This window comes from Pseudomonas sp. BAY1663 (assembly GCF_000582595.1).
In the GTDB taxonomy this organism is placed as follows: domain Bacteria; phylum Pseudomonadota; class Gammaproteobacteria; order Pseudomonadales; family Pseudomonadaceae; genus Stutzerimonas; species Stutzerimonas stutzeri_AF.
In genome coordinates this window covers 1-56,073 of sequence record NZ_AZSV01000018.1, presented here as the reverse complement: position 1 = coordinate 56,073, position 56,073 = coordinate 1, and the positions used below count along the sequence as shown (strand labels likewise).

Sequence of the window (56,073 nt, the reverse complement as noted above, 5' to 3'; positions counted from 1 at the left end):
ATGGTGCGACAGTGGTTTTGTGGTTGGTAGGTGTGCGAGGGGAGTAAGTACAATATTGATAGAGATCTTCGTCGTCAATAATTCCTGCGAGATAGAGCTCTGCTAGTAGTAATACCGGTGAAGATATTTGACTGGTGCATTCAATTCGACTTGCTCCGGCTTGACTGATGCCAAATTTCATCCAGAATTCGCTTTGGCTTTGCTTTCTTAATAACCTCAGGCTTCGCATGCGCTCAATTATTAAATTGGCCCGCTTTCCCACGTTTTGCATGTACCACCTCCTGCTAAACAAGTTACTCTATCTCTCTGTACTTCAGTAAGTAAGCTATCAGGATTGATAGCTGTCCCTATTTATTCAGATTGAATAATGTGCGCCTTCATTCTACGCGAGGTGCTGGCTATGTATGTAAAGATAGGGAAGCGTACGGAGTTTACCGAAATCCAATTGCGCGAAATGTATAGCCTGAGGGCTGAGGTGTTTAAGCATAAAAAGGGGTGGGAAGTACAGGTCATTGACGGTATGGAGCTAGATGGGTACGACGCGCTTGACCCCTATTATGTAATTGCTAACAGATCAATAGATAATAGAGTCAGCGGTTGTTGGAGGATCATACCGACTGTGCGCCCCTATATGCTTGAACATACATTTCCAGAGCTTCTTTATGGGCAGTGTGCACCAAAAGCAGCGAGCATTTGGGAATTGAGTAGGTTTGCTATTATCGCCGAGCAAAACAGGTCGATGGCATTTTCGGACATAACGCTAGAAGTGATAAGAAAAGTATTTGAGTTTGGTGTTAGTCAAGGAGTCTCTGAGTTTGTGACGGTAACGGTCCCAGGGGTTGAGCGCATGCTCAGGCGTCAGGGCTTGGTTATCCGACGATATGGCCCTCCCATTCAAGTGGGAGTGGAAAGGGCTGTGGCTATCATGATTAAACTCAACAAAGTATCACTTGCCGCGGTTGGGATTGTAGATCAAGAGCAATTGCAGAATCAAGAATTGGCGGCGTAACCATGTGAATAACGACCTGCCAGGTGTGGTGGGTCGTTATTGATAAGTGCTGCAAACAATATTGTCTGCTGACGCTCTGTTTAGTTAGATAAAAATCAGGGGCGTATTGTCAGGTATAGTTGTGGAATTGGGGTTACTTTAAGGGGCTCTGAGGAAGACTTCCCGAATCTGGTGAAATAAGTCGATCCCGTTGCCAAGTATCCCGATGAAGCAAGTGGCTTTTGCCGACGTCAGGCACACAAGCAAGCGCAAGTAGACCCGCAAGAAGTTGTTCCTAATCGAGATATATCAGGTGGTGCCGTGAAAGGGGTTGGCGACCTGATGGAAAATCAGGACGACAAGCGTGACTTGGAGATGCATCAAGCCAAGAAAGGGAACCAGTATTACTTCGGCACGAAAGCCCACATTGGTGCCGACGAAGAGTCGGTCCTAGTGTACAGTGTGGTGGTGACCGCCGCCGATTCCGGTTATACCTGCGCAGAGAAGTGCCCAGGCTACCAGTTCATTCGTTCCGGGTGATCAAGCGGCAGTTCGGCTACACCACGGTGCGCTTCTGCGGATTGGCCAAGAATGACATGCAAATGGTGGCGCTGTTTGCCCTGTCGAATCTGTGGATGGCCCACTGGCATTTGCTGCCCAGCGCAGGAGAGGTGCGTCTGTAACGTGGAAATAACCGTCGTGAGATTCTCGCGGCGGCTAAAAACACATAAATGAGCGGGTGATCTGATCGTCTTTGATCGATTCTCTGTTTTCAAACCGCTGGGGCTTGAAGTCAGCCAGAAATACGTGGCTACTGTAGTCCATCCCCAAATGGCTGAATGCGACGACAAACCTAGGTTTACAGATAAGGAGTGCATTAGGGCTTTTTCGACTTTTTGAGAACTACTTTCTTCCAGCTGATCTCGCTTCTATTAAAGGAATCTTTAGTTGATCGGCCAATGTAGATGGGGTGAAGGTCATATTTTGATGAGAGTGTTAAAAGCTCTTCTAATGTTACGGTATATATCATTCGATTTTTATCTTGATTGCCGATTCTTAACGTGATGGCTAAGTGGCCATCGTCATCTAAAAGCTCTGAAATTCTTTTAATTGAACTGTCGCGTTGCTGGGGATGGATGTGCATCCAGACGGCGCTGAGAAGTATAAAACTAAAGGACGTGTTCCCTAAGGATAGCAACTGAGGGAGTGCATCCCTTTTCCATATAATCCTTTTTTCTACATCGCGCGCTTCAGCCAGGCGCAACATCTCTGTACTTGGGTCAACCGCTGTGACAGTATAACCACGTTTAGCTAAAGCTCTGGCATCTCTTCCTGAGCCGCAGCCAATGTCGAGAACTCGTACTGCTGCTTGTTTTGGCAGGAACTTTATAAAGGGCCTGTGAACGCTGGAAAAATAGATTTTATTGTAAGTCTGGAAGAAATGATCACTGTGCTGGTCGTAAATGCTCCATGGCTTACTTAGATGGTTGCTCATTTTTTATGATTTTCAATTTTTTCAGGGTGTAAGTAATTGTTGGTAGTGCCTGAGCTTTGGGGTTTGGTAGTCGTTGTTGGTGAATATACAGCTGCTAGCAGGCTGAGGATGGATGCGGCAAGGAGGAGAAATGTCCAACACCAGACAACTATGTTTTTTCCGTGTTTTCGTTTGATTTTGTTGAAGTTGTTCTGAAGGGTTATTTGTATATCGATAATTGTACGAAGGCGACAAATAATCATAATCGTCACTAAGTTGACTGTCGCAGCAAACAAGAGGGCTAACGATCTGGCTCTTTCGTCAGGGATGGATAGAGCCCCATACCAAATCCCTCCCGTAATAGCTATTACCATGCCCGGTACTTGCCAAAGCTGCTGATTGAGGCTCGTAGATGTTGGCCTGCCTCCAGAAAAGTCAGTTCCTGCTTTCTAAACTGCCATTTCTGCTTTTCCAGCGTGATGGCATTCTGGTGCTTGATAGCTTCTAGCTCGGCTTCGTTGGTCATCGTCTTCGGCCACCGTTTTCCCTCGCATGGAGTCTAACTGGAACCGATGGGTGGAGGGTACAGATGACTGGTCGGGCGCGGTAGCTGGCCCTATGCAGTGGCTTTCAGCCACAATGCGCCGCCCATCGCACAGACCTTGCTTGTACGTGTGAAACCAGACATCTGTATGTCTTGAAATACACAAACATGCTAAGGTTTCGGCCTATGGTCAGCGCCTTCTCCTATACCTTTCCGGCAATCCGCGGCGTGCAGGCGGGACGAGAATTCTACGTCTCGATGTGCCCCCTACGGCTGCTGGCGAAGCTGTTCGTGTTCGACAACGAAGAGCTCATGCCCGAGCTGCGTGCCCAGCGCTCGATCAACAAGTCTCGTGTGCCAGAGATCGCCCGTTACATTATGGCGAACCCGGACAGCTACACCTTCTCCGCCATCACGGCATCCATCGACGGCAAGGTAGCTTTCGAGCCGGTTGGAACGAGCGATACCAACAGCTTTCGTATGGGCACCCTCAAGGTCGACCTGGATGCCAGGTTCATCGTCAACGACGGTCAGCACAGACGGGCTGCCATCGAACAGGCGCTGGAGGCCAAGCCTGAGCTGGGTGACGAAACCATCGCGGTGGTGTTCTTCCATGATCGCGGCTTGCAGCGTTGCCAGCAGATGTTCGCCGACCTCAACCGGCATGCGGTCAAACCGTCTCCCTCGCTGGGGGTTCTGTATGACCACCGTAGCGCGGCTGCGAATGTCGCCAAGCACCTGGGGCTGACATCCAGAGTGTTCCGCAACCTGATCGAGGCCGAGCGTTCCTCTCTTTCAGCCCGGTCACGCAAGCTGTTCACATTGAGCGCTTTGCATTTCGCCATCCTGGAGATGCTGAGCGAGAAAGAGCTGGAAGATTTCACCAGCGCTTCCCAAAAGTGCCTGGACTACTGGGAAGCCGTTGGCGAGCTGATCCCCGAGTGGGTACATGTGCGCAACGGCAAGATGACGGCGGGGGAGGTTCGACAAGATTTCATCCACTCCCATGCAATCGTCCTCCAGGCGCTTGGGCGTGTTGGCAAGTACGTCTACCTGAACGGTCAGTCCGACCTGAAGCAGGCGCTGAACAAGCTCAGCGATATCGATTGGTCGCGCAAGAACATCGGTACCTGGGAAGGCAGGGCGATGACCGGCGGGCGCATGACTAAGAACAGCCAGAACGTCACCCTCACCTGCAACCAAATCAAGTGCTCCCTGGGTCTGCCCCTGACCCAGGAAGAACAGGAAATTGAAAATGCCTTTCTCGCTGCCCAGCGGGAAAGATCTTGAGTTTTAAGCGGAAGCCCACATGAGCACTCCAGCCGAGGCCATCATCGAAGAAATCCAGTCGCTGTACTGTTCCGACTCCCTACCGTGGATCGTCGGTTACAGCGGTGGCAAGGACTCGACAGCCTCTTTGCAACTGATCTGGAAAGCGGTAGCGGCCTTGCCGGCCGAGCAGCGCACCAAGGATATCCATGTCATCAGCACCGACACGCTGGTGGAAAACCCGGTGATTGCCGCCTGGGTGGTCAGCTCGCTGCGCACCATGGAATACGAGGCCCAACGCCAAGGCCTGCCGATCCGTCCGCATCGCTTGACGCCCGATCTGGAAAGCCGTTTCTGGGTGAATCTGATCGGCAAGGGCTACCCGACTCCGCGTAACCGTTTTCGCTGGTGCACGGATCGCCTGAAGATCAGTGCTTCCGAGAAATTCATCCAGGAGCTTTCCGAAGCCAACAACGAAGCGATTCTGGTGCTTGGCCAGCGCCGTGGAGAGAGCGCGGCGCGTGACAAGGTGATGGACGCCTACAGCGGCAGCTCCCGTGATCGCTTGAGCCGCAATGCCAACCCTAAGTTATCGCGGGTCTGGGTTTATCTGCCGATTGAAACCTGGACCAGTGATGACGTGTGGATGTACGTCCTCACCGAGCCGAACCCGTGGGGTGTCGATAACCAGGACCTCTTCGATATCTACAAGGGCGCGACGCCCGATGCCGAGTGCCCGGTGGTGGTCGACAAATCCACGCCTAGCTGTGGCGATAGTCGCTTTGGCTGCTATGTCTGCACCATGGTGTCGCAGGACAAGTCCATGGCCGCGATGATTCAGAACGACGAGCAAAAGTCGTGGATGCAGCCGATTCTGGATTTCCGCAACACCTACCTGACTATCAAGGACTGGGACAAGCGCGACTTCCAGCGCATGAATGGCCGGATCAAGGTCATGAACGAGCGTGATGAGCTGATTCACGGCCCTTACCTTCAGGAATATCGCGCCACCTTGCTGGAAGAGCTGCTGCGTACCCAGAAAACCGTGCGTGACGCAAAAGTGCCAGGGCATGATCAGATCGAGCTGATCCCGCTCGATGAGATGGACGCCATTCGCCGTATTTGGGTCGAGGAAAAGGGGGAAATCGAAGACTTGGTGCCACAGATTTATGAGCGCGTTTTCGGTGAGCCGTATCCAGGTAAACAGCTGGAACAACACCCGCTTGAAAATGAAGACCTCGACCTGTTGAGAGAAATAGCCGCCGGACTCGATCCAGAAGCGGCTGACCGCCTGTACCGGCTCACCCGCAATTTGCTGGCCGTGCAGTTCCAGTCCATGCAGTCGCAGAAGCGTTCGCTGCACCTGGATCGACTTGATGCCGTACTCAAGGCCAATGCCTTTCGCACCGAAGAGGAAGCCTTGGCGTTCGCGCTCAGCCACCGCGATCAGATAGCGCGTGATGAGGCGAGCCAAGAGGAAGAGATTGGCGAAGACAAAGAGCTGGAGCTGATCCCGCTGGTCGAAGAAGAAGTTGAAGAATAAGCATGGCCAAACTCACGATTAATCACATCTCCATTGAGAACCTAGGGCCATTCCGCGAACCGCAAAGCTTCGATTTCAGCGTTGCGGAAAAGCGCCCGGTCATTCTTATCAAGGCCCTTAACGGCAGCGGCAAAACAACTTTGTTGACTGCGTTGCAAATTGGCCTGTATGGCTACAAAGCCGTGAACATTGCACGGCGTTCCGAGTACGAACAACTCATTGCCGGTTTGCAGCGTCAGGATGCAACGGGCAATTCGCGTATCGAAATTATCCTTACCATCGAGCGCGGCGATGAACGCCAGGTGCTGACGATCCGCCGCGAGTGGATCGTCAAGGGCGCGTCGTTCCGTGAGGTGTTCCGCGTATACCAGCAGAGCCGTGAAGATATCGCGCTGGCAGAAGAGTGGGATGACTTCATCAACGGCATTCTGCCGGTCGAGCTGGTTCATCTGTTCCTGTTCGACGGCGAGAAGATCGAGGCGCTGGCCAATCCAGAGCGTTTGCCGCAATTGCTGCGTCGCGCTACGGAAGTCTTTCTGGGGCTTGGCGGCATCGATGCGCTGGCTACTGATCTCAAGGCAGTCGAGAGGCGCGCTGGTGGCAAGAAGTCGATATCGGGCGACATTAACGAAGTGCAAGCGCAGCTTGAACAGCACCAGACGCAACTGGATGCCATCAACGAGCGTATTGCTCTGCTGACGCAACAGCAGGGCGCAGCCCGAACCGATCTGGACAATGCCCAACGTGCCTTGCAGACCTTCTCGGTCGAAGCGCAACGTAGCGGTCTGCACGCCTATCAGCAGGCCGCAGAGCTCAAGGCACGACTGAAACTGTGCCAGGAGCGCTACGCCACAGCGAAGAGCGAGCGAGTGGCCGCACTCGAAGACCCCATATTGCCGCTGGCCTGGTTGGGGCCGCTATGGGACAACTACAAGGCCCAGTGGCAACAGGATAAACAGGCGCAGCATGCGGCCTTGCTAAGCGATGAGTTCAGCAAGCGCGATCAGCGCGTGTTGGCCTTGCTCGAAACTCAAGCGCCACAAGCCAGGCAGGCAGTGGCCGCGTTGCTTGCCCAGGATCTGCAAGCTCTGGAGGTAGCTAAGCAACATGAGCCGCTGCTGCTACCGGGCGGTGACCCTGCCGAGATAGAGCCGCGCCTGCAACAGGCCAAGGCCCGACTCAAACAGACGCAGCTGGCTGTCGAACAGGCTCAGCACGAGGTCGACAAGGCTCAGAAAGCGGTTGATCAGATTCCAGAGAAAGGGCAGCTAGCCGACGTGTTTTCGCGGATGGAGGCCTATACCCAGGCGGTATCCAGCGCAGAGCTGCAATTGAAAGAGTTGGCGCGTGGCCTGGAAGAGGCCCACACAAGCCAGAAGCATGTCGAAAGTCGTCTGAATGCTGCTCGGCAAAAACTGCGTACCGAGTCACGTGAAAGCGAGTTCCAGCTCAAGGCCTTTGAAGCCGCAGAGCGCGCCAAGAAGGCGCTGGTCGTATTCCGTGAGCGGCTGTTGGCCTCGAAGGCGCAATGGCTGTCGGAGATGATCTCCGCCGAGTTCAAGCAACTGCTGCGTAAGCGCAACCTGATTTCTCGTGTACTGATTGAGCCGCAAACCTACGCCGTATCTATTGAGGATGTAAACGGGCATAGCCTGGCCATGGAGCGCCTGTCTGCCGGTGAGCGGCAGATCCTGGCTATCGCCGTGCTCAGTGCATTGATCCGTGAGCGCAAAGGGCGCTTCCCCGTGGTGGTGGACACGCCATTGGCTCGTCTGGATCGCGCACACCGTGAGGCATTGATCCATAATTTCTTCGCCAAGGTATCGCACCAAGTGCTGGTGCTTTCCACTGACGAAGAAGTGGAAGGCAGCGTGCATACTGCTCTAGAACAGCATATGAGCCGCGAATATGCACTTACTTTTGACGACGAGCGCCGCCACAGCATCGCAAGCGTAAAAGCCCATCAGCTCCAGCTAGAAGCCGCATTATGATCGACCGAATTCGCCTGACGCTGCCGCCAAGATTCAGCTCTCCACTCTCAAGCGCAAGACGGGGATCGAACATTACAACTCGATATGTCGGCATGCGCTTTGTATTTCGCTTGCCAATCCGTCTACTCCACCAGAGGAAGACTTTAACTTTGCTAATGGTATTGAGATAGATTGGCGTACCTTCACAGGCGGGAATGAAGAGTTTTATTTGAATCTACTCCTGCTCCGTACTCGGCAGGATGAGCTGAGCACTAAAATTGACGATGTTAGGCAGGTGTGCGCGCGCCATTTGCATAGGGGGTTGTCCTATCTTGCTGGCAAGGAGGATAGCTTTATGGTTGAGGCTTTTCTTGAATTACCCAGCTAAAAGTCTGTTTCTCCTGGATTGCCTGAATTAAGACTTTGAGTAGAAGAATTATAGATATTTTGAATTCCAAGGTTGCGCCCAGTCATTGATCGGCTTGATTTAATTTTAACTGGATGGAATTGGTTTAGAAGGTTTTAAATTTGCCTAAGGTTGATGAGGAGTTTTTGGCAGGGATCTAATATGTCAGGCATATGGATATCTATGCCTTCTAGATATGTTTTAAATGAGGCGCTCCATTCTGGGCCGCCTAATTTTAAGAGTCGTGCTCGAGTGTTTTTGAATAACTGCATGGCGTTGTCTTCAAATAAATTGCTCATATAGTGAGTTTGCATAAGAAGATTGCGCCATTGATTTAATTCATCGAATGTTGATGAATATTTAGGGAGGTCGCTTATTGTATTTTTTAGGCAGCTTAAGGAATGCATTAGAGTTACAGTGTTTTTTCCTTGAGGCTCATATCCGCTTGTATATTTTCCGCCGTATTGCGCAACAGTTATTATGTTGTTTCTCACGCAGATTGAAAATAGCATCAAGTCTGCAGCTCTGTGTATAAGCAAAATAGCATGAGCTGCGTTTCCGTCAATAATCTGGCGCTCTGCTATTGCTGTTACGTATGCAGAACTTTCCAGTATTGACTTAGAAACATTGTCTGGCGTTGGCGGAGTAGCATGTAGTCTGCTTAGGCGAGAAATAAATCTATCAATCCATTGCTGTATTTTTAGTAGGCCGGGTGGAGTTTCTTCAAACTCGGTTTTGAGCTTCTTCTTGGTCTCGTTTAGCTTTCTTATAATAAAGGGCTCTCTGATCCACCAGCTCTTAAAGTCACTATTATTATTGCCGTGTGCATATGGGGAGTTTGAATCAAGGGTTTTTAAGCACTCGCAACAGAACTCCTCGATAAATTTTATCGTCCGGACAAAGTCGCGTGGTACAACCTTGGGGTTTAAATCAGCGATGTTTTGCAAAATTCTTTCGCAGCTACGGTGAATAAGGTTTGAGTCAAGCCGCTTTAGACCTACTAACAATTCAGTACAGCTAGGAAGTATTGCTGTTGCTAGTTGGTTTCTTGGGTTTGCTAAATGCGGATAGGGGGTCTCGTGGCTAAGCGTACATGATAGAACTAAGTCAGAAAATTCAAGATGTTCTTCCGCATTTCCACGCACTGAAAAAGCTTGTGGGTACCAGTCCATATTCTGAAGATTAGTTATTAGCTTTTCTTCATTTCCTTCAAGGCAGTAGACGGGAAAGAAATCCCTGTCTAGCTGCTCGCCATCTGTCCAAGGTCTAAGAGTTATCGGTGCCATTAAGTAACTCCTCGGTTTTTACACCGAGCTGATCTGAAAGTTCTGTGATTGCGTCAAAATGCCTCGCTTCCGCTTTTTTGTTTATTTGGGCATTGAATTCTTTCTTTGTTTGTTTCTTTTAATATTCTCAGTTGATTTGCTTTGTCTTCTGGGAAAAAGTCATCCAGAGTTTGTTTTGTTTCTTTTTTAAGTTCATCTAGTAGTCGTGCACTGTAGGCTCCAGCATGCTTAATGCCCATTTCAATAAGTTTTTCGTCTAACTCGTTGGCCTGATGTTGATCTAGATGTTGGCTATCTTTCAAGCTCTTCACTAGTGCAGACCTAGATTGCTTGTGGAGTAGCGTAGAGCCTAGGATGTCTAGCCAGGCTTGCTTTGCCCAGATTGAGCCAAAATTAACGTTTTCGTTTCGCCATAGCATTCTACGTGTGTACTTTCGCTCGGATCCTAGAAATCTATCCTTGCTAACTAATGCAAGCTCTTCCAAGCTCAAGATAGCGGCCTCTGCGACGTCTGGTAATCTTATGTCGTAGGTTATTGCGACTGCCGCGATATTTAGAAAATGTCGGATCAGCGCTTGTTGAAAAACGGCGAGGAAATAAATCCTGTCCTTCTGATCATAAGCTATCCAGCTTTTAAAGTCAGAGTATGCGCTTTTTGTACTTTCCTCGAAGATTTCATCTTCTTTGTATATGTATGAGTCTAGGGTTTTCTTTAGGCCGATGAAGGAGCTGTTGTTTTCGTTAACCTTGTTATTTAGTTTTTCAAATGCACTATTTAAAGCTGTCTCCAGTTTTTGGTAAGGACTTGGCTTTCTGAATAGAATCTCTAAGGCTTTGACTAGGTAGGTATCGATCTGGTTTTTAAGAATGTCATCGATTTTAGTTTTTTGTGTTCTATCAAGCACTCCATCCCATGAAAATTCCGGATCTACTGCTTGGAACTCTTCACTTCTCTCATCAAGGAAAAGTAACTCTGACGCCAAGCCTTGTGAGAAAAGATGTTCGCTCAGTGCCCTTGCAACTATGGAAATAGTTGTTACTGAGAAGTCTCTGGTGCGAACTTCAACACGCTCATCCTCTCGAGTATTCCATTCTAGTAGATGTAAGCGATTCCACGATCCTGGAAAATTTATTGACTTAAATAGATCCGCAAGCCTCCTTGTAGCCATGGCTGAATAGCTGTCATCCTTCAGTAGTGCGATGAAATGACCGCTAACTCTCTTGGGTTCCGAGTTTATTCTAACGAATAGCTCCCTAAAATCTTGAGTCATTAATTCATTGCTGCCATCTCGTTTGACTGCATCTGGTGGCCATACGATACAGATTGGAATTTCAATGTCGCTAAGTATAGGCTTTTGGTCTTCGTTTTTTTGAATTAAACGAATGGCTTCAAGACGATGCTGGCCATCAAGAACCACAAGCTTTGCGCGCCTGGGGTTGATGCGTAGCATTGCCGCAAAGTCGTAGTAGTGCTTTTCCACGCCGTTCCAGAGAATTTTTCGCTCTGAGCTATCTTCGTCTGCTTCGGGAAGGTCAAGCTGGAATCCGTCGTGATCCCATGTCCCTCTAAGGGTTTCGCCTATCTCTTCATCAGTATGAAAGAGTTCTTCATAGGTCAGGTACTGCTTTTGAATATTGCCTTCGTTGTCCAGAAGTACAAGGGAGGCTAATAAAGGAGGGAAGAAGATAACCCTGTCTTTACCTTGGCTGAGGTACTTATTGGCGATGTTTCTTACGCGGCTATAGTCAATGTCACGCTGAATTAGTTCTTCAAAATCAGTTTTGTCAGTCTTGAAAAGTTCAGAAGCGGTACTTAAAAGTGAGGTCTCTGAAGAGGGTATGCTAGTGGTCAAATAATAGAGGCTATAGCTATGTTCTGTTTTAAAACGGCCAAAAGAGCCTCTTATTTCTTTTGAGAATTTAACTATTTTTTTGGTGCCTGGAACCTTTGCCATTATTTTTCCCGTTTCTGTAAAATAAAAGCCCCGCACTAGGCGGGGCTTTTTTATAAGAACCCCAACATCCATGGCAGGTATTGGGTGAATCTAGCGTGATTTCAAACTGGTATCAATCCCAACTCAAAGCCCCACCCGTCTGATACTCAATCACCCGCGTCTCGAAGAAGTTCTTCTCCTTCTTCAGGTCCATGATCTCGCTCATCCACGGGAACGGGTTGGTGGTGCCCGGATATTCCTCTTTCAAGCCGATCTGGGTCAGGCGGCGGTTGGCGATGAACTTGAGGTAGTCCTCCATCATCGCGGCGTTCATGCCGAGTACGCCACGGGGCATGGTGTCGCGGGCGTATTCGATTTCCAGCTGGGTGCCCTGGAGGATCATCTGGGTCGCTTCGTCCTTCATCTCGGCGTCCCACAGGTGCGGGTTCTCGATCTTGATCTGGTTGATCATGTCGATGCCGAAGTTCAGGTGCATGGACTCGTCACGCAGGATGTACTGGAACTGCTCGGCGGTGCCGGTCATCTTGTTGCGGCGGCCCATGGAGAGGATCTGGGTGAAGCCGCAGTAGAAGAAGATGCCTTCGAGTACGCAGTAGTAGGCGATGAGGTTGCGCAGGAACTGCTTGTCGGTCTCCGGGGTGCCGGTCTGGAAGGTCGGGTCGGAGATGGAACGGGTGTACTTGAGGCCCCAGCTGGCCTTTTTCGCGACGCTGGGGATCTCGTGGTACATGTTGAAGATCTCGCCTTCATCCATGCCCAGCGACTCGATGCAGTACTGGTAGGCGTGGGTGTGGATCGCCTCTTCGAAGGCCTGGCGCAGGATGTACTGGCGGCACTCGGGTTGGTGATCAGGCGATAGGTGGCCAGCACGAGGTTGTTGGCGACCAGGCTGTCGGCGGTGGAGAAGAAGCCGAGATTGCGCTTGACGATGCGGCGCTCGTCTTCGCTGAGGCCGTCCTTGCTCTTCCACAGGGCAATGTCGGCGTTCATGTTCACTTCCTGCGGCATCCAGTGGTTGGCGCAACCATCCAGATACTTCTGCCAGGCCCAGTCGTACTTGAAGGGGACGAGCTGGTTGAGGTCGGCGCGGGCGTTGATCATGCGCTTCTCGTCGACGCGCACGCGGGCGGCTTCGCCTTCCAGTTCGTTGAGGCCTTCGCGCACGTCCAGTTCGTCCAGCGCACGCTTGGCGCGGGCGATGGCGTCGGAGTCGTCAGCGGCAACGGCGCGGGCTTCTTCCACGGAGCCGGCGGCTTCGTTGTCCAGCTTGGCGGCGGTCTGGCTCGCCGGCTGCGCGGCTGCGGTGGCCGGCGCGGCGGTGGTGGTTTCTTCTTCGTCGAATTCGTCCCAGCTCAGCATGTGCGGTTGCTCCTGATTGGGGACCGGGCATGGCCGGTCGGATGTATGGGTGGCTTTTGGTTGTGCACGCAAAAGCGCGGAAATTGTTGGTCGCGGTCGACCATGAGTGGGTCGCATCGGTGGATGCGGAAAGCGGCATCCACCCTACGAAACAGGCCACTCGGTGCGAGCGTGCAGCTGAGCGAGTGGCTGCAAGGCGCCCGGCAGGAGGAGCCCCTGAGCGTACTGATGTACGCAATGGGGGCCGACTCGCCGGGCAACGTCGCAGCCGCCGTTCAGATGCGCGCGACTTTCTTACTGACAGGCTTCGCAGTCGGGGTTATCGATGGAACAGGCCTGCGGTACCGGTGCCGGCTTCGGTTCAGCACTCAGGCTTTCGTCGATCACCGAACTCACGGCATTCAGCTTGCCGGTGTTGATGGTGGACTTCTCGGTGCTGGTCGCGGCCAGGGCACGGAGGTAGTAGGTGGTCTTCAGACCGCGGAACCACGCCATGCGGTAGGTCACGTCGAGTTTCTTGCCCGAGGCGCCGGCGATGTAGAGGTTCAGCGACTGGGCCTGGTCGATCCACTTCTGGCGGCGGCTGGCGGCCTCGACGATCCACTTGGTTTCCACTTCGAAGGCGGTGGCGTACAGGTCCTTCAGGTCCTGCGGGATGCGTTCGATCTGCTGCACGGAGCCGTCGTAGTACTTGAGGTCGTTGACCATCACCGGGTCCCACAGGCCGCGGGCCTTGAGGTCGTGGACCAGGTAGGGGTTGATCACGGTGAACTCGCCGGACAGGTTCGATTTGACGTACAGGTTCTGGTACGTCGGCTCGATGGACTGCGACACGCCAACGATGTTGGAGATGGTCGCGGTCGGCGCGATGGCCATGATGTTGGAGTTGCGGATGCCTTTCTTCACGCGCTCGCGGATCGGCGCCCAGTCCAGCGATTCGGACAGGTCGACGTCGATGTATTTCTGGCCACGGGCTCGATGAGGATCTGCTGGGAATCCAGCGGCAGGATGCCCTTGGACCACAGCGAGCCTTCGAAGCTGGAGTAGGCGCCGCGCTCGTCGGCCAGGTCACAGGAGGCCTGGATGGCGTAGTAGCTGATGGCTTCCATGGACTTGTCGGCGAAGTCGATGGCGGCATCGGAGCCGTAGGCGATGTGCTGCAGGTACAGGGCGTCCTGGAAGCCCATGATGCCCAGGCCCACCGGACGGTGCTTGAAGTTGGCGTTCTGCGCCTGCGGCACGCTGTAGTAGTTGATGTCGATGACGTTGTCGAGCATGCGCACGGCGGTGCGCACGGTGCGCTCCAGCTTGGCCGCGTCCAGCTTGCCGTCGGTGATGTGGTTGACCAGGTTGATCGAGCCCAGGTTGCAGACGGCGATCTCGTCCTTGTTGGTGTTCAGGGTGATCTCGGTGCACAGGTTGGAGCTGTGCACCACGCCCACGTGCTGCTGCGGGCTGCGCAGGTTGCACGGGTCCTTGAAGGTCAGCCACGGGTGGCCTGTCTCGAACAGCATCGAGAGCATCTTGCGCCACAGGTCCTTGGCCGGCAGGGTCTTGAACAGCTTGATCTTGCCGTACTTGGTCAGCTCCTCGTAGTACTCGTAACGCTCCTCGAAGGCGCGGCCGGTGAGGTCGTGCAGGTCGGGTACGTCGGACGGGGAGAACAGGGTCCAGGGGCCGTCATCGAACACGCGCTTCATGAACAGGTCCGGAATCCAGTTCGCGGTGTTCATGTCGTGGGTGCGGCGACGGTCGTCACCGGTGTTCTTGCGCAGCTCGAGGAATTCCTCGATGTCCAGGTGCCAGGTTTCCAGGTACGCGCAGACCGCGCCCTTGCGCTTGCCGCCCTGGTTGACCGCCACGGCGGTGTCGTTGACCACTTTCAGGAACGGCACGACGCCCTGGCTCTTGCCGTTGGTGCCCTTGATGTAGGCGCCCAGCGCGCGCACCGGGTCCAGTCGTTGCCCAGGCCGCCGGCGAATTTGGACAGCAGGGCGTTGTCGCGGATGGAGTCGTAGATGCCGCCCAGGTCGTCCGGCACGGTGGTCAGGTAGCACGAGGACAGCTGCGGACGCAGGGTGCCGGCGTTGAACAGGGTCGGCGTCGAGGCCATGTAGTCGAAGGACGACAACAGGTTGTAGAACTCGATGGCGCGCACTTCCTTCTGCTCTTCCTCGATGGCCAGGCCCATGGCCACGCGCATGAAGAAGATCTGCGGCAGTTCGAAGCGGATGTCGTTCTTGTGGATGAAGTAGCGGTCGTAGAGGGTCTGCAGGCCGAGGTAGGTGAACTGCTGGTCGCGCTCGTGATCGAGCGCCGCGCCCAGCTTGGCCAGGTCATAGTCCTTCAGCTTGGCATCGAGCAGCTCGAACTCGACGCCTTTCTCGATATAGGCCGGCAGGGCGCGGGCGTAGAGGTCGGCCATCTCGTGATGGGTGGCGCTTTCGGCGACCCCGAGGAAGCCCAGCGCTTCGGCACGCAGGGTATCCATCAGCAGGCGCGCGGTGACCTGGCTGTAGTTCGGCTCGCGCTCGACCAGGGTACGGGCAGTCATTACCAGCGCGGTGTTGACGTCCTTCTCGGCCACGCCGTCGTAGAGGTTCTTCAGGGTCTCGCGTTCGATCAGCGCGCCGTCGACCTCGGCCAGGCCTTCGCAGGCTTCGCGGATGATGGTCTGCAGGCGGCCCATGTCCAGCGGTTGCTGGCTGCCGTCGGCGCGGGTAACGCGGATGCTCGGGTGCGGCTGGGCGATCTCGCCGGCAACGCTGGCGCTCTTGCGCTCCTGGGCGCGGGCTTCGCGGTAGATCACGTAGTCGCGGGCGACCTTCTGCTCGCCGGCGCGCATCAGCGCCAGTTCGACCTGGTCCTGGATCTCTTCGATGTGGATGGTGCCGCCGGAGGGCATGCGGCGCTTGAAGGTGGCGGTGACCTGCTCGGTCAGGCGCGCGACGGTGTCGTGGATGCGCGAGGACACGGCGGCGTTGCCGCCTTCCACCGCGAGAAAGGCCTTGGTGATGGCAACGGTGATCTTGTCGTCGGTGTAGGGCACGACGGTACCGTTGCGCTTGATCACGCGCAGCTGGCCCGGGGCGGTGGCCGCCAGATCCGGGGTATCGGCTGAAAGCGGGTTCTCGCGAGTGGATTGGTTCTGCATGGGGGCTCCGGATTCTCTCTGGTCGCGGTATTCGTTCTGTGCCGGGCTCGGGTGAGCCCGGGCATTCCTTACTACATGACTGCATGAAGCATGCCCCGGCGGGCCGGCGCATGCGGTGTCGCAAAAAAGGGATGACCCGACCTTCCCAGGTGGAGTCGACGTCCCGGAAGAATAGTCAGGCTGGATGAACTGTCAACACAATATGTTGTGTTTCTAGTCGATTCCTAGCACAGCTGCTTGGTCCGGGATTGGAGTCGCTGGCCAGCCGTCAGGGCGCTGCATTCAGGCTTGACGGGAGGCGGATAAAGGTTGTTTCAGGTAGCGGAGAGAGGGGCTGCACGCTCGGCCTCTGGTGCTTCCGTGATTGTGTCGCAGTGCGCCTTCCACCCCAACATCTAGGGGGTAGGAAGCGAAGGGGCGACAAGATAATGCTGGCCCGGCGCCAATGCAAGGCGCATTGCCGGGATAAGCTGTGGATAACATGTGTGTGTTTTGTGGGTGAAATGCGCCACTGCCGGTACAGCCCGCATGGTATCGGCGCTTGCCCGGAAACCGACGAAATACGCATCGTTGAGGCATCTTCTTCCGTGGCGGCGCGACACTATATGTTGTGTTTGTTTCAGTACGGTTTTTCGGCCTCGCCTGGCATCCGGCCTTGGGTACAATGGCCGCCGTTCAGCGGGTGCCTGATGGATCACGGGAGGGCGGGGGATGGAACAAGAAGCGTGGCGGATTCTCATCGTCGAGGATGATCGGCGGCTGGCCGAGTTGACCCAGGAATACCTGCTGGCGAACGGCGGTTTCGAGGTCGCCATCGAGGCCGATGGCGCCCGCGCCGCCGAGCGCATCATCGAGGAGCGCCCGGACCTGGTGGTGCTCGACCTGATGTTGCCCGGCGAGGATGGCCTGTCGATCTGCCGCCGGGTGCGCGACCGCTACGACGGGCCGATCCTCATGCTCACCGCCCGCGCCGACGACCTGGATCAGGTGCTGGGACTGGAAACCGGCGCCGACGACTATGTCTGCAAGCCGGTGCGGCCGCGCCTGTTGCTGGCCCGCATCCGCGCCCTGTTGCGCCGCCGCGAGGGCCTCGAGGTGCCTCCCGCGGCCGTCAAGCGCCTGCAGTTCGGCCCGTTGGTGGTCGACAGTGCCCTGCGCGAAGCCTGGCTGCGCGAGCAGCCGATCGAGCTGACCGGCGCGGAGTTCGATCTGCTCTGGCTGCTGACCTCCAATGCCGGGCGCATCCTCTCGCGCGAGGAAATCTTCGCCCAGTTGCGCGGCATCGAGTACGACGGCCAGGATCGCTCCATCGATGTGCGCATTTCGCGCATCCGGCCGAAGATCGGCGACGATCCGGAGCATCCGCGGCTGATCAAGACGGTGCGCGGCAAGGGCTATCTGTTCGTTCCCGAGGCGGCCGAAGCGCTGCGATGAACTCCATTTTCCTGCGCATCTATGGCGGTGTGCTGGCGGTGCTGGTGCTGGTGGCGCTGCTCGGCACCGGCGGCCTGCAGTTGCTCAACGAGGTGCGCGCGGACGCGCATCGCGAGCGCCTGGCCGGCGGCACCTTCCGTCTGATGGCGCACAACATGAGCAGCATGACGCCCATCGAGCGGCGCCAGGCGGCGAACCTCTGGGGGCGGTTGCTGGGGATTCCGCTGCGGGTGCGCACGCTGGACGATGTCAGCCTGGACAGCCGGCTGGAGGCACGCCTGCTGCGCGGGCAGGTGCTGGTCGAGCAGATTCGTCCGCGCAGCACCACGGTGTTCAGCCTGGTCAGTGCCCGGGATCGGCTGGTGCTTACCGGCGAGGTGGAGCAGGTCAGCGAGCAGCTGGCACGCGCCACCATCTACCTGCTGATCGACGAGCTGATCCGCTACCCCGAGGCCGAGCAGCCGCGGCGCCTGGCCACGCTGAAACAGGCGCGCGGTTTCGGTTTCGACCTGGAACTGGTGACGCGCGACAGCGCCAACCTGGACGACGATCAGCGCCGCCGTCTCGACGAGGGCGACACGGTGATGGCGCTGGACCGGGGGGGCGAAGCCGTTCGCGTATTCGCCGCGATCGCCGGAACCGGCTGGATCATGCAGCTGGGGCCGCTGTATCCGCTCAATCCCTACCCGCCGCAGTTGCTGCTGCTGATCGGCGTGCTCGGCCTGTCGCTGATCGGCCTGACGGTCTACCTGCTGGTGCGCCAGCTGGAGCAGCGGCTGAGCGAACTGGAGGGCGCAGCCACGCGCATTGCCGCCGGTAACCTGGAAACCCGCGTGCCGGATGCCGGCACCGACTCGGTCGGTCGGTTGGCGGCGGCGTTCAACGGCATGGCCAAGCACCTGCAACGTCTGCTGGCGGTGCAGCGTGAGATGGTCAGCGCGGTGGCCCACGAGTTGCGTACGCCGGTGGCGCGCCTGCGCTTCGGCCTGGAGATGAGTGCCGAGGCGGCAAGCGACGAGGCGCGCCGCAAGTACCTGGAAGGCATGGACGGCGATATCGACGACCTCGATGCGCTGGTCGACGAGATGCTGGTGTATTCCCGCCTCGAGCGTGGCTCGCCGACGCTGAAGTTCCAGCGGGTCGATCTGCGCGCGCTGGTGGATCAGGTGATCGGCGAGCTGGCGCCGCTGCGGCCGGATATCGACGTCGCGCGTGGCGACTGCGTCGCGGCCGCGGATGGCAGCTGCTGGGCCGAGGCGGAACCGCAGTATCTGCGCCGCGCCCTGAGCAACCTGATCAGCAACGCCATGCGCCATGCCGAGCACCGGGTACGGGTCGGCTTCGCCATCGAGGCGCAGCAGGTGCGGCTGGACGTGGACGACGACGGTCCCGGCGTGCCGGAGGAGGACTGGGAGAAGGTGTTCACGCCGTTCCTGCGCCTGGACGACAGCCGCACCCGCGCCTCGGGCGGGCATGGGCTCGGCCTGTCCATCGTGCGGCGCATCATCTACTGGCACGGCGGCCGCTCGCAACTGGCGCACAGCGGGCTGGGCGGCGCCCGTTTCAGCCTGGTCTGGCCGCGACGCCGGCCGGATTGAGCGAGGCGTCGGTGGTTGTGGTTGAGTTGGGCTTGGTGCTACGGGTTCGGATGGGTTTGGGTTGGCCCGGATATTGGCCTGCCTATTCGCTCGTTGGGCTTCGCAGGCTCACCCCAACCTACGCCCGGGTTTCGGCTCTGTAGGTTGGGTTGAGCGTAGCGAAGCCCAACGAGGGTGATGCCAGGCGATACGTTCGTGCGAGTTGGGCTTCGGCGCCGGGCGCCTCAACCCAACCTGCATGCCATTCAGTTCACCATGGGCGCGATGTCCGGAATGCGGCGCATGCAGCGGTCATCCCCCGGTGATCTGCGGCTTCAACGTATCTTCCCGTCCTGCAACTGCAGCTCCTCCTTGGCGAAGTCGTCCACGTCGATGACCGTGCGGCGCGCCTCTTCGGCGGTCTGCAGGCGCTGCGCTTCGGCTTCGTCGATGACCCCGGCGGCCAGCGCCACGGCGATCGGGTGGCCGTCGGCCTGCGGCATGATGGTGCCGGCCTTCAGCGCCTTGGCCAGTTTCTGCGCCGCGCCCTGACTGGCGGCCAGCACGTCGAAGGCGCGCTTCAAGGCGCCGAGCGGCTGTTGCGGGTCCTGCGGGCGGTACATGCCATCGAGGATGCGCTCCAGTGCCGGGTCGCCTTCCGGACGGCCGAGCAGGGCCGCCACTTGCGCATCCAGCTCATCGGACGGCCCCTTGTGGCGGGCGCCGAAGGGGAACACCAGCGCATGCAGCACGCAACCCAGGGCGCGATTGGGGAAATTGGCGAGCAGGTTCTTCAGCGCTTCTTCCGCTTTGGCCAGGCAATCCTCCAGGGCCCAGCGCAGTAGCGCTTCCTGTTCGGCGGGCTGGCCCAGGTCGTGGAACCGCTTGAGGGCCGCCGAGGCGAGATACAGCTGGCTGAGCACGTCGCCCAGCCGTGCCGACAGTCGCTCGCGGCGCTTGAGTTCGCCGCCCAGCAGCATCATCGAGAGGTCGGCGAGCATGGCGAAGGCCGCGGCGATGCGGTTCAGTGCGCGGAAGTAGGGGCGGGTGAGGGCGGTGCCCGGCACGCGGCCCATGAGACCGAAGCTCAGCCCCAGCAGCAGGGTGCTCGCGGTGTTGCCGACGGCGAAGCGATGTGCTGCATCAGCAGGCTGTCGAATTTCGCCACCGCCGCTTCGCGGTCGGGTTCGTGTACCACTTCCATTTCCCGCAGCACGAACGGATGGCAGCGGATCGCGCCCTGGCCGAAGATCATCAGGTTGCGCGAGAGGATGTTGGCGCCTTCGACGGTAATGGAGATCGGCGCCGATAGCCACAGGCGGCCGAGGTAGTTGTTCGGCCCGAGGATGATGCCCTTGCCGCCGTGGATATCCATGGCGTCGCTGACGCAGGCGCGGCCGCGCTCGGTGAGGTGGTACTTGAGAATGGCCGAGAGCACCGAGGGCTTCTCGCCGAGGTCGACCGCGTTGGCGGTGAGGATGCGCGCGGCGTCCATCAGCCAGGCGTTGCCCGCGATGCGCGCCAGCGGTTCCTGGATGCCCTCGAAGGCGGCCAGCGGCACGTTGAACTGTTCGCGGATCTGCGCGTAGCGGCCGCAGGTGTAGCTGCAGACCTTGGCGGCGCTGGTGCCGGTGGCCGGCAGCGAAATCGAGCGGCCGACCGACAGGCAGTTCATCAGCATCATCCAGCCTTTGCCGATCATCTCGCGCCCGCCGATGATCGCCTCCAGCGGCACGAAGACGTCCTTGCCCCAGTTCGGCCCGTTCATGAAGGCCGCGCCCAGTGGCAGGTGGCGACGGCCGATGGAAACGCCGGCGGTGTCGGTGGGGATCAGCGCCAGGCTGATGCCGAGTTCTTCCTCTTCGCCGAGCAGATGCTCGGGGTCGTAGGTCTTGAAGGCCACGCCGAGCAGGGTCGCGACCGGGCCGAGGGTGATGTAGCGCTTCTCCCAGTTCAGGCGCAGGCCGAGCACTTCTTCGCCTTGCCAGTGGCCCTTGCAGATCACCCCGCTGTCGTTCATCGCGCCGGCGTCGGAGCCGGCATAGGGACCGGTGAGGGCGAAGCAGGGGATGTCGGTGCCGTCGGCCAGGCGCGGCAGGTAATGGTTGCGCTGTTCGTCGGTGCCGTAGTGCAGCAGCAGTTCGGCCGGGCCGAGGGAGTTGGGCACCATCACGGTGCTGGCCAGGTCGCCGCTGCGGGTCGCCAGTTTCATCACGATCTGCGAATGGGCGTATGCGGAGAAGCCCTTGCCGCCGTATTTCCTGGGAATGATCAGGCGAAGAAGCCCTCGGCCTTGATGTAGTCCCAGGCGGCCGGCGGCAGGTCCAGGCGCTGGGCGATGTCCCATTCGCTGACCATGGCGCAGAGCGTTTCGGTCGGGCCGTCGAGAAAGGCCTGTTCCTCGTCGCTCAGGCGTGCCGGCGGGTAATCGAGCAGGGTGTCCCAGTGCGGCCGGCCGCTGAACAGTTCGCCGTCCCACCAGACGCTGCCGGCCTCGATGGCGTCGCGCTCGGTGGCGGAAATCGGCGGCAGCACTTTCTTGAACCAGTCGAACATCGGGCCGCTGAAGTATTTGCGGCGAAGGCCGTCGGCCAGCAGTGGTACGGCGACGGCGATCAGCACGAGCCAAAGCACGAGCATCAGCCAGCCGGGTGGTTCCTCGGCGGCGCTCATGAGGATCAGGTAGGTCGCGACGATCGCCAACGCCGGAATCGGCGAGACGCGCAGATGAGCGATCACCGCGATGCCGAGCAAAAGAACCAGCAGCCAGAGCAACGTCATTGGTTTTTTCCTTGTAGGGCCGAATGTCTTCCTTGTTCAGCATAGGCCCTGGCCGCCGGGGCGACGAAGCGGCCCATTGCCGCCATCATGCCGTCGGTTGGGCATCCTGCGGCGGCTGGGAGGGCGGCGCATCCTGAGTGGGCGCGGACTCCTCGCGGGGAAGCCCGGCCACGGTGACCTCCGGGAGCCTGCCGCCGATGAACTCGACGCTGCGGGTCGGGAAGGCGAACTGCACGCCCATGCCGCGGATGCCGTCCAGCAGGGCGAGGTTGATCTCCTGCTGGGTGTCCATGTAGCGGTTGTAGTCCGAGACCTGCATGATGTAGACGACCTCGAAGGTCAGCTGGCTGTCGTCGAAGCCGAGGAAATGCGCGCGGTCGAACTTGGCGATCTCGATGCCGTCGATGATCCGCTTCACCAGCGCCGCCACGTCCTTCACCTTCTCGCTCGGCGTGTTGTAGGTGATGCCGAACTTGAAGACGATCCGCCGGGTGTTCATGCGCTTGTAGTTGTGCACGATCTGCCGCAGCAGGTCGGCGTTGGAGATGACGATCTGCTCACCGCTGAGGGCGCGGATGCGGGTGGTCTTCAGGCCGATGTGCTCGATGGTGCCGGCGACCTCGCCGAAGACCACGAAGTCGCCGATCTCGAAGGGCTTGTCGACGCCAATGGACAGCGAGGCGAAGACGTCGCTGAGCAGCGTCTGCACCGCCAGGGCGATGGCGATACCGCCGACGCCGAGGCTGGCGACCATGGCGGTGATGTCCACGCCCAGGTTGGCCAGGATCGACAGCAGCATCATGGTCCAGACGACGATGCGGATCATGATGCCGATGATGGTGGTGGTGACCGGATTGCGTGCCTTGCCGTCGCGGGTCAGGCTTTCCATCCACAGGCGCACGCCGGTGTCCATCCACAGGGCGATCTGGAATGCCAGGGCGATGAACCAGCCATGGGACATCGTCGATTCCCAGCGCTCCGGCAACTCCACCGCCTTGAGAGCGATGAGCAGCGAGAAGGCCAGGATCAACAGGCGGCTGGTGCGCGCGAGCAGTTCGGCGGCGATGCCGAGAAATGGGGTCTTGGAACGCGAGGCGAGTGTGTTCAGGCGCCTGGTGACGATGCCCAGAATGGTGCGCAGGACCAGGTAGCTGACGAGGGTGATGCCCACCACGATCGCCATGTTGATCCAGAATGTTTCGTTGAGCAGGGCGTCCCAGTTCATCTAATCCTCCGGCAAGGGTGCGCGTGAGCGGCGAAGACCACGTTTTTCAGTGGTCCTCACCGCCCAGAAGTTCCCGAGACGAAGGAGGAGGGCGCCGGCCCGGCGCGTCGGGGTGGCCGGGCTGGTCAGTTCTGGCGCAGCGCCGAGTCGAGCTGTTCGTAGCCGCCGGCGTTGATGACCTGGCGATAACCAAGCTCCTGCAAGAGATCCTGTGCCGCCGAAGAGCGCCGGCCGCTGCGGCAATAAACCACCACCGGTGTGTCTTTGTCCGGTACCAGGCTGCCGATGCGTTGCGCCAGCTGTTCGGGGTCGATGCGGTTGGCGCCTGGCAGGGCCCCCGCCGCGAATTCTTCTGCGCTTCGCACGTCGATCAGCACGCTGCCGGGTTGCTGGAGCGCTTGCAGCGCCGCGTTCTGGTCGATGTCGCCTGCCATGGCGCCAAAGCTCGAGGCGAGCAGTGCGATGAGGACGGGCATGCGCATGAGGCTTTCCTCGCAGCGCCGCCGGGGTGCGGCGCTCAGCTGAATATACGGGACAGATTGGGCAGGATCAGGATCACCGCCGTGGCGATGACGATCAGTGTTGCCTGCCGCAACTTCTTCTGCTTGAACATGACATGGCCTTTTCTTCTTCTGTGCCGCGAATGATGGCGTGGCCGAAATGGTCGGGCGGCATGCTGGCTCAGTTCTTTTCAGCCCTGCTCCGGCGCGAGAGGCACCGGACGCTCGCCCATGGGCAATTGATCAAGCAAATTCCACACCAGCGCTGGCGTGGGGTATCGCAGCCGTAGGCTCATTTCGTTGTCTTCATTGGGTAGGCCCCTTGTGCGGAGAGCGAGATGAACAAGCACGAACTAGCGCTTTACCTGCTGCTTGCAGGCGTGTCGGCTGGTGCCCTGGCGCAGGAAGAGGAGATGACCCTGCAGCAGGAGCGAGACCGGATGGGCGCCGAGATGGAAGAGAATCGCCAGCAGATCGGCAGGGATATCAACCGTATCCGTGAGCCGAATGGGCCGCCGGCGGATGCCGAAGGGATCGATCGCGGTGGCGTGCCGAGCGATGCAGTTCCTCCGCGGCCCCGCGCACCGGGTACCGCCAACCCGCCGGCAGGTACGTCGCGACCGGGTGGCGATGACGTGCGGCAGCCGACCAGCGGTCCCGGCGCCGATCCGGTACCGGTCATGCCGGGTGGTGCCAATGGAAACGTCAGCCCCGGCAGCGGCGTTTCGCCGGGTGGAATCGGAACAGATGACGGTAACGGCGCCGCTGCGGGAAGCAGCAGTGGCGGTGCGGCGACTGGCGGCCCGATGGGCGGAGCAGCCGACCAGCCTTGATCGCAGGTCGCTCGGGTTGCGCCGCATTCGTGCGGTTGTCTTCGAGGCTCAGCCGCCGAGGAGGGCAAGGCTCGCCGGGTCCGGCCGGCCCTCGAAGAATGCCTGCAGCGCTTCGTCGAACGGTGCCGGCGGCGGTGCGACGCGGGCGAACAGCGTCAGGCAGGAATGGAATTTCAGATCGTCCGGCGTGCCGAGAATCCGCTGCGCGCTTTGCCCGCGATGTTCCAGCATGGCGCGGGTACAGGCTTCCAGGCGCGGGCCGAGCAAGGGGTGTTGCAGGTAGGCGAGCGCTTCGGCCTCGCCCGAAATGGCGTAGCGGCTTGCCATGGCACTGTGTCCGAGGCCGCTCAGCTGGGGAAATATGAACCACATCCAATGCGTACGCTTGTGGCCGTCGCGCAGCTCGCCCAGCGCCTGCTCGTACACCGGGCGTTGGGCGTCGACGAAACGCTGCAGGTCGTATCGATCATTCATGAGGGTAACCGGGTTCCGGGTATTCCCTTGAACGGCCAGTTTGCTCCGGGGGATCTGGCTGAACAATGAGGTGCCGACGTGCGGCCGTGTTAATTGTTCGGGATAACTGTCGCGCAGGTTTCTGGATCGAATTCAATACGCGCGATCAGTAACTAAGCCCGTACACTTTGAGGGTAATTCTGGCTTGGTTTTGCAATGCCGTGAGTTGAATGGGGCGGGCGTAATTGGCGATTCATTCAATAAGCGAACCGATGTCGAAGTAATACGTTATTGCCTGCTTTCGGTAAGGCGAATGGTAAGCTGGATTTCTTGCTCAGCGAGAGGATTTCTTATGACGGGCCAGAATCTTTTTGGCCGAGGCGACGATTTCCTTCAGCGTATCCAGGTCGTCGGTCTGGTAGGCGATATCGCAAAGGCTGTGCCGCAGCTCCTGGCCGCTGGGTTCCGAGGGCAGGGATGCCGGCGCTACGGTGACGAAGAAGGATTCCATCGAGCACTCCAGGGCACGGGCCATTTCCTCCAGCGCCTCGAGCCCCGGTGCATAGCTGCCGCGCTCGTAGCGGCTGATGGTCATGGGCTCGCACCCTAGAGCCTCGGCCAGGTCCGCCTGCGTCCATTCCTTGGCTAGTCGAAGCGACTTGATCCGCTTGCCGAGGGTTTTGGTGGCATTCTGACTCATAGGAAAGCCCCGAAAAATCAGATACTTGCATCTGACTCCCCTCCCCATGAAGGTCAAAATATGGCTACTATCCATGTTTTGACTAGCCATATCTAGTATAGTTCTGTCGACGCCGCCGCGTGAAATCAGCGTGGGCGGTGGTGAAGAAATGGCTTTCCCGCGCAGCATTTATCCGGCATGACGGCGATCGCTTTATTGCAATAGAGACACAGGGGCGAAGTTAAGGTATCGCCGATCGGAACTTCGCCGTGGCTGGATAAATGAACCTGTAGTTTTCCAAGGGAAGCAATAAGACACACACCGTATTTGCAATCAGATGGCCTGGGCAGACGGATCTAGCATGGGAGGTTATTTATGAAGTGCATCTCCGTATACGTGGAAAAACTAAAAGCCGGCTTCAGAAAGAACCAGCAAAGGGAACAACTGCAATTGCGGTATGAAGCCAAGCGAAATGCGGAACTGATAAAGATCGTGAAGGACGATGGAATCTTCGGGGCGCGCGAAGAGGAGCGGCAGGCCGCCTTGGCCATCCTGAAGAAACGCAAGGAAGCCGCGGGCGCCCAGAAGCCGCGCGGCTAGAGGCTCGGTCAGTGGGGCACGGCTTCGTCGTGCCCGTCCATGGCGGCCTGCTCGACGATCAGTCGTGCGAGCAGGCGGGCCGGTTCGCTCAGGTTTTGCCGGGCACGGTGCACCAGGCCTACGTCGCGGTGGAACGTATGTTCGCCGAGGTCGATGGCCCGCACCGAGCTCGGCCACCGCCTGCCGGAGGCGGTTTCCGGCACCAGGGCAACGCCCAGGCCATTGCCGACCAGTTTGACGATGGCCTCCAGTTCGTCCAGTTCGCTGACCTCTTCCAGGGTGAAGTGCACCTGCCGCAGGAAGCGGTCCACCTGGCGACCGCCGAAGGACGACCGGTCATAGCGGATGAAGGGCTGCGAGGCGAGCAGTTCGCGCCAGTCGTTCCCCGCCAGCGCCTCGGGAACGAGCAGCCGATAGGGCTCCCGCGTCAGGCTGGTCCATCGCAGGTCGCTCTGCAGCTCGAACGGCGGGCGGATGATTGCCGCGATATCGATCTCGCCGGCATCCACCAGGTTGAGCAGTTCCATCGACAGGCCGGGCAGCACCCGCGTCCGGCAGCCGGGGCTTTGCCGGTGGAACCGCGCCAGGGCATCGGGGAGCAGGGCGCGCTGGATGGAGGCGATCGCCCCGATGTTCACCCGCGCCATCTGCACATGCTCCGCACTCGCGGAGCCGAGATTGTCGTACAGGCGGACCAGTTCCTGCGCTTGCAGCAGGGTCTGCTGTCCCATCGGGTTCAGGTGTGCCTTGCGGCCCCGGCGTTCGAACAGTTCGAAGCCGAGCTGCGCCTCGAGCCTCTGCATCTGTGCGCTGACCGCAGCCTGGGTCAGGCCGATCCTGGCGCCCGCGGCGGCGAAGGTGCCTTCGCGCGCAACGGCGATGAGTGTCTTGAGTTCGCGGATCATCGATAGATTCTGTTTGTGTATCGAAGAAAAATATATTGATTTTTGTAGTGCTTGGCGAGCCGTAGGATGGTGGGCGGGCGAACCGGTCCGACCGATGCCTGCGTGTGCGCGACTACACCTCCAACCAATAACCTCGGAGCCTCGGATGAGCCTTTCTCCTTTCCACCTTGCGATTCCCGTCTACGATCTTCCGGCCGCGCGTGAATTCTACGGCGAGACCTTTGGCCTGGCGGAGGGACGCTCCAGCGACCAGTGGGTCGACTTCGATTTCTACGGCCATCAACTGGTCATCCACCAGCACCCCAGAACCGCTTCGCAGGAGCAGGCGCACAGCAACCCGGTGGACGGGCACGACGTGCCGGTACCGCACTTCGGTATCGTGTTGCCATGGGAGCAATGGGAGGCCCTGGCCCAGCGCCTGAAGGCCCTGGGCACTTCGTTCGTGATCGAGCCCTATGTTCGCTTCAAGGGCCAGGTTGGCGAGCAGGCCACCATGTTTCTCTTCGATCCCTGCGGCAATGCCCTGGAGTTCAAGGCCTTCAAGGATATCGGCCAGCTTTTTGCCAAGTAGCCGCACTGGGCGCGACAGGCGTGGTCGCGCGGGTGCCGGAAAAGCAAAAGCCCCTGGTTTCGCCGGGAAACCAGGGGCTTGCTTGAATCGAATCTGGCGGTGAGGAAGGGATTCGAACCCTTGATACGATTTCTCGTATACACACTTTCCAGGCGTGCTCCTTCAACCGCTCGGACACCTCACCGGATCGACGGAGGTTCAAGTCCGTCGAGGCGCGCTAATGTAATCGAACGGATTGCCTTTGGCAAAAACTTTTTTTAGCTTATTCATGTGCTTAAGAAAAACGCCCGTGGCAAGTGACAGGTTCCACGTTCCAGTGGATCGACATTGTCGCCCGTGCTGCTGCCTGGAGTAACGTGGGCGCCGAAGGACACGGAGCGCAACCTCACCCATGAGACGGATGGACAGCCCAGACAACGAAATGGATGCCGTACGGGTGCCCGGTCGCCGACGAGTGAATGTTGGCAACCTGGAGCTGGGCATGTTCATCTGCGAGCTCGATCGACCGTGGGCGGAAACGGGTTTCGCCTTCCAGGGTTTTCCACTGCTGCGCTTCGATGAGCTGCAGGCCGTGCGTGCCTGTTGCGATTACGTGTACATCGATGAAACCCGCTGGGTGCGCCTGTCGCAGCCGGCTCGCGGTTCGTGCGCCGGAGCCGTGCCGGCCGCCGAGCGTAGGCAACGGGCCCAGGGGGCGTTGTCGGCGGAAGTCGAGGAAGCGAAGGCGGCCTATCACGACGGCTCTCGCCTGATCGAACAGGTACTGGAGCAAGTGCAGCACGGGCGGGCGATCGATACGCGTGCCTGCCATGCGGCGGTCAGGCGCAATCTGCAGAGCCTGTTGCGTAATGAAAGTGCGATGCTCTGGCTGATCCGGCTGAAGCGCCAGGATCTCTACACCGGCTTGCACTGCCTGTCCGTGTCGATCATGGCGATGGGGTTCGGCAATCATCTGGGGCTGGCGGACGACGATCTGGAAGTGCTGGGCATGGCGGGCCTGTTGCACGATGTCGGCAAGATGCGCATCGATCCGCTGGTCCTCAACAAGCCCGGCAAGCTCACCGCCGAGGAGTTCGAGCTGATCAAGCGCCACCCGGAGTTCGGTTTCGATGCGTTGCGCTCGGGGCCGGGCATTCCGCAGGCGGCATTGCAGGCTGCCTACGGCCATCACGAGCGGCTCGATGGCACCGGCTACCCGCTTGGGCTGGTGGCCGAGCAGATTCCCTACATGACCCGCCTCATCACCATCGTCGATGCCTTCGATGCGATCACCAGCCATCGTGCCTATGACCGTGCCAGACCGGTGCAGGCGGCTTTCGACATCCTGCGCGACGCCAGCGGCCGGCAGTTCGATGAGGCGCTGGTCCGGGAGTTCATCCGCTGGCTCGGTGCGTTTCCGGTGGGCACGCTGGTGCAATTGCACACCGGCGAAGTCGCCGTGGTGGTGGAGAAACACGAGCACCTGCAACTGCGGCCACGCGTGGCGGTGCTGCGCGATGCGCACAAGCAGCGCTGTACACCGCGCTACCTGGACCTCGCGCGAGTCTGCACGGATAGCCTGGGCGTGCCCTACCGGATTTCCAGCGGACTGCCGGACGGGGCATATGGGCTGCACGTCGCCGATCCGGAACTGCAGGGCATACTGCATCCGCGGGCGCTGGCCGAGTTCGAGCTGGAAATCCAGTGACCTTCGAACGGCGGTGTGCGGGCTTGCGGTGACCGGCTGGTCAGTCATCGCGCTTTACCTGGGCCGGGGGGCTGGGTAACGTCTGCCCACTTCAATAACAAGGAATCTCGTCATGAGTGAGCTGGTCTCCTACCAATTCGAAGACGGCATCGCCACGCTGACGCTGTGCAATGGCAAGGTCAACGCGCTGTCTCCCGCGGTTTTCGAGGCGCTCAATGCCGCGCTGGATCGCGCCGAGCAGGACCGCGCGGTGGTGATCCTCACCGGGCAGCCGGGAATCCTTTCCGGTGGCTACGATCTCAAGGTCATGACCTCCGGCCCGCAAAACGCCATGGCGCTGGTCGCCACCGGCTCGATCTTCTCCCGCCGCATGCTGGCGCACCCGTTCCCGATCATCGTCGCCTGCCCGGGGCATGCCATCGCCAAGGGCGCCTTCCTGCTGCTGTCGGCCGACTACCGCATCGGCACCGAGGGGCCGTTCCATATCGGGCTCAACGAGGTGCAGATCGGTATGACCATGCACCACGCCGGCATCGAGCTGGCGCGTGATCGGCTGGGCAAGGCGACGTTCCAGCGTTCGGTGATCAATGGCGAGATGTTCGACCCGGCTGCGGCCGTGGACGCCGGCTTCCTCGACAAGCTGGTGCCGGCCGGCGAGCTGCTGGCGGTGGCCAAGGCGGCGGCCGAGCAACTGAAGAAGATCAACATGGTGGCGCACAGGAACACCAAGCTGAAAGTGCGCAAGGCACTGTTGGAGACGCTGGACCAGGCCATCGCGCTGGACCAGCAGCACTTCGGCTGATCCGTCCGGCCGGGCGCGCAAGAGAATTTCTCCACGAGTGCGCACGAGGGCCGGCCCTGCGTTTACACTGCGCGAGTGACGCCCCGCCGATGGCGGGGCGTTTTCATTTCCCATCAGTGTCGCATCGCAGGAGAGTCCCGATGTCCGCCCCGCATACCCCGGTAGAACGCGCCGATTTCGACCAGGTCATTGTTCCCACCTTCGCCCCCGCCGCCTTCGTGCCGGTGCGCGGCCTGGGTTCGCGAGTCTGGGATCAGAGCGGTCGAGAACTGGTGGACTTCGCCGGCGGCATCGCGGTCAATGCACTGGGCCATGCACATCCGGCGCTGGTGGCGGCGCTGACCGAGCAGGCCGGCAAGCTCTGGCACATCTCCAACATCTATACCAACGAGCCGGCGTTGCGCCTGGCCAAGAAGCTGGTGGCGGCGACCTTCGCCGACCGCGCGTTCTTCTGCAACTCCGGCGCCGAGGCCAACGAGGCGGCGTTCAAGCTGGCCCGTCGTTACGCCCATGATGTGTATGGCCCGCAGAAATTCGAGATCATCTCGGCACTCAACAGCTTCCATGGCCGCACCCTGTTCACCGTCACGGTGGGCGGGCAGTCGAAATATTCCGACGGCTTCGGGCCGAAGATCGAGGGCATCAGCCATGTGCCCTACAACGATCTCGAGGCGCTGAAGGCGGCGATTTCCGACAAGACCTGCGCCGTGGTGCTGGAGCCGATCCAGGGCGAGAGCGGCATCCTGCCGGGCGAGCAGGCCTACCTGGAAGGCGCGCGCCAGCTCTGCAACGAGCACAACGCGCTGCTGATCTTCGACGAGGTGCAGACCGGCATGGGCCGCACCGGCGAGCTGTTCGCCTACATGCACTACGGCGTGGAGCCGGACATCCTGACCAACGCCAAGAGCCTCGGCGGCGGCTTCCCCATCGGCGCGATGCTGACCACCAACGGGATCGCCGCGCACCTGAGCGTCGGTACCCACGGCACCACCTACGGCGGCAACCCGCTGGCCTGTGCCGTGGCCGAGACGGTGGTGGATATCGTCAACACGCCCGAGGTGCTGGAGGGCGTCAAGGCACGGCATGAGCGCTTCAAGACCCGGCTGCTGCAGATCGGCGAGCGCTACGGCGTGTTCAGCCAGATCCGCGGCCGTGGCCTGCTGATCGGCTGCGTGCTGACCGACGCCTGGAAGGGCAAGGCCGGCGCCTTCTGCGCCGCCGCCGAGAAGGAGGCGCTGATGGTGCTGCAGGCCGGTCCGGACGTGGTGCGCCTGGCGCCGAGCCTGGTGATCGACGAGGCCGATATCGATGAGGGCCTGGAGCGTTTCGAGCGCGCCATCGCCACCCTGGTCCAGGCCTGATCAATCCCTTGCGCGCGGCGTCGCTGGCGCCGTGCGCCCCATCAAGCGAGAGCATTCGAAATGAGCGATAGCCTGCAACTGGTTCTGGAAGATGTCGACGGAACCCAACTGGAAACCTCCTGCACCCGCTTTGCGGTGGTCTGGCAGGGCCGCGAGGTGTGGATTCAGCAGGTCGGCAACGGCCAGCTGATGATCGGCGTGGACGTCGAGGACGGCGACACCGAATACGCCAACCTGGTGCTGCGTCCGCTGGCGACCAACCTGGTCAGCCTGCAACTGGAGATGGAGCCGGTCGAGGCCGATGACGACGAGCACGTCCACGGCCCGGACTGCAACCACTGACGGCAAGCCGGCATGCTCGCCCTCGGCAAGCTGCTGGAGCTGACCCTCGCCGGGCGCGAGCCCTGTGAGAAAATCCAGCTCACCCCGCAGGGGGTGAAGCTGCGCTGGCTGGCCGAGGGCGCACTGCTGGTGTCGCCGCCGGCCAGCCAGGACCAGGGCCTCGACCTGCTACTCTCGGCAGGGGTTCACGGCAACGAGCTGATCCCCATCCATGTGCTGGACCACCTGATCCGGGCGATCGCCCGTGGCGAGGTGCAGCCGCATGCGCGCCTGTTGCTGGTCTTCGCCAACCCGGCGGCGATGCGGCGCACGGCGCGGCAGGTCGACCTGGATCTCAACCGCCTGTTCCTCGGCGCCCATGGCGACGTCTGGGGATGCGAGGCGCTGCGTGCGGCGGAGCTGGAGGCGCTGGTCGCGGGCTTCTTCGAACCGGGCGGACGGCAGCGCCGGCACTATGACCTGCATTCGGCCATGCGCCCATCGCGGCTGAAGCAGTTCGCGATCTGCCCCTGGCGGGAACGCGAGCAGGCCACACCCGAGGCACTGGCGCGCCTGCATGCGGCGGCCGTGGACGGTGTGCTGCTGCAGCGCCAGCCGACCAGCACCTTCAGCGCGCTGAGTGCCACGCGGCACGATGCCGAGGCGTTCACTGTCGAGTTGGCGGAGGAGCCGGGCGGGGCGCTGGTGCGGCTCCAGCAGGCCCTGGTCGCCATGATCGAGGGGCGGGAACTGCCGGCGCTGGCCGCAGCGCCTTTGCACGTGCTGCGCGTCGCCCGCGAGATCGTCAAGCGCACCCCGCAGTTTCGCCTGTGCCTGCCGGCCGATATCGAGAACTTCGCGCCATTGCCACTTGGCAGCGTACTGGCCGAGGAGGGCGACGGGACCCGTTGGATCGTCGAGGAGCCGCAGGCGCGCATCCTCTTTCCCATGGCCGAAGCCGCGCTCGGCCAGCGCGCCGGGCTGATCGTCGTGCCGCTGGTCGGGCCGGCAAGCGTCGCGCTGAAGGCGAGCGGTATCCAGGATGCGCCCTGATCGACGGTTGCAATTGGCGATATGCGCCCTTATCTAGCTTCACTCCCCTTGCGTTGTGTGCACCTTCTTATGAGTACTGCTCTGTCCATTCGGCAGTTGACCAAGACCTACGGCAACGGCTTCCAGGCCCTCAAGGGCATCGATCTGGATGTCGCCGAAGGCGACTTCTTCGCCTTGCTCGGCCCCAATGGCGCCGGCAAGTCCACCACCATCGGCATCCTCTCCACCCTGGTGAACAAGAGCGGCGGCACGGTCAACGTATTCGGCCACGACCTGGACCGCGACCCCTCCGGCCTCAAGCGCTGCCTGGGCGTGGTGCCGCAGGAATTCAACTTCAACCAGTTCGAGAAGGCCTTCGACATCCTGGTGACCCAGGCCGGCTACTACGGCATCCCGGCGAAGGTCGCCAAGGAGCGCGCCGAGCGCTACCTCAACCAGCTGGGCCTGTGGGACAAGCGCGACGTGTCCTCGCGCATGCTCTCCGGCGGGATGAAGCGCCGCCTGATGATCGCCCGCGCGCTGATCCACCAGCCGCGCCTGCTGATTCTCGACGAGCCGACGGCGGGCGTGGACATCGAGCTGCGCCGCTCGATGTGGTCGTTCCTCACCGAGCTCAACCGCGAAGGCATCACCATCATCCTCACCACCCACTATCTGGAAGAGGCCGAGCAGCTGTGCCGCAACATCGGCATCATCGACCACGGCCAGATCGTCAAGAACACCAGCATGCGCGAGCTGCTCAAGCAGCTGCACGTGGAAACCTTCCTACTCGACCTGAAGGAATCGCAGCTGGTGGCGCCGGAGCTGGGCAACTACCCGTCGCGGCTGATCGATCATCACACCCTCGAGGTGCAGGTCGAGAAGAGCCAGGGCGTCACCGAGCTGTTCCGCCTGCTGGCCGCCCAGGGTATCGAGGTGCTGAGCCTGCGCAACAAGACCAATCGGCTGGAGGAACTGTTCGTGTCGCTGGTGGAAAACAACCTGAAGGTGACGCCATGAGTGCCGAACTGCGCCCCAACCTGGTCGCGCTGCAGACCATCGTCCACCGCGAGATCCGCCGCTATACCCGTATCTGGCCGCAGACGCTGCTGCCACCGGCGATCACCATGGTGCTGTACTTCGTCATCTTCGGCAGCCTGATCGGCGCGCGGATCGGCGAGATGGACGGCTTCAGCTACATGGACTACATCGTGCCCGGGCTGATCATGATGTCGGTGATCACCAACTCCTACAGCAACGTGGTGTCGAGCTTCTTCAGCACCAAGTTCCAGCGTTCCATCGAGGAACTGCTGGTCTCGCCGGTGTCGCCGCACGTGATCGTCGTCGGCTTCGCCCTGGGCGGCATCACCCGCGGCCTGGCGGTCGCGGTGATCGTGACGCTGCTGTCGATGTTCTTCACCGACCTGCAGGTGCACCACCTGGGCGTCACGGTGCTGGTCATCACCCTGACGGCGAGCATCTTCGCCCTCGGCGGCTTCATCAACGCGGTGTTCGCGCGCAATTTCGACGACATCTCGATCATTCCGACCTTCGTACTGACGCCGCTGACCTACCTGGGCGGGGTGTTCTACTCGATCCACCTGCTGTCGCCGTTCTGGCAGACGCTGTCGCTGGCCAACCCGGTGCTGCACATGGTCAACGCCTTCCGCTACGGCATTCTCGGCGTGTCGGACATCCGCATCGGCGTGGCCATCAGCTTCATGCTGGTCGCGGTGGCGTTGCTTTATCTGGTTTCCGTGCGCCTGCTCGTGAGCGGCAGGGGGATGCGCCAGTAATCGCGTCGCAAGCTGAAAAAGACGCCGCGAAGCGTTAAACTTCGCGGCGTTTTCGTTCCAGGTTCTCTCCAGATGCAGCATCCCGCCGAACATTCTCCGCTGGGCAAGTCCAGCGCTTACGTCGCTACCTACAGCCCCGACCTGCTGTTCCCGATCCCGCGCGCGCCGAAGTGGGCCGAACTGGGCCTGCGCGCCGATACGCTGCCGTATCGCGGTGTGGATATCTGGAACTGCTACGAGCTGTCCTGGCTGCTGCCCTCGGGCAAGCCGGTGGTGGCGATCGGCGAATTCGAGATTCCGGCCGACTCGCCGAACATCATCGAATCCAAGTCGTTCAAGCTCTACCTCAACTCGCTGAACCAGTCGGTGTTCGCGTCGCGCGAAGCGCTGCTGGAGGTGGTGAGCCGTGACCTCTCTGCGGCGGCGGACAAGCCGGTGGCGGTTCGCCTGCGCACGCTGGATGCGGTCGGTGCCGAGGGTATCGCGGCGCTGCCGGGGCGCTGCATCGACGAGCTGGAGATCGCCATCGAGCATTACGACCAGCCGCGTGCCGAGCTGCTGCGCTGCGATCCGGCGCGCCAGGTCGAGGACTGCCTGCACAGCCACCTGCTCAAGTCCAACTGCCCGGTCACCGGCCAACCCGATTGGGGCAGTGTGGTGGTGGAATACCGTGGCGCGGCGCTGCAGCCGGAGAGCCTGCTGGCGTATCTGGTGAGCTTCCGCCAGCATGCCGATTTCCACGAGCAGTGCGTGGAGCGCATCTTCCTCGACCTGCAGCGCCTGCTGCGGCCGGAAAAGCTCACGGTCTATGCGCGCTATGTGCGGCGTGGCGGGCTGGATATCAATCCCTACCGCAGCACCGAGGCGCTGTCGGTGGACAACCGGCGGCTGGTGCGCCAGTAGCTGGCGAGTGGTTTTCCGCGGGGCCGGAATTTTTGCTAGCACCCCGCGGTCTCTTCATTCCGACGGCTCAGATTCCCATGTTCGCCAGGGTTTGCATGATGTTGCGCAGGGTCAGGGCCATGCTCGGATGGCTGACTTCGAAGCGCTCCACCGCCAGGTTGACGCCATCCACCAGCGAATCGTTGTACTCGGTCGTGCCCCGGGTCGCCAGGCGGGCTTCGATGTCCTGGGCGATCGCCTGCAGCGAAGCGCGCTCCTCATCGGTCAGCGGAGTGTCCTGGGCCAGTTGATTACGCAGTTCTTCGAGCTGCGACTGCAGATCATGTTCCGGCATATTGCTTCCCTCTCTGGACAACATGGATATGGACCTCGATGAGCAAAGGGTAAACCAGCGGTGCGGGGCTTGTCTGTTCCTTTAGAGCGGCAGGGCGACAGGGTTTATCCGCAGGATTCTGCAACGATGTGTTTCGTATCCGCGGCTGCCGAAAATGAAAATGGCTCTATACTGCGCGGTCTGCGTTGGCGCGTCGCACACATATTCAAAAGGGAGAGTTGCTATGCCTAATATCGCTACGGACTGGTTCGTCGTGCTCAGGGCCAGCCTGGTCGCTGCCGCCGCCGTGTTGGGTTCGACTTTCTCGCAGGCCGCCGAAGAGGACCCGTGGGAAGGCGTGAACCGCGCGGTGTTCCGCTTCAACGACACGGTCGACACCTATACTCTCAAGCCGTTGGCCAAGGGTTACCAGAAGGTGACGCCGGATTTCCTCGAGGATGGCATCGGCAACGTGTTCGGCAACCTCGGTGATGTGGTGGTGCTGACCAACGACCTGTTGCAGGGCAAGGTCCGCGATGCCGGCATCGACACCAGCCGCATCCTGTTCAATACCACCTTCGGCCTGCTGGGCTTCTTTGACGTGGCGAGCCGCATGGGGCTGCAGAAGAACGACGAGGATTTCGGCCAGACCCTGGGGGCCTGGGGCCTGGGTAGCGGGCCCTATGTCGTGTTGCCGCTGCTCGGCCCGAGCTCTGTGCGCGATGCCTTCGGCCGGGTGCCGGACGCCTTCCTCGAGCCCTATCCCTACATGGATCACGTGCCGACCCGCAACGTGACGCGGGCGGTGGACGTGGTCGACACGCGTGCCGGGCTGTTGTCGGCCGAGAAGATGATCACCGGCGACAAGTACATCTTCGTGCGTAACGCCTACCTGCAGAACCGCGAGTTCCGTACCCTGGACGGCCAGGTCGAAGACGACTTCTGAGCGGGGAAGGTCTGGCGCTATAGCGATGGGCCAATTCGCCTGGGGCAACGAATGATTGTGGCGCCTGATAGCTCGCATGTTGGGCTTCGCTTCCGCTCAACCCAACCTACGCGGGTCGAGATGCATCGCCTGGGTTGCGGCGTGCAGGTTGGGGCGGGGTGCGCAGCTTGAGGCGCGAGGCGCTCATCCTCAGGCCATCGCCAATATCGCCAGCCCCAGGCTTTGCCGGCCGTCGTCCAGCTGGCTGACGCGCACCACCTCGGTCTGTGCATCCAGCCCCTTGAGCGCGCTGTGCTCGGAAGGAATCAGTACCCGCAGCCGTTCGCCCGTCTGCAGCGCCGTCCGGGCGACGACCTGCATGCCGGTGCTGGACAGGTCGATGCAGGTTCCCTCCAGGCTGGTGCCGTCGATTTCCAGGGTCACGGCCGTTTCGATGTGCATGCGGATGAAATCGCGCTTTTCGCTGTAGTCCCGGTCGTTCTGACTCATGTTTTTTAGTCCTTTTATATATGGTTGCCGAGGTTCTTATAGTTCTCATCAATCCGGCCTGCAACGTGCCGGCCGGTCGGCTTGAAACCCCGATCGTATGGGAGTACCGTCTGCGCCTTGAAACGAACCCATGCCCGGCGTCCGCGCGGGGCCAATGCTTTCGCCAATCATCCTGGCGACACCGCCTGGTAGGAACATGCACAAACCAAGCGCGACGCTGCTGATCATAGATGACGACGATGTGGTTCGGGCCAGCCTGGCCGCCTATCTGGATGACAGCGGCTTTCGTGTCCTGCAGGCCGCCAATGGTCCACAGGGTATGGAACTCTTCGAGTCCGAGCAGCCCGACCTGGTGATCTGCGATCTGCGCATGCCGCAGATGGACGGGCTCGAACTGATTCGCCAGATCAGCGAGCGCCAGCTCGACCTGCCGGTGATCGTGGTTTCCGGTGCCGGGGTGATGAGTGACGCCGTGGAAGCGCTGCGCCTGGGCGCCGCCGATTACCTGATCAAGCCGCTGGAGGATCTGGCGATGCTCGAGCATTCGGTGCGTCGCGCGCTGGATCGCTCCCGCCTGCGGCTGGAGAACCGGCGCTATCGCGAGCAGCTGGAAACCGCCAACCGCGACCTGCAGGCCAGCCTGCACCTGCTGCAGGAGGACCAGGACGCCGGTCGCCAGGTGCAGATGAACATGCTGCCGGTGACGCCCTGGAGCGCCGACGGTTTCGATTTCGCCCACCAGATCATTCCGTCGCTTTACCTGTCCGGTGATTTCGTCGATTACTTCCGGGTGGACGAACGGCGTATCGGTTTCTACCTCGCCGACGTTTCCGGCCACGGTGCCTCGTCGGCGTTCGTCACCGTGCTGCTCAAATTCATGACCACGCGGCTGCTGTACGAGTCGCGTCGCGGCGGTACGCTGCGCGAGTTCAAGCCGTCGGAAGTGCTCGATCACATCAACCGCGGGCTGATCAACTGCAAGCTCGGCAAGCATGTCACCATGCTCGGCGGCGTGATCGATCAGGAGCGTGACGTATTGCACTACAGCATCGGTGGTCATCTGCCGATGCCGGTTCTGTACACGGGCGATAGCGCCCATTACCTGGAAGGACGCGGGTTGCCGGTCGGGCTGTTCGCCGAGGCGACCTACCAGGATTTCGAGCTGAAGCTGCCACAGACCTTCAGCCTGACCTTGCTCTCCGACGGCATTCTGGACCTTTTGCCCGGCGAGACACTCAAAGAAAAAGAGTCTGCGTTGCCCGGTCTGGTCACTGACGCTGGCGGCACGCTGGATGGATTACGTCGAGTCTTCGGGTTGGCCGAACTGGCCGACATGCCCGACGATATCGCCTTGCTGGTGTTGAGCAGGAACCTTGCATGAGTACTGGTAGAATCCAGTTCGCCGAGATGGATGGCACCTTTGTACTGAAGTTCGTGGGTGAGATCCGTCTGACGCTCTGTTCGGCGCTGGATGCGACAATCGAGAAAATCTTCTCGTCGCTGAACTTCTCCTCCATCGTCATCGACCTGACCGAGAGCCGCAGCATCGACAGCACCACCCTGGGCCTGCTGGCCAAGCTGTCGATCCTGTCGCGGCAGAAGGTGGGCATGTTGCCGACGCTGGTCACCACCCACCCGGACATCACCCGCCTGCTGCAGTCGATGGGGTTCGACCAGGTGTTCAATATCGTCAACACGCCGCTGCCGTGTCCGGAATGCCTGACCGACCTGCCGTCGCAGGATCAGTCGGAAGACGTGGTCAAGGCCAAGGTGCTGGAGGCTCACCGGATCCTGATGAGCCTCAACGAGTCCAACCGCGAGGCCTTCCATGACCTCGTCACCGCGCTGGAGCGTTCCTGACCGGAACTCAGGCCAGATCTGCCAGTAGCGCTTCGAGCTTCTCCTGATCCCGGGCGAACTGGCGAATGCCTTCGGCAAGCTTCTCCGTCGCCATGGCGTCTTCGTTCAGCCCCCAGCGGAAGGCCTTTTCATCCAGGCTGATGCGCGGTTCGGCTTCGCGCCCCGGCTCGAGCTTGCGTTGCAGCGTGCCGCTGGCCTCGGCGAGCTGGCCGAGCAGTTCCGGGCTGATGGTCAGCCGGTCGCAGCCGGCCAGCGCCTCGATCTGGCCGATATTGCGGAAGCTGGCCCCCATCACCACCGTCTGGTAGCCATGCGCCTTGTAGTAGTCGTAGATCCGGCTGACCGAACGCACGCCCGGGTCCTCGCTGCCCTGGTAGTCGCGGCCTTCGTGCTTCTTGTACCAGTCGTAGATGCGCCCGACGAAAGGCGAGATCAGGAATACGCCGGCCTCGGCGCAGGCGACCGCCTGGGTGAAGGAGAACAGCAGGGTGAGGTTGGTCTGGATGCCGGCCCGTTCCAGCTGCTCGGCCGCGCGGATGCCTTCCCAGGTGGAGGCGATCTTGATCAGGATGCGCTCGCGGCCGATGCCGGCCTGTTCGTAGAGGCCGACCAGGCGCTCGGCGCGCTGGATCATGGCTTGGGTATCGAACGACAGGCGCGCGTCGACCTCGGTGGAGATGCGCCCGGGGATCAGTTCGAGGATCTGCTTGCCCACCGCCACGGCGAACAGGTCGCAGGCCAGGCCGATGTCGCCCTGGCACTGCTTCATCGCATTGCCGAGCAGGTCGGCATAGCGCGGCATGGCGGCCGCCTTGAGCAGCAGCGATGGATTGGTGGTCGCGTCCACCGGTTTCAGGCGGGCAATGGCATCGATGTCGCCGGTATCGGCGACGACGGTGGTGAACTGCTTGAGTTGTTCCAGCTTGGAAGTCATGGAAAGGCGGGCTCCATCCTGTGAGTGACATGACCTTACCCGAGCCCATCGGCCCGCTCAACGGGCGCATGGGCGCGGATGCGCCTGGCCTTTGATCGAGTTGGCCGGCGAGCGTTCCGCGCGCTCAGTGCCCTTCCAGCAGCAGGATGGCCTGTTCCAGCAGGGCCAATGGATCGTTCGCCTTGTGGATGTCCGCCGAGAGCAGCTGGCGGAAGCGCCGGGCGCCGGGGAAGCCCTGGCCCAGCCCGAGCACGTGGCGGGTGACATGGTGCAGGGCGCCGCCCTCGGCCAGATGCCGTTCGATGTACGGGCGCAGATTGCGCAGCGCCTGGGCGCGGCTGATCGGTGCGGCCGTGCTGCCGAACAGTTCCTGATCGACCGTGCCAGCAGGTAGGGGTTGTGGTAGGCCTCGCGCCCGAGCATGACGCCATCGAACGTCCGCAGATGTTCCCGGCATTCGTCGAGTGTCTTGATGCCACCGTTGAGGACGATTTCCAGATCGGGGAAATCCCGCTTCAGTTGCGCCGCGACGTCGTAGCGCAGCGGTGGTACTTCGCGGTTCTGCTTCGGCGACAGGCCCTCGAGAATGGCGATGCGCGCATGCACGGTGAAGCTGCGGCAACCGGCGTCGCGGACCTGGCCGACGAAGTCGCACAGCTCGGCGTAGCTGTCGCGTCCGTTGATGCCGATCCGGTGCTTGACGGTGACCTCGATACCGACGGCATCGCGCATGGCCTTCACGCAGTCGGCCACCAGCTGTGGGTGGCCCATCAGGCAGGCACCGATCATGTTGTTCTGTACCCGGTCGCTGGGGCAGCCGACGTTGAGGTTGACCTCGTCATACCCGGCGGTTTCGGCGAGCTTGGCGCAGGCCGCCAGTTCCGCCGGCACGCTGCCGCCCAGCTGCAGCGCCAGGGGATGCTCGCTCTCGTCGTGGCGCAGGAAGCGCGCAGCATCGCCATGCAGCAGCGCGCCGGTGGTGACCATCTCGCTGTAGAGCAGGGTATGCCGGGAGAGCTGGCGCAGGAAGAACCGACAATGGCGGTCAGTCCAGTCCATCATCGGCGCGACGGAAAAGCGTCGGGACGGCGGCGTGGGGCGCGTGAGTGCTGGGGTGGCGGCTTCTTGGGGCATCGAATCGTGTCTGTTGCAGCGGGCCGGCCGGCTCCGCCGGCACCATCGCTTGGCATGGTGCGGGCGTGTCGGCATTTCGAGGGCGCGTAGTCTAGCAAGAAAGCCTCTGCCCGAACCGCCGGTTGCCGAAAGACGGCATCAGTGATGCGTGGCCGGCCAGGTCAGCGTGAAGCTGTCGTTGGTGGTCGGCTCCAGGCTGCAGCCGAAGCGTGCCGAGTCCCGGCTGAGTACCTGGCGCAGCCAGTCGCGCTCCTTGGCGTCGGGCTGGGTCAGGCGCAGCCGGGCGCGCTTGATCGGCAGCAGTTCCAGAGCGGCCAGCCGGCCGTCGGCATTCAGGCTGGCGAAGTAGAGCAGGCCCAGGTCGCCACGATAGTCGTCATGCCCGTCGATGCCCTCGTAGTCGTTCAGCAGGTCGCCGCAGCCGTAGGCGATCAGCCGCTCGCGGTAGACTTCCAGCGCCTTGACGTGATGCGACGAGTGGCCGTGGATGAGGTCGACGCCGGCTTCGTCGATCAGGTCGCGGGCAAAGCGGGTCTGCTCCTCGTGCAGTCCGAAATCCCAGTTGCTGCCCCAATGCAACGAAACCACCACCAGATCCCCGGGGCGCTTGCGCGAGCGAATGCGCTGGGCGACGCGGCGCAGGGTACGCGTGGACAGGTCGGGCAGCCAGGCGACCCCCGGTTCGTGGGCATCGGCTGCCCAGTCAGGCGGCACGCCGCTGTCGCGCGTGGCGTAGGCGAACACCAGCATGTTGCGACCGTTGGGTAGGGGCAGGACCGCGGGCGTTTCGGCCGCGCTGTCGTTCGGGCCGGCACCGGCGTGGCGGATGTGGTGGTTGTCGAGGGTTTCCAGCGTATCGCTGAGGCCGGCTTCGCCCCAGTCGAGCACGTGGTTGTTGGCCAGCGAGCAGCAATCGATTTCGGCCACCTCGAGGATGCCCATGTTGCCCGGGTTCATCCGGTAGTGCAGGCCATGCGGGCGGGGTTCGCCACGGCTGGTCAGCGAGGTTTCGAGATTCGTCAGGCGTACGTGCGGCCGTCGCGAGCTGAGTGCGTCCAGGGCGATGCCCCAGGGATAGGCATAGTCGACGGTGCTGGGAATCCTGCCGCTCTTTTCTTCGGCCAGGCGCACATAATCGCCGGCATGCTGCACATAGGGCTCGTATATGTGCGGGTCGCCCCGCCGTGGCAGGATCTGGTCGATACCGCGTCCGCACATCAGGTCACCGGCGAAAAAGAGCTTCGTGAGCATGGCGAACTCCTTCGAACAATCGGGATCGGCTCACCTTCGTAGCACGAGCCCGGTTTGCCCCAACGGCCGGCGGACCCGCTAACCATCCCGAGGCTAACCATAGTAGAAGAGCGGTCGGGCCTCATGACCATTGATCCGTTAAGCCGCGGCCGGCGACTGGCGGGCCGCTCAGCGAAGCTCGACGCCGGCGGCGGCCATCTGCGTCAGTGCCGCGGCCACCGAGCCCTGCACGTCGAGGCCGCGACAGGCATCCTTTAGCACTGTCACCGCGAAGCCTTCGCGGCGTGCATCGAGCGCGGAGTAGAGCACGCAGTAATCCAGTGCCAGGCCGCAGAGGAAAAGCCGTTCGAAGCCACGTTCGCGCAGGTAGCCGCTCAGCCCGGTGGGCGTGGCCCGGTCGTTCTCGTAGAACGCCGAGTAGGAGTCGATCGCTGCGCGATAGCCCTTGCGCAGCAGCAGTTCGGCGTGCGTTGCCCGCAACTGCGGATGCAGCTCCGCGCCGACGCTGCCCTGGACGCAGTGATCCGGCCACAGCGTCTGCAGGCCGTAGGGCGCCTCGATCTGCTCGAACGGACTGCGCCCGGCATGGCTGCTGGCGAAGCTGTGGTGGTTGGCGGGATGCCAGTCCTGGGTGAGCACGACGTGGGCGAAGCGTTCGCACAGCCGGTTGATCGGGGCTATCACGGCCTCGCCGTCGGGAACCGCCAGGGCGCCGCCGCTGCAGAAGTCGTTCTGCACGTCGATGATCAGCAGCAGGTCGCGCTCGTTCGCATCGGACAGGTACATGGGCATCTCCGCTCGCTTGGATCCGGTCACCGGAAGAGTGCACCGAGCATACACCTTGTAAAACCTGCATCGAGCCCGGCCCGCCCGGGGTGGGATATGCTCAGGGCGTTACGATTATCGAGCGCTACGTTCGATAATCGCCTGAAGCTGTCTTCGCACGGGAATGAGCCATGGACGAGAAGCGCACCCCTATACTGGCCCCGCCACCGGCCGCGCCGTCGCCGGCCCGACGCATCGAGCAGTTCGCCGGCGATCCCAATTTCATGTCGTCGCTGGCGCGGGGCTGGCGGTGGTCAATGCCTTCCAGGAACGCAAGCGCCACCTGACCATCGCCCAGATCAGCCACCGCACGGAGATACCGCGCGCGGCGGTGCGGCGCTGCCTGTACACCCTGATGCAGCTGGGCTACGTCACCACCGATGGGCGGACCTATTCGCTGCTGCCCAAGGTCCTGACGCTGGGCCATGCCTACCTGTCCTCGACGCCGCTGGCGGTATCGGCGCAGCCGTTTCTCGACCGCATCAGCGAGCAACTGCACGAGGCCTGCAACCTGGCCACGCTGGAAGGCGAGCAGGTGCTCTACCTGGCGCGCTCGGCGGTTCCGCAACGGCTGATTTCGGTGGACCTGAGCGTCGGCAGCCGGCTGCCGGCCTATTGCACCTCGATGGGACGAATCCTGCTGGCGGCCAGAACCGACGAGGAGTTGCGCGACTACCTGGCCCATGCCGACCTGCAGATGAAGACCAGCCGCACGCTGTACACCCCCGAGGCACTGCTCGAATGCCTGCAGCAGGTGCGGGCGCAAGGCTGGTGCATCGTCGACCAGGAGCTGGAGCAGGGCCTGCGCTCGATCGCGGTCCCGGTCTACGACTCCACCGGCCACGTGCTGGCCGCGATGAACGTCAGTACCCATGCCGGCCGCGTCTCGGCGGGCGAGCTGGAAAAACGCTTCCTGCCGATTCTCCAGGCGGCCAGCGCCGACCTGAGCAGCCAGTTGTTCCGGTAAAAAGCGTTCGGTCACCGAACGGCCCGGGTGTCGGCCCTTGGTCGAATCTCCTATGCTTCGTCCAGCCGATATCACTGGCCGTGAGTCGATTCGCGTGCGTACCGCTTGCCTGTGCGTGACGAGGACGGCGCCGGGCGAAGTCGCAGCGTCGGCGCAACTATAAAAATTATGCGAGTGCCTTGTGATGGATAGTCTGCTGAAAGCCAAGAGCAGGATTTTCGAGCGTGCCGACCCGCATGCCGTTTCGGAATACGTCAACCAGCATGTGGGCTCGCACTGCATTCGCCTGCCGCGCACGGGCAGCCCGCAGGCCAGCCTCAGCCACCGCACGTTCGGCAAGCTCGACCTCTGCCGGATCAGCTACGGCGGCAGCGTCCATGTTTCCTCGCCGGCGCTGGAGACCATCTACCACCTGCAACTGCTGCAGCGCGGGCATTGCCTGTGGAAGGGCAATGGCCAGGAACACTACTTCACCCCTGGCGAGCTGTTGCTGATCAATCCGGACGATCCGGTCGACCTGACCTATTCCGACGATTGCGAAAAGCTCATCGTCAAGTTGCCGGCCTCGGTTCTGCAGACCGCCTGCAGCGAGAACCACTGGCAGGCGCCGAGCAGCGGAGTCCGCTTCACCAACAATCGCTACAAGCTGCAGCAGCTGGAGGGCTTCGACAGCCTGCTCGGGCTGATCTGCCAGGAAGCCGAGGCCGAGCAGAGCGTGCCACAGATCCAGGAGCAGTACAGCCGCATCATCGCCGGCAAGCTGCTGTGCATGCTCGCCAACAACGTGTGTCGCGAGCCGCTGGGCGACAGCTGCCCGTCGTTCGGGCGCATCAGCGACTACATCGACGAGCATCTGAAAAAGGACATTTCCGTGGAGCAACTGGCCGAGCTGGCCAACATGAGCCTGCGCTCGCTGTACATGCTGTTCGAGCGCAAGGTCGGCACCACGCCCAAGTCCTATATCCGCCGGCGCAAGCTGGAGCAGATCCACGGCCGCCTGAGCGACCCCTCGGCCAAGGTCCGCAACATCACCGAGATCGCCATGGACTATGGCTTCCTGCACCTGGGGCGGTTCTCGGAAAGCTACAAGAGCACCTTCGGCGAGCTGCCCTCCGACACGCTGCGTCGCCACCATTGAGTCCCCCTCGAGCCGCTGTCCGTAACGGATGGTGGTTCCTTTTTTCTTCGTCCTCCCTCCGCCGCCCGTTCCGCGCGGCGGGCCTTGCCCTGTCCGTCGTGCGGCGTCACGCCACATTGCAAAAAGCGGATAGAGATCCTGCAGAAAACGGATATTGATGCCGTTCCCCGCGCCGTAGCCTTCATCACGTGGAAACAATAACAATGGAGGCCCCGGCCATGTCCCTGGGAATCGATTACCTTGATTCGCTGCTCGAAGAAGACCAAGAGAAGGGCATCTTTCGCTGCCGGCGCGAGATGTTCACCGATCCGCGCTTGTTCGAACTGGAGATGAAGCACATCTTCGAAGGCAACTGGATCTATCTCGCCCACGAAAGCCAGATTCCCGAGAAGAACGACTACTACACCACCCAGATGGGCCGGCAGCCGATCTTCATCGCGCGCAACAAGGACGGCGAGCTCAACGCCTTCATCAATGCCTGCAGTCATCGCGGCGCGATGCTGTGCCGCTTCAAGAGCGGCAACAAGGCGACCTACACCTGCCCGTTCCACGGCTGGACCTTCAACAATTCCGGCAAGCTGCTCAAGGTCAAGGACCCCAAGGAAGCCGGCTACCCGGACAGCTTCGATTGCGACGGCTCGCACGACCTGAAGAAGGTCGCGCGCTTCGCGTCCTATCGCGGCTTCCTGTTCGGCAGCCTGCGCGAGGACGTCGCCCCGCTGGAAGACTTCCTCGGCGAATCGAGGAAGATCATCGACATGGTGGTCGACCAGTCGCCGGAAGGCATCGAGGTCCTGCGCGGCGCTTCCACCTACGTCTACGAAGGCAACTGGAAGCTGCAGGCCGAGAACGGCGCCGACGGCTACCACGTCACCGCCGTGCACTGGAACTACGCCGCCACCCAGCAGCAGCGCAAGCTCAAGGAGGCCGGCGACGACATCCGCGCCATGAGCGCCGGCGGCTGGGGCAAGAAGGGCGGCGGTTTCTACTCCTTCGAGAACGGTCATCTGCTGCTCTGGACCCGCTGGGACAATCCCGAGGATCGTCCGTTGTACGCCCGTCGCGAGGAAATGATCGCCGAGTTCGGCCAGGCCCGCGCCGACTGGATGATCGAGAACTCGCGCAACCTCTGCCTCTACCCGAACCTGTACCTGATGGACCAGTTCGGCTCGCAACTGCGCATCGCCAAGCCGCTCTCGGTGGACAAGACCGAAGTCACCATCTATTGCATCGCGCCCAAGGGCGAGAGTGCCGAGGCCCGTGCGCGGCGCATCCGCCAGTACGAGGATTTCTTCAACGTCAGCGGCATGGCCACTCCCGACGACCTGGAAGAGTTCCGCGCCTGCCAGCAGGGCTTCGCCGGCCGGGCGATGGAATGGAACGACATGTCCCGCGGCGCCAGGCACTGGATCGACGGTGCCGACGCAGGCGCCCGGGAAATCGACCTGCAGCCGCTGATGAGCGGCGCGCGTACCGAGGACGAAGGGTTGTTCGTCCTGCAGCACCACTACTGGCAGCAGCAAATGCTCAGGGCGGTGAAAGCCGAGAACGAACGACTGATCCACGTGGAGGGCGCGTGAATGACCATCTCCTACGAAGCCGCGCGTGACTTCCTTTATCGCGAAGCGCGCTACCTCGACGACAAGGACTGGGACGCCTGGCTGGAACTCTACGCCCCCGATGCCAGCTTCTGGATGCCGGCCTGGGACGACCGCGACCAACTGACCGAGGACCCGCAGAGCCAGATCTCGCTGATCTGGTACGGCAACCGCAGCGGCCTGGAGGACCGGGTCTTCCGCATCCGCACCGAGCGTTCCAGCGCGACCATCCCGGACACCCGGACCTCGCACAACATCAGCAACCTGGAGCTGCTCGAGCAGGCCGATGGCCTCTGCCGGCTGCGCTTCAACTGGCACACCCTGAGCTTCCGCTACAAGACCGTCGACCACTTCTATGGCACCAGCTTCTACACCCTCGATGTGCGTGGCGAGAACCCGCTGATCAAGGCCAAGAAGGTCGTGCTGAAGAACGACTACATCCGCCAGATGATCGACGTGTACCACCTGTGAGGCGCTGCCATGACCTACAAGATCGCACTGAACTTCGAAGACGGCGTGACCCGCTTCATCGAGAGCAACATCGGCGAAACCGTGGCCGATGCCGCCTACCGCCAGGGCATCAACGTCCCACTGGACTGCCGCGACGGCGCCTGCGGTGCCTGCAAGTGCTTCGCCGAAGCCGGCCGCTACGACCTCGGCGACGACTATATAGAAGATGCGCTCAGCGAGGGCGAGGCCGGGCAGGGCTACGTGCTGACCTGCCAGATGCGTGCCGAGAGCGATTGCGTGATCCGCGTGCCGGCCTCCTCGCAGGTGTGCAAGACCGAACAGATCAGCTTCGAGGCGGCGATCAGCGATGTGCGCCAGCTGTCCGAGAGCACCATCGCGCTGTCGCTCAAGGGCGACGCGCTGAGCCAGCTGGCGTTCCTGCCGGGACAGTACGTCAACCTGCGCGTGCCCGGCAGCGACCAGACCCGCGCCTACTCGTTCAGTTCGCTGCCCAAGGATGGCGAAGTCAGCTTCCTCATCCGCAACGTGCCGGGCGGCCTGATGAGCAGTTTCCTCACCAACCTGGCCAAGGCCGGCGACAGCCTGATGCTGGCCGGGCCGCTGGGCAGCTTCTACCTGCGCGACATCAAGCGGCCGCTGCTGCTGCTCGCCGGCGGTACGGGGCTCGCGCCGTTCACCGCCATGCTGGAGAAGATCGCCGAGCAGGGCAGCGAACATCCGCTGCACCTGATCTACGGCGTGACCCACGATCGCGACCTGGTGGAAATGGAGAAGCTCGAGGCCTTCGCCGCGCTGATTCCCAACTTCAGCTACAGCGCCTGCGTCGCCAGCCCGGACAGCGCTATCCACACAAGGGCTACGTCACCCAGCACATCGAGCCCAGGCACCTCAACGACGGCGAAGTGGACATCTACCTCTGCGGTCCGCCGCCGATGGTCGAGGCAGTCAGCCAGTTCATCCGCCAGCAGGGCCTGCAACCGGCGAACTTCTACTACGAGAAATTCGCCGCCAGCGCCTGAGGCTAACCACGGCACGCCCCGTAGGAGCGGGCCATGCCCGCGAAAAGGGGGGCCGGCACGCCGCCAGATGCCCGGATTACCGCAGCGAAAAGCTTCGCGAGCAAGCTCGCTCCTACAGGGGGTTGTGCGTCGCTTCGACCACGAGGAAAGGTAGATGAACAAGCGTTTCCATAACAAAGTCGCCGTGATCACCGGCGCCGCCCAGGGCATCGGCCGCCGCGTGGCCGAGCGTGTCGTCGAAGAGGGCGGCCGACTGGTGGCCGTGGACCGCTCCGAGCTGGTCCACGAGCTGGCCGACGAGCTGGGCGGGCAGGGCCCCGAGGTGCTGACGCTGACCGCCGACCTCGAGCAGTTCGCCGATTGCCACCGCGTGATGGCGGCGGCGAAGGCACGTTTTGGCCGGCTCGACATTCTGGTCAACAACGTCGGCGGCACCATCTGGGTCAAGCCGTTCGAGCATTACCAGGAGCACGAGATTGAGGCCGAGGTACGCCGCTCGCTGTTCCCCACGCTGTGGTGCTGCCACGCCGCCTTGCCGCACATGCTGGAACAGGGCGCCGGCACCATCGTCAACGTGTCGTCCATCGCCACCCGCAGCCTCAACCGCGTGCCCTACGGGGCGGCCAAGGGCGGCGTCAACGCGCTGACCGCTTGCCTCGCATTCGAGAACGCCCAGCGCGGCATCCGCGTCAACGCCACCGCGCCGGGCGGCACCGAAGCGCCGCCGCGGCGCATCCCGCGCAACGGCGCCGAGCAGAACGCGCAGGAAAAGGTCTGGTACCAGCAGATCGTCGATCAGACCGTCGAGTCCAGCCTGATGAAACGCTACGGAACCCTCGACGAGCAGGTCGGCGCGATTCTCTTCCTCGCCTCCGACGAAGCCTCCTATATCACCGGCGTGACCCTGCCGGTGGGCGGTGGCGACCTGGGGTGACGCTTCACCTGTAGAAGCCGGCTTGCCGGCGATCAGCCGTTCCCCGGCGCCTACGCAAACATCGTCAGCCGCTTCGACGCGTGTTCACAACAACAATAAAAGAGAGAGCCTTGCCATGCGCAAAGTAAACGTCCACGACATCATCGATAACGCCCGCTTCAGCGGGTTCCACTGGCTGGTCATGTGCCTATGCGCACTGCTGCTGATCTTCGACGGCTATGACCTGTTCATCTACGGCGTGGTCTTGCCGGTGATCATGAAGGAGTGGGGCCTGACCCCGCTGGAGGCCGGTGCGCTCGGCAGCTACGCGTTGTTCGGCATGATGTTCGGCGCGCTGTTGTTCGGCACCCTGGCCGACCGCATCGGCCGCAAGAAGGGCATCGCCATCTGCTTCCTGCTGTTCAGCGGGGCCACGGTGCTCAATGGCTTTGCCAGCACGCCGGCCGAATTCGGCATCTTCCGTTTCCTCGCCGGCCTCGGCTGCGGCGGGCTGATGCCCAACGTGGTGGCGCTGATGAACGAATACGCGCCGAAGAAGCTGCGCAGCACGCTGGTGGCGGTCATGTTCAGCGGCTATTCGCTGGGCGGCATGTGCTCCGCCGGGCTGGGCATCTACATGCTGCCGCGCTTCGGCTGGGAGACGATGTTCTTCGCCGCCGCCGTGCCGCTGCTGCTGTTGCCTCTGATTCTCTGGAAACTGCCGGAGTCGGTGGGTTTCCTGGTACGCCAGGGCCGCATCGAACAGGCACGCGCGCTGCTCGACAAGATCGACCCGGACCGCGGGCTGACTGCCGGCGACGAGCTGGTGCTGGTCGACGTCAAGGGCAAGAGCGCCTCGGTGCTGGAGCTGTTCCGCGACGGTCGCAGTGTGCGCACCCTGTCGATCTGGGTGGCCTTCTTCTGCTGCCTGCTGATGGTCTATGCGCTGGGTTCCTGGCTGCCGAAGCTGATGGCCAACGCCGGCTACAGCCTGGGTTCGAGCCTGTCCTTCCTATTGGCGTTGAACTTCGGCGGCATGTTCGGCGCGATTCTCGGCGGTTGGCTGGGTGATCGCTTCAACCTGGCCAAGGTGGTGGTGCTGTTCTTCGCCCTGGCGGCGGTGTCGATCAGCCTGCTCGGCTTCAAGACGCCGATGCCGGTGCTCTACACCCTGATCACCGTCGCCGGCGCCACCACCATCGGCACGCAGATCCTGCTCTACGCCAGCGCCGCGCAGTTCTACGGCCTGTCCATCCGCTCCACGGGCCTCGGCTGGGCGTCGGGCATCGGCCGCAACGGCGCCATCGTCGGCCCGCTGCTCGGCGGTGCGCTGATGGGCATCAATCTGCCGCTGCAACTGAATTTCATCGCCTTTGCCATACCGGGCGCGATCGCCGCCCTGGCGATGACCGTCTTCGCCGTCTCCAGCAAACGCAGCGGCGCGGCCGCGGCGGTGGTGCTGTCGGCGGCGAAAGCCTGATCACCGAACCAGAAATCCGGGAACTGATATGAGCCACAGCCTGATCGAAAGCATCGAAGCGGTCATCGTCGACCTGCCGACCATCCGTCCGCACAAGCTGGCGATGCACACCATGCAGCAGCAGACACTGGTGGTCATCCGCGTGCGCTGTGCCGACGGCATCGAGGGCATCGGCGAAGCCACCACCATCGGTGGCCTGGCCTACGGCAACGAGAGCCCGGAAAGCATCAAGCGCAACATCGACAGCCACCTGGCGCCGCTGTGGGTCGGCCAGGATGCGGCCAATATCAATGCCGCCATGCTGCGCCTGGACAAGGCAGCCAAGGGCAACACCTTCGCCAAGTCCGGGTTGGAAAGCGCCTTGCTCGACGCCCAGGGCAAGCGCCTCGGGTTGCCGGTCAGCGAACTGCTCGGCGGTCGCGTGCGCGACAGCCTGGAAGTCGCCTGGACCCTGGCCAGCGGCGATACCGCGCGGGATATCGAGGAAGCCGAGCGCATGCTCGATAGCCGTCGCCACCGCATCTTCAAGCTGAAGATCGGCGCCAACCCGGTGAACGACGATCTCCGGCACGTGATCGCCATCAAGCGGGCACTGGGCGAGCGTGCCAGCGTGCGTGTCGACGTCAACCAGTACTGGGACGAGTCCCAGGCCATCCGTGCCTGTCAGGTCCTCGGCGACAACGGCATCGACCTGATCGAGCAGCCGATCTCGCGGATCAACCGTGCCGGCCAGGTGCGCCTGAACCAGCGCAGCCCGGCGCCAATCATGGCCGACGAGTCCATCGAGAGTGTCGAGGACGCCTTCAGCCTGGCGGCCGCCGGCGCGGCGAGCGTGTTCGCCCTGAAGATCGCCAAGAACGGCGGGCCGCGTGCCGTGCTGCGCACCGCGCAGATCGCCGAGGCGGCGGGCATCGCGTTGTATGGCGGGACCATGCTGGAAGGCTCGATCGGCACCCTGGCATCGGCGCATGCCTTCGTCACCCTGAACCGGCTGACCTGGGCCACCGAGCTGTTCGGCCCGCTGCTGCTGACCGAGGAAATCGTCAGCGAAGCGCCGCTCTACCGCGATTTCCAGTTGGAAGTGCCGCGTACCCCCGGCCTCGGCCTGACCCTGGACGAAGAGCGCCTGGCGTTCTTCAGCCGTAAATAAGAGGAGAACCCGACATGCTCTTCCACGTGAAGATGACCGTGAAACTGCCGCCGGACATGGACCTGGCCAGCGCTGCCCGGCTCAAGGCCGACGAGAAGGAACTGGCCCAGCGCCTGATGCGCGATGGCACTTGGCGCCACCTTTGGCGAATCGCCGGACAGTACGCCAACTACAGCCTGTTCGACGTCGCCAGCGTGCAGGAACTGCACGACACCCTGACGCAACTGCCGCTGTTCCCCTACATGGAGATCGAGGTGCAAGCGCTCTGCCGCCATCCCTCGTCGATCCGCGAAGACGACACCTGATTCTGGGGCCGTGGCGCCCCGCTAGCCAATCCCGTAACGACAAGTACAAGACGAGGCCTGAGCCATGACTGTGAAAATCTCCCACACCGATGCCATTCAGGGCTTCTTCAAGGAAGCCGCCGCTACGCCAACGACAACGGCAGCAGCCGCATGAAGACGGTGATCAACCGCATCCTGTGCGATACCGCGAAGATCATCGAGGATCTGGAGATCACCCAGGACGAATTCTGGAAGGCGGTGGACTACCTCAACCGCCTCGGCGGTCGCAACGAGGCGGGGTTGCTGGTGGCCGGCCTGGGCCTGGAGCACTACCTCGATCTGCTGCAGGACGCCAAGGACGAGGAGGCCGGCCTCGTCGGCGGCACGCCACGAACCATCGAAGGCCCGCTGTACGTGGCCGGCGCGCCGATCGCCCAGGGCGTGACCCGCATGGATGACGGCAGCGAAGATGATGTCGCCACCCCGATGTTCCTGCAGGGACAGGTCACCGACACGGACGGCAAGCCGGTCGCCGGTGCCACGGTGGACCTCTGGCACGCCAATACCCAAGGCAACTATTCATACTTCGACAAGAGCCAGTCGGACTACAACCTGCGTCGGCGCATCGTCACCGACGAAAATGGCCACTACCGCGCGCGCAGCATCGTGCCGTCCGGCTACGGCTGCTCGCCGGATGGCCCGACCCAGGAGGTCCTGGATCTGCTGGGCCGGCATGGGCAGCGCCCCGCCCATCTCCACTTCTTCATCTCCGCGCCGGGCCATCGTCACCTGACCACCCAGATCAACCTGTCCGGCGACCAGTACCTGTGGGACGACTTCGCCTATGCAACGCGCGATGGATTGGTCGGTGACATTCGCTTCATCGAGGATGCCGAGGCCGGCCGTGAGCGCGGCGTGCAGGGGCGTTTCGCCGAAGTGGATTTCGATTTCCAGCTACAGCGGGCGCCGGCACCGGAAGCCGAGCAGCGCAGCAAGCGTCCGCGCGCGCTGCAGGGCGCCTGAAGATCGCCGGTCGGTGGTGCATGCCGTGCCACCGTCGCCCGATACCTGCAACAATAGCGGTCCGGATACCGTCACGGATCGCCTGGCCTGTCTTGCGAGGCGACATGAAAGCATTGCTGAAGGACTTCTCGCTCTCCGCCGTGGTCGCCGGTTTCATCGCGACCGTGATCTCCTATGCCGGCCCGCTGGTGATCATTTTCCAGGCCGCCAAGGCCGGGAACATGCCACATGACGTGCTTTCGTCATGGATCTGGACGATCTCCATCGGCAGCGGCGTACTCGGCATCCTGCTCAGCCTGCGCTACAAGGTGCCGATCGTCATCGCCTGGTCGGCACCCGGCTCGGCGCTGCTGGTGACCCTGCTGCCCGAGATCACGCTCAACGAGGCGGTCGGCGCCTATATCGTCAGCAGTCTGGTGGTGCTGCTGGTCGGTCTGTCCGGCGCGTTCGACCGGATCATCAACCGGCTGCCGGCCGCCATCGCCGCCGGCATGCTCGCCGGCATCCTGTTCCGCTTCGGCACCGGGCTGTTCGTCTCGGTCAGGGAGCAACCGTGGCTGGTGTTGGCGATGTTCGCCACCTATCTCGTGTTCAAGCGGGGCATGCCGCGCTATGCGGTGCTCGCGGTACTGGTCGTCGGTGTGGCGATCGCCATCGCCTCGGGCGAGCTGCGCAGCGATGCGCTGGTGATCGGACTGGCGACACCGGTGTGGATCGCGCCGGAGTTCAGCTGGCAGGTGATGCTCAACATCGCCTTTCCGTTGATCATGGTGGCACTGACCGGGCAGTTCGTACCCGGCATGGCGGTGCTGCGCAACGATGGCTACGGTACGCCGGCCAGCCCGCTGATCAGCAGCAGTGCGCTGGGCTCGCTGCTGCTGGCGCCGTTCGGCTGCCACGGGCTGAACCTGGCGGCGATCACCGCAGCGATCTGTACCGGCAGGGAGTCCCATGAAGATCCGGCCAAGCGCTATGTGGCCGGCGTGTCCGGCGGTGTGTTCTACCTGCTGCTGGGCCTCTTCGGCGCGACGCTGGTGTCGATCTTCAGCGCCTTTCCCGCCGCGCTGATCGCCGCGCTGGCCGGCCTGGCCCTGCTGGCGGCCATCGGTGGTGCGCTGAGCAGCGCGATGGCCGTAGCGCAGGATCGCGAGGCCGCGCTGATCACCTTCCTGGTCACCGCGTCGGGGATGTCCTTCCTTGGTCTGTCGGCGGCGTTCTGGGGGCTGATCTTCGGTATCGCCGCGCACCTGCTGCTGGGGCTGCGGCCTACACCGGGGCCTGCGGCAATACCTCGACCAACCTGCGCCGAAGGAGAACAGCCGGCCCGCTGAATCCGTCGGCTTAGCGATTCATTCGACCACTGCTTTTTCACCGGCTCATTCCGGGGGAGCGGTTGCGTGCACCCAAAACAACAACAAGAGACGAGCCACATGATTCAGAAACCAATGTTCACCCGGATCACCCTCACCCTCGGCATCGCTTGCATGCTGTCGGATGCGATTGCCGCCGAGAGCGGCTTCATCGGGGATGCCTCCGCGACGCTGCAGGCGCGCAACTATTACTTCAGCCGCGATTTCTCGGACATCGTCGGCCCCAACCAGCAATCCAAATCCGAAGAGTGGGCGCAGGGGTTCGTCCTCAAGGTGAACTCCGGCTATACCCAGGGGCCGATCGGGTTCGGAGTCGATGCCATCGGCATGCTCGGCATCAAGCTCGACAGTGGCGGTGGCCGGGTCAATACCGGCCTGCTGCCGACCGGCAGTGATGGCAAGGCGCAGGATGACTACAGCCGGCTGGGTGCCGCGCTCAAGGTGCGGCTGTCGCAAACCGAACTGAGGATCGGCGAGCTGACGCCGAACCTACCAGTGCTCGCCTTCAGCGATATTCGCCTGTTGCCGCCGACCTACCAGGGGGCCAGCATCGTCTCCAACGAAGTCGCCGGACTGACGCTGCAAGCCGGCCAGTTGCGCTCCGGAAGCCTGCTGAACGAGGCCGGCGACGGCGAGATGTTTGCCAAGCTCGGTCATACGCCGCAACTCGGCGCCGGCTTGAGCAGCGACCGCTTCAACTATGGTGGTGCGGACTACACCTTCAACGACAAGCGCACCTCTGTGGGTATCTGGTATGCGCAGCTGGAGGATATCTACGACCAGCGCTTCTACAGCTTCAAGCACAGCCAGCCAATGGGCGACTGGGTGCTGGGTGCCAATATCGGTTTCTACGATTCGCAGGAGGATGGTGACCGGCTGCTTGGCGCTATCGACAACCGGGCGGCGTTCACACAGCTCTCGGCCAAACGTGGCGGCCATACCTTCATGATCGGCTATCAGGCCATGTTCGGCGACGACGCGTTCCCGCGGGTCTTCAATAACATCGCACCGCTGGGCAACGAAGTGCCGACCTATGAGTTCGCCGGTGCCGACGAACGTTCCTGGCAGCTGCGTCATGACTACGATTTCGCCGCATTGGGCATTCCCGGGTTGGTGACCACGGTGCGTTACATCAAGGGCGACAATGTCGATAGCGGCCTGGGCTTCGAAGGCAAGGAGTGGGAGCGCGATCTGGACATCGGCTATACCGTGCAGAGCGGTCCGCTGAAGAACGTCGGTATCCGCGTGCGCAACGTGGCGGCTCGCTCGAACTATCGCAGCGACATCGATGAGAATCGTCTGATTCTGAGCTATACGCTCAGGTTGTTCTGACAGACTGCCTGTAGAACGGGAGGTGCGTATTGCCCGGACTATTTTCGCTCCGTTGGAAACAAACGGTTGACGGGGGAAATCAGGTCCCTATAATGCGCACCACTTCCGGCGCAGTCATCAAGCAAAACCTCTTGTAAATCAAAAGGTTAGCGAAATAAAGAGGTTGCG

Annotated in this window: 45 protein-coding genes, 1 tRNA gene and 8 pseudogenes (1 of these 54 only partly in view); 34 read left to right on the top strand and 20 right to left on the bottom strand. The window is 61.5% G+C overall.

From position 1 onward, the window contains the following. A protein-coding gene (locus BAY1663_RS25850; protein ID WP_371257593.1) for a hypothetical protein crosses the window boundary here: on the bottom strand, positions 1-229 show its 5' portion. It extends 29 nt beyond the left edge of the window; the window shows 229 of its 258 coding nt (coding positions 1-229); it begins with the start codon at positions 227-229; its stop codon lies beyond the left edge, outside the window. Positions 230-400: 171 nt separating this feature from the next. Between BAY1663_RS25850 and BAY1663_RS07850 the strand changes: the two genes are divergently transcribed. After that, complete coding sequence (locus tag BAY1663_RS07850) at positions 401-1,009, top strand: acyl-homoserine-lactone synthase (protein ID WP_037039254.1); 609 nt, start codon at positions 401-403, stop codon at positions 1,007-1,009. Positions 1,010-1,333: 324 nt separating this feature from the next. After that, positions 1,334-1,671, top strand: a pseudogene (locus BAY1663_RS23485) (IS5/IS1182 family transposase); the annotation flags it as partial. 194 nt (positions 1,672-1,865) lie between these two features. Here the strand turns inward: BAY1663_RS23485 and BAY1663_RS23480 are convergent. Both BAY1663_RS23480 and BAY1663_RS24435 read right to left on the bottom strand, forming a co-directional pair. Beyond that, positions 1,866-2,483 carry a bifunctional 2-polyprenyl-6-hydroxyphenol methylase/3-demethylubiquinol 3-O-methyltransferase UbiG gene (locus tag BAY1663_RS23480; RefSeq protein ID WP_128576152.1) on the bottom strand — a complete coding sequence of 206 codons (618 nt, stop codon included), beginning with the start codon at positions 2,481-2,483 and terminating at the stop codon, positions 1,866-1,868. 346 nt (positions 2,484-2,829) lie between these two features. Continuing rightward, on the bottom strand, positions 2,830-2,988 hold the full coding sequence (locus BAY1663_RS24435; RefSeq protein WP_164838438.1) for a hypothetical protein: 159 nt from the start codon (positions 2,986-2,988) through the stop codon (positions 2,830-2,832). Between the two features lie 204 nt (positions 2,989-3,192). Between BAY1663_RS24435 and dndB the strand changes: the two genes are divergently transcribed. Genes dndB through dndE form a run of 4 tightly spaced genes read left to right on the top strand, consistent with a single transcriptional unit; the run spans position 3,193 to position 8,176 of the window. After that, the gene (gene dndB / locus BAY1663_RS07835; protein ID WP_164838437.1) at positions 3,193-4,296 is read left to right on the top strand and encodes a DNA sulfur modification protein DndB; all 1,104 of its coding nucleotides are present in this window, start codon (positions 3,193-3,195) and stop codon (positions 4,294-4,296) included. Between the two features lie 19 nt (positions 4,297-4,315). Beyond that, positions 4,316-5,818, top strand: a complete 1,503-nt coding sequence (gene dndC, locus BAY1663_RS07830) for a DNA phosphorothioation system sulfurtransferase DndC (RefSeq protein ID WP_037039232.1) — start codon at positions 4,316-4,318, stop codon at positions 5,816-5,818. A 2-nt stretch (positions 5,819-5,820) separates the two neighbouring features. After that, complete coding sequence (gene dndD / locus BAY1663_RS07825; protein WP_037039230.1) at positions 5,821-7,809, top strand: DNA sulfur modification protein DndD; 1,989 nt, start codon at positions 5,821-5,823, stop codon at positions 7,807-7,809. 31 nt (positions 7,810-7,840) lie between these two features. Further along, positions 7,841-8,176 (top strand): DNA sulfur modification protein DndE, encoded by a 336-nt coding sequence (gene dndE / locus BAY1663_RS25845; RefSeq protein ID WP_218186654.1) that lies wholly within the window; start codon positions 7,841-7,843, stop codon positions 8,174-8,176. Between the two features lie 134 nt (positions 8,177-8,310). Here dndE and BAY1663_RS23470 read toward each other — a convergent pair whose 3' ends face one another. From BAY1663_RS23470 to BAY1663_RS07815, 4 genes and pseudogenes are all read right to left on the bottom strand, one after another. Then, the gene (locus tag BAY1663_RS23470; RefSeq protein WP_128576150.1) at positions 8,311-9,480 is read right to left on the bottom strand and encodes a hypothetical protein; all 1,170 of its coding nucleotides are present in this window, start codon (positions 9,478-9,480) and stop codon (positions 8,311-8,313) included. 53 nt (positions 9,481-9,533) lie between these two features. Further along, on the bottom strand, positions 9,534-11,507 hold the full coding sequence (locus tag BAY1663_RS23465; protein ID WP_128576148.1) for a DNA sulfur modification protein DndB: 1,974 nt from the start codon (positions 11,505-11,507) through the stop codon (positions 9,534-9,536). Between the two features lie 40 nt (positions 11,508-11,547). Beyond that, positions 11,548-12,794 (bottom strand): annotated as a pseudogene (locus tag BAY1663_RS07820) (ribonucleotide-diphosphate reductase subunit beta). Between the two features lie 294 nt (positions 12,795-13,088). Next, a pseudogene (locus tag BAY1663_RS07815) lies at positions 13,089-15,948 on the bottom strand (ribonucleoside-diphosphate reductase subunit alpha). Positions 15,949-16,659: 711 nt separating this feature from the next. On the opposite strand from BAY1663_RS07815, the gene BAY1663_RS07810 reads away from it, so the two are divergent. Beyond that, on the top strand, positions 16,660-17,382 hold the full coding sequence (locus tag BAY1663_RS07810; protein ID WP_037039228.1) for a winged helix-turn-helix domain-containing protein: 723 nt from the start codon (positions 16,660-16,662) through the stop codon (positions 17,380-17,382). Next, entirely contained in the window at positions 17,379-18,980 is a 1,602-nt protein-coding gene (locus BAY1663_RS07805; protein ID WP_037039225.1) for an ATP-binding protein, read from the top strand. The genes BAY1663_RS07810 and BAY1663_RS07805 overlap by 4 nt, the downstream gene beginning before the upstream one ends. A 314-nt stretch (positions 18,981-19,294) precedes the next feature. Here the strand turns inward: BAY1663_RS07805 and BAY1663_RS07800 are convergent. The 3 genes and pseudogenes from BAY1663_RS07800 to BAY1663_RS07790 form a co-directional block, all read right to left on the bottom strand. Beyond that, a pseudogene (locus tag BAY1663_RS07800) lies at positions 19,295-21,740 on the bottom strand (acyl-CoA dehydrogenase). Between the two features lie 85 nt (positions 21,741-21,825). After that, positions 21,826-22,965: a mechanosensitive ion channel family protein gene (locus BAY1663_RS07795; protein ID WP_037039222.1), complete on the bottom strand. Its 1,140-nt coding sequence runs from the start codon at positions 22,963-22,965 to the stop codon at positions 21,826-21,828. Between the two features lie 125 nt (positions 22,966-23,090). Continuing rightward, a complete protein-coding gene (locus BAY1663_RS07790) occupies positions 23,091-23,447 on the bottom strand; it encodes a rhodanese-like domain-containing protein (RefSeq protein ID WP_037039220.1) in 357 nt (118 codons plus the stop codon). 356 nt (positions 23,448-23,803) lie between these two features. Between BAY1663_RS07790 and BAY1663_RS07785 the strand changes: the two genes are divergently transcribed. Further along, entirely contained in the window at positions 23,804-24,298 is a 495-nt protein-coding gene (locus BAY1663_RS07785; protein WP_037039218.1) for a hypothetical protein, read from the top strand. A gap of 48 nt (positions 24,299-24,346) precedes the next feature. Here BAY1663_RS07785 and BAY1663_RS07780 read toward each other — a convergent pair whose 3' ends face one another. Together BAY1663_RS07780 and BAY1663_RS07775 are read right to left on the bottom strand one after the other, a co-directional pair. After that, positions 24,347-24,772: a DUF1810 domain-containing protein gene (locus BAY1663_RS07780; RefSeq protein ID WP_037039216.1), complete on the bottom strand. Its 426-nt coding sequence runs from the start codon at positions 24,770-24,772 to the stop codon at positions 24,347-24,349. A gap of 313 nt (positions 24,773-25,085) precedes the next feature. Beyond that, positions 25,086-25,451: a helix-turn-helix transcriptional regulator gene (locus BAY1663_RS07775; RefSeq protein ID WP_037039213.1), complete on the bottom strand. Its 366-nt coding sequence runs from the start codon at positions 25,449-25,451 to the stop codon at positions 25,086-25,088. Between the two features lie 354 nt (positions 25,452-25,805). Here BAY1663_RS07775 and BAY1663_RS07770 point away from each other — a divergent pair, with 354 nt between their 5' ends. After that, positions 25,806-26,030 carry a hypothetical protein gene (locus BAY1663_RS07770; RefSeq protein WP_037039210.1) on the top strand — a complete coding sequence of 75 codons (225 nt, stop codon included), beginning with the start codon at positions 25,806-25,808 and terminating at the stop codon, positions 26,028-26,030. A gap of 8 nt (positions 26,031-26,038) precedes the next feature. On the opposite strand, the gene BAY1663_RS07765 is transcribed toward BAY1663_RS07770, so the two are convergent. After that, a complete protein-coding gene (locus BAY1663_RS07765; protein ID WP_037039208.1) occupies positions 26,039-26,935 on the bottom strand; it encodes a LysR family transcriptional regulator in 897 nt (298 codons plus the stop codon). A gap of 145 nt (positions 26,936-27,080) precedes the next feature. On the opposite strand from BAY1663_RS07765, the gene BAY1663_RS07760 reads away from it, so the two are divergent. Continuing rightward, a complete protein-coding gene (locus tag BAY1663_RS07760; protein WP_037039205.1) occupies positions 27,081-27,506 on the top strand; it encodes a VOC family protein in 426 nt (141 codons plus the stop codon). Positions 27,507-27,600: 94 nt separating this feature from the next. Here the strand turns inward: BAY1663_RS07760 and BAY1663_RS07755 are convergent. Then, positions 27,601-27,690 (bottom strand) — tRNA-Ser (locus BAY1663_RS07755). 207 nt (positions 27,691-27,897) lie between these two features. On the opposite strand from BAY1663_RS07755, the gene BAY1663_RS07750 reads away from it, so the two are divergent. The 8 genes from BAY1663_RS07750 (at position 27,898) to queF (ending at position 35,408) form a co-directional block, all read left to right on the top strand. Beyond that, positions 27,898-29,193 carry an HD-GYP domain-containing protein gene (locus tag BAY1663_RS07750; protein WP_037039204.1) on the top strand — a complete coding sequence of 432 codons (1,296 nt, stop codon included), beginning with the start codon at positions 27,898-27,900 and terminating at the stop codon, positions 29,191-29,193. A 112-nt stretch (positions 29,194-29,305) separates the two neighbouring features. Further along, positions 29,306-29,995, top strand: coding sequence for a crotonase/enoyl-CoA hydratase family protein (locus BAY1663_RS07745; RefSeq protein WP_037039203.1), 690 nt, complete (start codon positions 29,306-29,308; stop codon positions 29,993-29,995). 140 nt (positions 29,996-30,135) lie between these two features. Next, the gene (locus BAY1663_RS07740) at positions 30,136-31,356 is read left to right on the top strand and encodes an aspartate aminotransferase family protein (RefSeq protein ID WP_037039201.1); all 1,221 of its coding nucleotides are present in this window, start codon (positions 30,136-30,138) and stop codon (positions 31,354-31,356) included. A 60-nt stretch (positions 31,357-31,416) separates the two neighbouring features. Next, entirely contained in the window at positions 31,417-31,698 is a 282-nt protein-coding gene (locus BAY1663_RS07735; RefSeq protein ID WP_011912811.1) for a hypothetical protein, read from the top strand. A 12-nt stretch (positions 31,699-31,710) separates the two neighbouring features. After that, positions 31,711-32,730, top strand: coding sequence for a succinylglutamate desuccinylase (locus tag BAY1663_RS07730; protein WP_037039194.1), 1,020 nt, complete (start codon positions 31,711-31,713; stop codon positions 32,728-32,730). A 69-nt stretch (positions 32,731-32,799) separates the two neighbouring features. Then, positions 32,800-33,729, top strand: a complete 930-nt coding sequence (locus BAY1663_RS07725; protein WP_037039192.1) for an ABC transporter ATP-binding protein — start codon at positions 32,800-32,802, stop codon at positions 33,727-33,729. Further along, the gene (locus BAY1663_RS07720) at positions 33,726-34,505 is read left to right on the top strand and encodes an ABC transporter permease (RefSeq protein ID WP_037039190.1); all 780 of its coding nucleotides are present in this window, start codon (positions 33,726-33,728) and stop codon (positions 34,503-34,505) included. The genes BAY1663_RS07725 and BAY1663_RS07720 overlap by 4 nt, the downstream gene beginning before the upstream one ends. 72 nt (positions 34,506-34,577) lie before the next feature. Beyond that, positions 34,578-35,408, top strand: coding sequence for an NADPH-dependent 7-cyano-7-deazaguanine reductase QueF (gene queF, locus BAY1663_RS07715; RefSeq protein WP_037039187.1), 831 nt, complete (start codon positions 34,578-34,580; stop codon positions 35,406-35,408). Between the two features lie 67 nt (positions 35,409-35,475). Here queF and BAY1663_RS07710 read toward each other — a convergent pair whose 3' ends face one another. After that, complete coding sequence (locus BAY1663_RS07710; RefSeq protein WP_037039184.1) at positions 35,476-35,742, bottom strand: DUF4404 family protein; 267 nt, start codon at positions 35,740-35,742, stop codon at positions 35,476-35,478. 223 nt (positions 35,743-35,965) lie between these two features. On the opposite strand from BAY1663_RS07710, the gene BAY1663_RS07705 reads away from it, so the two are divergent. Then, positions 35,966-36,667 carry a VacJ family lipoprotein gene (locus BAY1663_RS07705; protein ID WP_037039182.1) on the top strand — a complete coding sequence of 234 codons (702 nt, stop codon included), beginning with the start codon at positions 35,966-35,968 and terminating at the stop codon, positions 36,665-36,667. Between the two features lie 189 nt (positions 36,668-36,856). Here BAY1663_RS07705 and BAY1663_RS07700 read toward each other — a convergent pair whose 3' ends face one another. Continuing rightward, positions 36,857-37,156 carry a PilZ domain-containing protein gene (locus tag BAY1663_RS07700; protein ID WP_037039178.1) on the bottom strand — a complete coding sequence of 100 codons (300 nt, stop codon included), beginning with the start codon at positions 37,154-37,156 and terminating at the stop codon, positions 36,857-36,859. Between the two features lie 196 nt (positions 37,157-37,352). On the opposite strand from BAY1663_RS07700, the gene rssB reads away from it, so the two are divergent. Both rssB and rssC read left to right on the top strand, forming a co-directional pair. Then, positions 37,353-38,537 (top strand): two-component system response regulator RssB, encoded by a 1,185-nt coding sequence (rssB, locus tag BAY1663_RS07695; protein ID WP_037039175.1) that lies wholly within the window; start codon positions 37,353-37,355, stop codon positions 38,535-38,537. Beyond that, positions 38,534-39,016, top strand: a complete 483-nt coding sequence (gene rssC / locus BAY1663_RS07690) for an anti-sigma factor antagonist RssC (protein WP_037039172.1) — start codon at positions 38,534-38,536, stop codon at positions 39,014-39,016. The genes rssB and rssC overlap by 4 nt, the downstream gene beginning before the upstream one ends. A gap of 7 nt (positions 39,017-39,023) precedes the next feature. Here rssC and tal read toward each other — a convergent pair whose 3' ends face one another. From tal to pncA, 4 genes and pseudogenes are all read right to left on the bottom strand, one after another. Beyond that, on the bottom strand, positions 39,024-39,950 hold the full coding sequence (gene tal, locus BAY1663_RS07685) for a transaldolase (RefSeq protein WP_037039170.1): 927 nt from the start codon (positions 39,948-39,950) through the stop codon (positions 39,024-39,026). A 124-nt stretch (positions 39,951-40,074) separates the two neighbouring features. Next, positions 40,075-41,084, bottom strand: a pseudogene (gene dusA / locus BAY1663_RS07680) (tRNA dihydrouridine(20/20a) synthase DusA). A 138-nt stretch (positions 41,085-41,222) separates the two neighbouring features. After that, complete coding sequence (locus BAY1663_RS07675; RefSeq protein ID WP_037039168.1) at positions 41,223-42,335, bottom strand: CapA family protein; 1,113 nt, start codon at positions 42,333-42,335, stop codon at positions 41,223-41,225. A 168-nt stretch (positions 42,336-42,503) separates the two neighbouring features. After that, positions 42,504-43,127, bottom strand: coding sequence for a bifunctional nicotinamidase/pyrazinamidase (gene pncA / locus BAY1663_RS07670; RefSeq protein ID WP_218186653.1), 624 nt, complete (start codon positions 43,125-43,127; stop codon positions 42,504-42,506). A 164-nt stretch (positions 43,128-43,291) separates the two neighbouring features. Here pncA and BAY1663_RS07665 point away from each other — a divergent pair. The 12 genes and pseudogenes from BAY1663_RS07665 to BAY1663_RS07610 all read left to right on the top strand — a co-directional run bounded on the left by BAY1663_RS07665 (position 43,292) and on the right by BAY1663_RS07610 (position 55,905). After that, positions 43,292-44,127, top strand: a pseudogene (locus BAY1663_RS07665) (IclR family transcriptional regulator C-terminal domain-containing protein). 184 nt (positions 44,128-44,311) lie between these two features. Next, entirely contained in the window at positions 44,312-45,265 is a 954-nt protein-coding gene (locus BAY1663_RS07660) for a helix-turn-helix domain-containing protein (protein ID WP_037039163.1), read from the top strand. A gap of 218 nt (positions 45,266-45,483) precedes the next feature. After that, positions 45,484-46,845 carry a benzoate 1,2-dioxygenase large subunit gene (gene benA / locus BAY1663_RS07655; RefSeq protein ID WP_037039248.1) on the top strand — a complete coding sequence of 454 codons (1,362 nt, stop codon included), beginning with the start codon at positions 45,484-45,486 and terminating at the stop codon, positions 46,843-46,845. Continuing rightward, the gene (benB, locus tag BAY1663_RS07650) at positions 46,846-47,334 is read left to right on the top strand and encodes a benzoate 1,2-dioxygenase small subunit (RefSeq protein WP_037039160.1); all 489 of its coding nucleotides are present in this window, start codon (positions 46,846-46,848) and stop codon (positions 47,332-47,334) included. Positions 47,335-47,343: 9 nt separating this feature from the next. Next, positions 47,344-48,353: pseudogene (gene benC / locus BAY1663_RS07645) on the top strand (benzoate 1,2-dioxygenase electron transfer component BenC). Between the two features lie 154 nt (positions 48,354-48,507). After that, positions 48,508-49,287 (top strand): 1,6-dihydroxycyclohexa-2,4-diene-1-carboxylate dehydrogenase, encoded by a 780-nt coding sequence (locus tag BAY1663_RS07640; protein ID WP_037039158.1) that lies wholly within the window; start codon positions 48,508-48,510, stop codon positions 49,285-49,287. A 115-nt stretch (positions 49,288-49,402) separates the two neighbouring features. Continuing rightward, the gene (locus tag BAY1663_RS07635) at positions 49,403-50,746 is read left to right on the top strand and encodes an aromatic acid/H+ symport family MFS transporter (RefSeq protein ID WP_037039154.1); all 1,344 of its coding nucleotides are present in this window, start codon (positions 49,403-49,405) and stop codon (positions 50,744-50,746) included. 28 nt (positions 50,747-50,774) lie between these two features. Then, positions 50,775-51,896, top strand: a complete 1,122-nt coding sequence (locus tag BAY1663_RS07630) for a muconate cycloisomerase family protein (RefSeq protein ID WP_037039152.1) — start codon at positions 50,775-50,777, stop codon at positions 51,894-51,896. 14 nt (positions 51,897-51,910) lie between these two features. Continuing rightward, the gene (gene catC / locus BAY1663_RS07625) at positions 51,911-52,201 is read left to right on the top strand and encodes a muconolactone Delta-isomerase (protein WP_037039149.1); all 291 of its coding nucleotides are present in this window, start codon (positions 51,911-51,913) and stop codon (positions 52,199-52,201) included. A gap of 64 nt (positions 52,202-52,265) precedes the next feature. Beyond that, positions 52,266-53,203 (top strand): annotated as a pseudogene (gene catA / locus BAY1663_RS07620) (catechol 1,2-dioxygenase). A gap of 104 nt (positions 53,204-53,307) precedes the next feature. Beyond that, entirely contained in the window at positions 53,308-54,534 is a 1,227-nt protein-coding gene (locus tag BAY1663_RS07615; RefSeq protein ID WP_037039146.1) for a benzoate/H(+) symporter BenE family transporter, read from the top strand. A gap of 99 nt (positions 54,535-54,633) precedes the next feature. Beyond that, the gene (locus tag BAY1663_RS07610; RefSeq protein ID WP_177325802.1) at positions 54,634-55,905 is read left to right on the top strand and encodes an OprD family porin; all 1,272 of its coding nucleotides are present in this window, start codon (positions 54,634-54,636) and stop codon (positions 55,903-55,905) included. Positions 55,906-56,073: the final 168 nt, after the last annotated feature.

What these genes read in the sequence shown, in the direction of transcription:
- BAY1663_RS24435 (WP_164838438.1), bottom strand. Translation starts at nt 2,988, where the DNA reads ATGACCAACGAAGCCGAGCTAGAAGCTATCAAGCACCAGAATGCCATC.
- BAY1663_RS07850 (WP_037039254.1), top strand. Translation starts at nt 401, where the DNA reads ATGTATGTAAAGATAGGGAAGCGTACGGAGTTTACCGAAATCCAATTG.
- tal (WP_037039170.1), bottom strand. Translation starts at nt 39,950, where the DNA reads ATGACTTCCAAGCTGGAACAACTCAAGCAGTTCACCACCGTCGTCGCC.
- BAY1663_RS07660 (WP_037039163.1), top strand. Translation starts at nt 44,312, where the DNA reads ATGGATAGTCTGCTGAAAGCCAAGAGCAGGATTTTCGAGCGTGCCGAC.
- BAY1663_RS07730 (WP_037039194.1), top strand. Translation starts at nt 31,711, where the DNA reads ATGCTCGCCCTCGGCAAGCTGCTGGAGCTGACCCTCGCCGGGCGCGAG.
- rssB (WP_037039175.1), top strand. Translation starts at nt 37,353, where the DNA reads ATGCACAAACCAAGCGCGACGCTGCTGATCATAGATGACGACGATGTG.
- BAY1663_RS23465 (WP_128576148.1), bottom strand. Translation starts at nt 11,507, where the DNA reads ATGGATGTTGGGGTTCTTATAAAAAAGCCCCGCCTAGTGCGGGGCTTT.
- BAY1663_RS07745 (WP_037039203.1), top strand. Translation starts at nt 29,306, where the DNA reads ATGAGTGAGCTGGTCTCCTACCAATTCGAAGACGGCATCGCCACGCTG.
- BAY1663_RS07720 (WP_037039190.1), top strand. Translation starts at nt 33,726, where the DNA reads ATGAGTGCCGAACTGCGCCCCAACCTGGTCGCGCTGCAGACCATCGTC.
- BAY1663_RS07810 (WP_037039228.1), top strand. Translation starts at nt 16,660, where the DNA reads ATGGAACAAGAAGCGTGGCGGATTCTCATCGTCGAGGATGATCGGCGG.
- BAY1663_RS07770 (WP_037039210.1), top strand. Translation starts at nt 25,806, where the DNA reads ATGAAGTGCATCTCCGTATACGTGGAAAAACTAAAAGCCGGCTTCAGA.
- catC (WP_037039149.1), top strand. Translation starts at nt 51,911, where the DNA reads ATGCTCTTCCACGTGAAGATGACCGTGAAACTGCCGCCGGACATGGAC.
- BAY1663_RS07675 (WP_037039168.1), bottom strand. Translation starts at nt 42,335, where the DNA reads ATGCTCACGAAGCTCTTTTTCGCCGGTGACCTGATGTGCGGACGCGGT.
- BAY1663_RS07750 (WP_037039204.1), top strand. Translation starts at nt 27,898, where the DNA reads ATGAGACGGATGGACAGCCCAGACAACGAAATGGATGCCGTACGGGTG.
- BAY1663_RS07780 (WP_037039216.1), bottom strand. Translation starts at nt 24,772, where the DNA reads ATGAATGATCGATACGACCTGCAGCGTTTCGTCGACGCCCAACGCCCG.
- BAY1663_RS07705 (WP_037039182.1), top strand. Translation starts at nt 35,966, where the DNA reads ATGCCTAATATCGCTACGGACTGGTTCGTCGTGCTCAGGGCCAGCCTG.
- BAY1663_RS07760 (WP_037039205.1), top strand. Translation starts at nt 27,081, where the DNA reads ATGAGCCTTTCTCCTTTCCACCTTGCGATTCCCGTCTACGATCTTCCG.
- queF (WP_037039187.1), top strand. Translation starts at nt 34,578, where the DNA reads ATGCAGCATCCCGCCGAACATTCTCCGCTGGGCAAGTCCAGCGCTTAC.
- BAY1663_RS07700 (WP_037039178.1), bottom strand. Translation starts at nt 37,156, where the DNA reads ATGAGTCAGAACGACCGGGACTACAGCGAAAAGCGCGATTTCATCCGC.
- benA (WP_037039248.1), top strand. Translation starts at nt 45,484, where the DNA reads ATGTCCCTGGGAATCGATTACCTTGATTCGCTGCTCGAAGAAGACCAA.
- BAY1663_RS07735 (WP_011912811.1), top strand. Translation starts at nt 31,417, where the DNA reads ATGAGCGATAGCCTGCAACTGGTTCTGGAAGATGTCGACGGAACCCAA.
- dndC (WP_037039232.1), top strand. Translation starts at nt 4,316, where the DNA reads ATGAGCACTCCAGCCGAGGCCATCATCGAAGAAATCCAGTCGCTGTAC.
- BAY1663_RS07785 (WP_037039218.1), top strand. Translation starts at nt 23,804, where the DNA reads ATGAACAAGCACGAACTAGCGCTTTACCTGCTGCTTGCAGGCGTGTCG.
- BAY1663_RS23480 (WP_128576152.1), bottom strand. Translation starts at nt 2,483, where the DNA reads ATGAGCAACCATCTAAGTAAGCCATGGAGCATTTACGACCAGCACAGT.
- BAY1663_RS07635 (WP_037039154.1), top strand. Translation starts at nt 49,403, where the DNA reads ATGCGCAAAGTAAACGTCCACGACATCATCGATAACGCCCGCTTCAGC.
- BAY1663_RS07725 (WP_037039192.1), top strand. Translation starts at nt 32,800, where the DNA reads ATGAGTACTGCTCTGTCCATTCGGCAGTTGACCAAGACCTACGGCAAC.
- rssC (WP_037039172.1), top strand. Translation starts at nt 38,534, where the DNA reads ATGAGTACTGGTAGAATCCAGTTCGCCGAGATGGATGGCACCTTTGTA.
- BAY1663_RS07710 (WP_037039184.1), bottom strand. Translation starts at nt 35,742, where the DNA reads ATGCCGGAACATGATCTGCAGTCGCAGCTCGAAGAACTGCGTAATCAA.
- BAY1663_RS07610 (WP_177325802.1), top strand. Translation starts at nt 54,634, where the DNA reads ATGATTCAGAAACCAATGTTCACCCGGATCACCCTCACCCTCGGCATC.
- BAY1663_RS07790 (WP_037039220.1), bottom strand. Translation starts at nt 23,447, where the DNA reads ATGCGCATGCCCGTCCTCATCGCACTGCTCGCCTCGAGCTTTGGCGCC.
- BAY1663_RS07765 (WP_037039208.1), bottom strand. Translation starts at nt 26,935, where the DNA reads ATGATCCGCGAACTCAAGACACTCATCGCCGTTGCGCGCGAAGGCACC.
- BAY1663_RS07615 (WP_037039146.1), top strand. Translation starts at nt 53,308, where the DNA reads ATGAAAGCATTGCTGAAGGACTTCTCGCTCTCCGCCGTGGTCGCCGGT.
- BAY1663_RS07795 (WP_037039222.1), bottom strand. Translation starts at nt 22,965, where the DNA reads ATGAACTGGGACGCCCTGCTCAACGAAACATTCTGGATCAACATGGCG.
- BAY1663_RS07640 (WP_037039158.1), top strand. Translation starts at nt 48,508, where the DNA reads ATGAACAAGCGTTTCCATAACAAAGTCGCCGTGATCACCGGCGCCGCC.
- BAY1663_RS07775 (WP_037039213.1), bottom strand. Translation starts at nt 25,451, where the DNA reads ATGAGTCAGAATGCCACCAAAACCCTCGGCAAGCGGATCAAGTCGCTT.
- BAY1663_RS07805 (WP_037039225.1), top strand. Translation starts at nt 17,379, where the DNA reads ATGAACTCCATTTTCCTGCGCATCTATGGCGGTGTGCTGGCGGTGCTG.
- pncA (WP_218186653.1), bottom strand. Translation starts at nt 43,127, where the DNA reads ATGCCCATGTACCTGTCCGATGCGAACGAGCGCGACCTGCTGCTGATC.
- BAY1663_RS07630 (WP_037039152.1), top strand. Translation starts at nt 50,775, where the DNA reads ATGAGCCACAGCCTGATCGAAAGCATCGAAGCGGTCATCGTCGACCTG.
- benB (WP_037039160.1), top strand. Translation starts at nt 46,846, where the DNA reads ATGACCATCTCCTACGAAGCCGCGCGTGACTTCCTTTATCGCGAAGCG.
- dndD (WP_037039230.1), top strand. Translation starts at nt 5,821, where the DNA reads ATGGCCAAACTCACGATTAATCACATCTCCATTGAGAACCTAGGGCCA.
- dndB (WP_164838437.1), top strand. Translation starts at nt 3,193, where the DNA reads ATGGTCAGCGCCTTCTCCTATACCTTTCCGGCAATCCGCGGCGTGCAG.
- BAY1663_RS23470 (WP_128576150.1), bottom strand. Translation starts at nt 9,480, where the DNA reads ATGGCACCGATAACTCTTAGACCTTGGACAGATGGCGAGCAGCTAGAC.
- BAY1663_RS07740 (WP_037039201.1), top strand. Translation starts at nt 30,136, where the DNA reads ATGTCCGCCCCGCATACCCCGGTAGAACGCGCCGATTTCGACCAGGTC.